The following is a 57,671-nucleotide window of genomic DNA, read 5'->3' as shown; positions in this document are numbered from 1 at the left end:
CCGTCGCGATGGCGCTCGTGGACTGCGTTCCCGTGGCCCTGTTCCTCGTGGCCGCCGTCATCCTCCAGCGCGACCTCTACGACCGCCTGCCCAAGGGCGCCTACTCGCTCGTGGCCGCCGGTTCCATCATGGCGTTTCTCGGCGGCTTCATGAAAGCGCTCTGGAAGCTGCTCTACGCCACGGGCGTCTGCGACTACGTCCTTCTCGACCACGCGCTCTTCACGCTGCAGGGACCGGGCTTCCTCCTCTTCTTCCTGGGGCTCACGGGCCTCTTCTGGAAGGGCGAGAAGAACGCCTCGTCGGCGCTCGCCGCGGGCGCGGCCCCGGCGGCCACCACGACCTCGATCCCGTTCATCGTCATGCAGGTGGTCGGGCTCGGCGGGGCGCAGGTCCTTCTCGCCGTCGAGGGCGCCCGCAGCGGCAAGAGGCTCGTGCCCGTTGCCTTTGCGCTGGCCTTCGTGTTCATGCTCGGAATGGGCTACCTCGGCGCCAAGTTTGACGACTCGAGCTCCATGCACTGGGTCGCCCAGCTCACCAACACGCTGTCGATGGCCTGCTTCCTGTGGGGCACCCTCATGCTCCACGCGGCGGGCCCGAAGGAGGTCAAGTAGATGAGGATCGTGCTCACGGGAGCCTTTGGCAAGCTGGGCTCCGACATCCTGCGCGCGCTGTGCGCGACCGACCACCAGATCGTGGCCGCCGACGCGGTGGTGCGCGTCCCCGACGACGTGGACGCGTCCCGCTTTGAGACGCGCCAGATCGACGTCACCCGCCCGGAGACCCTGGAGGGCCTCTGCGACGGCGCCGACGTGGTGATCACCACCGTCGGCCTCACCGGGGCGTCCACGCGCTTCACCAACTACGACATCGACTACCAGGGCAACCTCAACCTGATCGAGGCCGCGCGCGCCGCGGGCGTGGCGCACTTCGGCTACGTCAGCGTCATCAACGCCGACAAGGGCGAGGGCATCCCGATGGTCCACAGCAAGTTCATGCTGGAGGAGGCGCTCAAGGCGTCCGGCCTCACCTACGTGATCTGGCGCCCCACGGGCTACTTCTACGACATCGCGCACGTCTTCTGGCCCATGATCAAGTCAAAGAGCGTCCAGCTGCTCAAGACCAAGGGCGGCTTCGAGCCGCGCGCCAACGTCGTGGACACGCGCGACTTCGCCCGCTTCATCCTTGAGACCATGTGCGACGAGAACAAGACCTACTCCGTGGGCGGCACCGAGACCTACACCTACCGACAGATCGCGGAGATGTTCTACAACGCCGACGGCGTCACGAACGGCCCGGTCAAGACCGTGCCGGCGTTCATGATGGACGTGCTGGGGATGCTTCCCAAAATCAAGGCCCAGGGCAAGTCCGACGTGCTCAAGTTCTCCAAGTTCACGCTCTTGAACGACTGCGTGGGAGACACCGAGATTCCCGGCCGCAGCTTCCGGGAGTACATCGCCGAGAAGAGCTACGCGCCCGTGATCGAGGCCGAGCTCGCCGCCAAGGCCGCTAAGGAGGCATAACGTGAACTGGGTACTTATCGGCATCCTCTTCGTGGTGGCGCTCGCCTGCTGCTCCATGGGCTTCAGGCGCTTCGTGTGGTTCATGTCCATCGGCTACGGCTTTGCCGTGGCGGGCATCGCCGTCGCCTGCGTGGTCTGGGGCGCCGGGGCGGGGGCGCTGACCCCCGGCATCGTCGCGGGCCTGGTGGTCTGCCTCGCGTACGGCCTGCGCCTGGGGCTGTTCCTCTACCGTCGCGAGATGGGCAACGCCGCCTATCGCAAGGTGCTCGCCACCAAGGTGGGCGAGGAGCCGCCCGTCTTTGTGAAGGCGCTCGCGTGGCTGTTCATGGGCGCGCTCTACGTCTGCGAGACGGCGGGGCTGCACCTGCGCCTGGCCAACGGCACGCCCGACGACGTCGTGCTGTGGGTGGGTGTCGTGGTCATGGCGGCCGGCGCTGTGGTCGAGGCTGTGGCCGACCAGCAGAAGAGCGCCCAGAAGGCCGAGCGTCCGGACATGGTCGCCACCAAGGGGCTCTTCTCGGTCGTGCGCTGCCCCAACTACCTGGGCGAGATGCTCTTCTGGACCGGCGTCCTTCTCGCCGGCGCGACGAGCCTCGCCGGCGTGGGCCAGTGGGCCATGGCGCTTGTCGGCTTTGTCTGCATCATCTTCATCATGCTCGACGGCGCGCGTCGCATGGCCAAGGGCCACGAGGCCCGCTACGGCGAGAACCCGGAGTACCGCGCCTACGCAGACCGCACCAAGCTCATCATCCCGTTCGTCTGGTAGCGCGACGGCACGCACCCTCGCCGAGTGTACGAGTTTCTCTCGCAATGACCGCTAGGAATATTGTCTTACGTTATGTTCATGGCGTAGTAGGCTATCCGCTCCGAGTCATCACGCGATAACTCGTACACTCGGCGCGCCGCGTGCGGGGCCAGCCGGTCCGGTGCGCGGCGCGCGACCTTCTCCCGAGGTTCACGATGTCATTCTCGTCCGTTCGTACTATACTTTGAGACCCCCACAGGTTGGCGATGCTTGTCAATCTGGACACAACATGTTGTGCCTGTTCCAAGTTTTTAGCTGATGCTAACTTTCCCAGCCTCACGGGGACCCAACTCTGGTAGCTTTGTTGTGCCGTTACCCGCGCGGCAACACAACGACCATCCTCGAAAAAGGAGCGTGAGCAGTGAGTCAGCAGGAGGCCTGGGCCGGCTTTGTCGGCGGCAACTGGGAGCACGAGATCGACGTCCGTGACTTCATCCAGCGCAACTACACCCCCTACGACGGCGACGAGTCCTTCCTCGCCGGTCCCACGGAGGCCACGACCAAGCTCTGGGGCGAGGTCATGGACCTCTTCCAGAAGGAGCGCGAGGCCGGCGGCGTCCTCGACATGGACACCAAGGTCGTCTCGACCATCACCTCGCACGAGGCCGGCTACATCGACGAGCCGCTCGAGAAGATCGTGGGCCTGCAGACCGAGAAGCCCCTCAAGCGCGCCCTCATGGTCAACGGCGGCATCCGCATGGCCGTGGCCGCCTGCAAGCAGAACGGCTACGAGGTCGACCCCGAGGTCGTGAACATCTACACCAACTACCGCAAGACGCACAACGCCGGCGTCTTTGACGTCTACACCCCCGAGATGCGCGCCTGCCGCCACAGCCACATCATCACCGGCCTGCCCGACGCCTACGGCCGCGGCCGCATCATCGGCGACTACCGCCGCGTGGCGCTCTACGGCGTCGACCGCCTCATCGAGGAGAAGCGCGCCGAGCACGCGGGCACCCAGAAGCACATGCGCGAGGAGGTCATCCGTCACCGCGAGGAGCTCGCGGAGCAGATCCGCGCCCTCCAGGAGCTGGGGCAGCTCGGCAAGATCTACGGCTTCGACATCTCCAAGCCCGCCAAGAACTTCCAGGAGGCCGTGCAGTGGCTGTACTTCGGCTACCTCGCCGCGGTCAAGGAGCAGAACGGCGCCGCCATGTCCATCGGCCGCAACTCCACGTTCCTGGACATCTACGCCGAGCGCGACCTCAAGAACGGCGTCATCACCGAGGCCGAGGCGCAGGAGATCATCGACCACCTCGTCATGAAGCTCCGCATGGTCAAGTTTGCCCGCACCCCCGAGTACAACGAGCTGTTCTCCGGCGACCCGCAGTGGGTCACCGAGTCCCTCGGCGGCATGGGCGTCGACGGCCGCTCCATGGTCACCAAGACCGCCTTCCGCTACCTCCACACCCTCGAGAACATGGGCACCAGCCCCGAGCCCAACCTCACGGTGCTCTGGTCCACGCGCCTGCCCGAGGCCTTCAAGCGCTACTGCGCCAAGATCTCCATCACCACCAGCTCCATCCAGTACGAGAACGACGACCTCATGCGCGTCTACCACGGCGACGACTACGCGATCGCCTGCTGCGTGTCCTCGATGCGCATCGGCAAGGAGATGCAGTTCTTCGGCGCCCGCGCCAACCTCGCCAAGTGCCTCCTCTACGCCATCAACGGCGGCCGCGACGAGAAGACCGGCGAGCAGGTCGGCCCGAAGTTCCGTCCGGTCGAGGGTGACTACCTCGACTACGACGACGTCGTGTCCAAGTACCGCGACATGATGCAGTGGCTCGCCGAGGTCTACGTCAACTCGCTGAACATCATCCACTACATGCACGACAAGTACTGCTACGAGCGCCTGCAGATGGCCCTGCACGACGAGCACGTGCACCGCTGGTTCGCCACGGGCATCGCCGGCCTCTCCGTCGTGGCCGACTCCCTCTCCGCGATCAAGTACGCCAAGGTCAAGGTCATCCGCGACGAGACCGGCCTGGTCACCGACTACGAGGTCGAGGGCGACTTCCCCAAGTACGGCAACGACGACGACCGCGTGGACCAGATCGCCCACGACGTGGTCGAGGTCTTCATGAAGTACGTCCGCGAGACGGACACCTACCGCAACTCCGTCCCGACGACCTCGATCCTCACGATCACCTCGAACGTCGTCTACGGCAACGCCACCGGCAACACGCCCGACGGCCGTCGCGCCGGCGAGCCCTTCGCCCCGGGTGCCAACCCGATGCACCGTCGTGACACCCACGGCGCCGTCGCGTCGCTGGCCTCCGTCGCCAAGCTCCCGTTCAAGGACGCCCAGGACGGCATCTCCAACACGTTCTCCATCGTGCCCAACGCCCTCGGCAAGGACGGCGCCGTCATGTTCGACGAGCTCGACCTCGACGCCCTCGGCGTGGACATCCAGATCGAGAACCCCGCCCCCGACTGCGGCTGCTGCTAGGCCGTTCGGAGGATTCGACAAATGACAGTTGTCTAGTGTCATTTGTCGGGTACACTGTGAGAGACAGAACGGGTCGCCCCGACGGGGCGACCCACACGAGAAGGGAACTCACATGAGCGCTACCGTTGCTCCCGAGCAGGTCGACAACCTCGTCAGCATGATCGACGGCTATGTCGAGGAGGGTGGCCACCACCTCAACGTCAACGTCTTCACCAAGGAGACCCTGCTTGACGCCCAGGCCCACCCCGAGAAGTACCCGCAGCTGACCATCCGCGTCTCCGGCTATGCGGTGAAGTTCAACTCCCTCACCAAGAAGCAGCAGGACGACGTCATCTCCCGTACCTTCCACGAGGCGATGTAAGGTCAGCCTGACCTGTCCGTAGGGCGGGCGGGGAGGTTGCTTCGCAAAGTGCTTCGCGCCTTTGGCGCTCAGGAACTTTGCTCCGCAACCTCCCCGCCCGCTTCTGTCTATCATGGTTGCATGCAGGTCTGGGTGGAAGGTGCGGATGTGACTGTGGATACCGAGGGACGCGCTCGTGATCTTGACGTGATCGGTCGGGTGCACTCCACCGAGAGCTTTGGGACGGTTGACGGCCCCGGCACGCGATTCGTCGTGTTCTGCCAGGGCTGCCCCATGCGCTGCCAGTACTGCCACAACCCCGACACCTGGGAGTTCGCCCGTGCGGACGGCACCGGTCCCGGGACCAGCATGACTGTCGGCGAACTGCTCGAGCGCTACGAGCGCAACCGTCCCTTCTACCGCACCGGCGGCATCACCGTCACCGGCGGAGAACCCATGGCGCAGCCCGACTTCGTGGCGGCCCTCTTCCGCGGCGCCCACGCCGCGCCAGCAGGCCGCATCCACACCTGCCTCGACACCTCGGCAGCCACCTTCTCGGCGGCGCGCGCGGACCGCTTCTCTGAGCTGCTCGACGCCACCGACATGGTGCTTCTCGACATCAAGACATCGGACCCCACGCTGCACGAGGCGCTCTGTGGGCTGCCCGCCTCACATGCGCTCGAGCTTGGCGAGGAGCTCGCGCGGCGGCGCATCCCCACGCTCGTGCGTCACGTGGTGGTGCCCGGGCTCACCGACTCCGAGGAGGAGTGCGCGGCCGTCGGGCGCATCATCGGGGACTGGGACAACGTCGTGGGCCTCGACTTCCTCCCCTACCACACCCTTGGGAAGACCAAGTACGACAAGCTCGGGATCGACTACCCGCTCAAGGGCGTGAAGGCCATGAACGCCGCACGCGCCAAGGAGCTGCGTGGCATGGCGCTCGCCGCCCGTGCCCAGCGGCGCGCCGAGCGCGGCAGGTAGCGCGTCCTCAAGCTACGCGCGCTCCGCGATCTCCTTCACGAGGCGCTCGGTCTTGTCCCAGCCAAGGCAGGCGTCGGTGATCGACTGACCGTAGGTGGTGCCGCCCACGGGCTGGTTGCCGTCGACGAGGTAGGACTCCACCATGAAGCCGCGCACGAGGTGGCGGATCGTGTCCGAGCGGCTCATCGAGTCGAGCACCTCGTGGCAGATGCGAATCTGCTGGAACGGGCGCTTGCCGGAGTTGTCATGGTTGCAGTCGATGACCGCCGCGGGGCTCTCGAAGCTCGCCGCCGTGTACTTCTCCGCCAGACGCTCGAGGTACTCGTAGTGGTAGTTGGGGTAGTTGATGCCGTCGAGCCCGACGTAGCCGCGCAGCACGGCGTGCGCGAGGGGGTTGCCGGTGGTGGAGACCTCCCAGTTGCGGAAGATGAAGGTCTGCGGCTGCTGGGCGGCGTAGATGGAGTTGAGCATCACGTCGGTCGAGCCGCCCGTGGGGTTCTTCATGCCGACCGGCATGGGCACGCCGGAGGCCACGAGACGGTGTTCCTGGTTCTCGACCGAGCGGGCGCCCACGGCGATGTAGGCCAGCACGTCGATTAGGTACTGGTAGTTCGTGGGATAGAGCATCTCGTCTGCCGTGAACAGGCCGGTCTCCTCCACCACGCGCAGGTGCATGCGGCGAATGGCCTTGACGCCCTCGAGCAGGTCGTCGGCCGCCTCTGGGTTGGGGTTATGGAGCAGACCCTTGTAGCCGGTGCCCTTGGTGCGCGGCTTGTTGGTGTAGACGCGCGGGATCACGACGAGGCGGTCGCGCACGGTCTCGGCGAGCTTGGCCAGACGCGTGGCGTAGTCGAGCACGGAGTCCTCGCGGTCGGCCGAGCACGGGCCGACGATGAGCAGCAGGCGGTCGTCCTCGCCGCGCAGCACGCGGGCCACGTCCCGGTCGAAGGCCGCCTTGCGCTCCGTCATCTCCACGGAGAGCGGCATCTCGGCACGGATGTCCTTGGGGATGGGGAGGAGACGCTTGAACTTCATCGACATGCGTGGCAGCCTTTCGACGCTCGTTGTGAACCGACGTATTATCGCGCGGTCACGGTTCCCGGCGCAACGCGGTCGCGTCGCGTTTGCATAAAAGCAACGTTCGTGCGACATAACGCCGTCTCAGAAATTAAAACGTCGACTCGTGTAGCGTAAAAACTCCCCATTTTCGGAATCTAATTTTGATATTGATATTGCTATCTGGGAAAACCCTGCGAGACGGAAGGAAAAGTCGAGTTTCGGTCGATTTTTACGCTACACGAACGCCGGTTTTGATCTTGAAAACGCCCCCAACGCTGCACGAGAGACCATTTCATGCAACCCGGCGCGCTAAGATGGTGACGCGCACACCACGTCATTCCCAGAAGGAGGCACCATGCCCTGCACCACCATCCTCGTTGGCAAGAAGGCCAGCTACGACGGTTCGACCATCATCGCCCGCAACGAGGACTCGCCGGGCGGGGAGTTCGAGGCGAAGCGCTTCGTGGCGCGCGAGGCGCCCGTGGCGGGCAGCGTCTACCGGAGCGTGATCTCCCACCTTAAGATTGAGCTTCCCGAGGGCGGCACTCGCTACACTGCCATGCCCAACGCCGACCTCAAGGAGGGGCTCTGGGAGGCGGCCGGCTTCAACGCGCGCAACGTGGGCATGAGCGCCACCGAGACCCTCACCTCCAACGAGCGCGTTCTCGCCGCGGACCCGCTCGTGGAATACCGTGCCGCACGCGGCACGGAGGGCGAGCCTGACTACGAGCCCGAGCGTCTCGGCGGCATCGGGGAGGAGGACATGGTCACGCTCGTCCTGCCCTACGCCAAGAGCGCGCGTGACGGCGTGACCCGCCTCGGGGCCCTGCTCGAGTGCTACGGCACCTACGAGATGAACGGCATCGCCTTCTCCGACGCCGACGAGATCTGGTGGCTGGAGACCGTGGGCGGCCACCACTGGATCGCCCGCCGCGTGCCGGACGACTCCTACGTCACGATGCCCAACCAGCTGGGAATCGACGACTTCGACCTCACGGACGCCTTCGGCGAGCAGCGCGAGCATCTCTGCTCCGCCGACCTGCGCGAATGGATGGCCGCCAACCACCTCGACCTCACTATCGGCGTCTCCGCGGGCCACTTCAACCCGCGCGACGCCTTCGGCAGCCACTCCGACGCCGACCACGTCTACAACACGCCGCGCGCCTGGGACATGCAGCGCTTCCTCAACCCGAGCGCCGGCCCCTGGGAGACGGCGGCGCCGGGCGCCGACTTTGGTCCCGAGAGCAACCGCATCCCGTGGTGCCGCGAGCCGGAGCGCAAGGTCACCATCGAGGACGTCAAGTACGTGCTCTCGCTGCACTACCAGGGAACCCCCTACGACCCCTACGGAAACGGCCCCGCCTCCACGCGCGGCCTCTACCGACCGATCGGCATCAACCGCAACTGTCAGCTCGCCGTGCTGCAGCTTCGCCCCTATGCCGACGCGAGCCGCGCCGCGCTGCAGTGGGTCTCGCTCGGCAGCAACGTCTTCAACGCCCTCGTGCCGTTCTACGCCGGCGTGACAACGACGCCCGCCTACCTCTCCGAAACTACGACGCAGGTCACCACAGACAGCTTCTACTGGGCAAACCGTCTCGTCGCCGCGCTCGCGGACGCCTCCTACGCCGCATGTCTGACGCATGTGGAGCGCTATCAGGAGCGACTCACGAGCCGCTGCGCAGCGCTGGTACGGGAGTGTGACGCCGAGGGCGGTGATCTTGAGGCCTGCAACCAGGCCATCGCCGACGAGTGCCGTCGCCAGACGGACGACCTCCTGGGCAAGGTGCTCTACGAGACCAGCATGAGAATGCGCAACGGCTTCTCCCGCAGCGACAACTAGCCAAGGTGCGGCGCACCCTGCGGCACGCCCAACTTACGAAGCGTATCCACCAGGTCCGGGGAGAAGTACGGGAACAGCTCGATGCCGAGCTCCCGGTCGTCGATCGAGTCCGCAGCGAGGTCCTCCGGCGTGCTGTGGCCCACGTTGAGACGTGAGCGCAGCGCGCCGGACGTCTCGAGCTCGCGCTCGCTCGCAAACCAGCGCTCGCGGACGGCGCCGGCGCGCAGCGGCATGACAACGAGCTCGCGATACTCGTCGAGCAGATAGAACTCGCAGCAGGGCAGATACGCGACGCTCAGGCACACGCGCCTCGGCTCTCGGTTCCTCCCCCAGAAGTAGCGGGCGTCCCCGGTGTCGACGAGCTCCCGCTCGTCCCGCCGAGCGTAGACGAGGTATCCCTCCCGGTCGATGGTCAGGCGCTCGTTGGAGATGCGCGAGCTCGCCGAGGTCTCCAGCCGCCGTCCGCACAGGCGCGCGACGGCCGTCATGACGAGGAAGCAAGCCGCGCCCACACACATGAACGCAAGGTGCGCGAGCTCCACGCCCTCCTCGGTCCCCGCCGCCTCGCGCGCCGCGGCGCCCAGGTCGACCGTCGTGAGCGCAAGCACCACGAAGAACGCGGCACCAACGAGACCGGCGAGCGCGAGCGCGCGCACCGCGCGACCGCTCCCACTGGAGGCGGCCCACCCGTCGAGCCAGTGCTCCTTGAGCTCGGGGTCGGGCGTGAAGACGATGTCATGGTCAGGCAGGTTCATGCTCGTTCCTTCAGCTTGGGGACCCTATCACCGAGTCGAACGGCTCCACCCGGTCACGCTCGTCAATCGGCCTGATCACGCGACAGGGCACGCCCGCCGCAACCACGCCCGAGGGAACGTCCCGCGTCACGACACTCCCCGCACCAATCACGCTGCCGTCTCCGAGCGTAACGCCGCCGCAGACCGTCACGTTGGCGCCGAGCCACACATTCTCGCCCAGCGTAATGGGGGCGGAGGTCTGTATGCCCGCCGCACGCTGACCGGGATCCACGGCATGGCCCGCGCACGCCAGCACGCAGCCAGGCGCGATGAAGGCGCCCGCACCCACGTGGATAGGCGAGGTATCGAGAAAGCAACAGTCGTAGTTCACGACCGCAAGCCCATGAAAGTGCACGTTGAAGCCATAATCGCAGCGCAGGTTCGGCTCTATGAAGACCTGAGGCCCGCTCGTGCCAAAGAGCTCGGCGAGAATCGCGGCACGCTCGTCGGCCGCCCCGGGTTCGGTACGGTTGTAGCGCGCGCAGAGTCGTTTGGCGCGCAGTTGCAGATCGTTTGGCATGTCCTCAAATCGCGCGACGTACGGAGCGTCGGTCTGCATGAGCTCGAGCACGGTCATGGGGCCCCTCACGGTCGCAAACGGCAACGCGCCCATTCTACCGCCGCGAAGGCGTCAGGTCGCCGCTCGCTCCCATCTGAACGACGAGAAGGGCGGCGGAGCACGGGAGCCCCTAGCGCACGGAGTCGATCTCTCGCTCGAGGCGCTCGAGCGAGGAGCGTGCGCTGCGAAGCTCGTCGTCGGAGGTCGCGGAGCGGAGCCTTCCGGTAGCCGTCTTCACCCTGCGTCGCAGCGCCTCGGCGTCCTCCAGGCGCCTCTTCGCGACGTCGTCGCCGCCGGTCGCCATGCCCACGCGCGCGCTCGCCCGGCTCGCGCGCGAGCTCGAAGTAGCGAAGTGGACGACCAGTGCTATCGCCACGACGGCGCCGATGATGAAGCCACCCTGCTGGAAGACCCCGAGGACCACGCCACCGACGAACAGTCCCACGACGTTCTCGAGCAGGGCAGCGACTATGATCGCCGCGATCGGGATGACCACGCACCCGCATGCGACCGACCCACCGTCGACCTTGCCCTTCTCGGCACTCTTTGCCTCGCTCTCGGCGCTCGACAGGGCCCCGCTCGCCGCCTCCGCATCTCGCCGACACTTGCTCACCAGCTCGTCGGCCTTCTTCTCGATGCGACTGCACATCTTCTCGTCCGCGGAGGCCATGCTTGTTCCCCTTCCGCCAAACTCCTGACCGGCCTCTCGCGCACGCGGCGCAAGGTGCCATCGAGCAGTACAGGACAATCATACTCGCCCCCACCACGTCTTTCAGCAGGAACGCCCATTCGCGGAGGGAACGCGATGTGTCACCTGCACTTTGCTAAACTCAAACAAAAGGGGGCGAGGGACGTAGACCTGTCGTTGGTCCGACGCTTTTTCCGCTCGGACTAGTCCGCCGTCAATGGTCGGGCTGAGACGTGACCCGCGCTTCCCCGGACTTAAGGCCGGGGAAGGTGATTCGCCAAACTCGGTCCGGTCGCGGTGCACATAAGTGCACCGCTCCCGAACCGAATCGAGCGAATGTGCGTTCTCTCGCCCCCTCTTGGATTGGACGCATCATGGATTCGCTCAGCTGCTTGGACATTGACCTCATACGCAAGGCCCGTCGCAAGAACCAGGTGCATGGCGACCGACCACTGTTCGTCTTCCCGTGCGGCGGGAACGAGAGCTCACATGCGTCACGAAGGCGTTTCAGGAGCTATCTAAAAAGGAACAGGAACAGCGACCTGCAGAACGTCTTCTGCCTGACCGCCGAGGACGTCTCCTGCGAAGAATCACTCACTGGCATGAGCCTCGTGCAGCAGGAGGCGATCCTTGCCGACATCTCCGACTGGATCGTCGTCTTTGGCGAAAGCGACGGCTCGTTCTGCGAGCTCGGAATCTTCTCCGCTCTGCCCCACGCCGCCGCCATCACCTCGATCGTCCTTGACAGGGGAACGCGCGACAAGCACTCCTTCATCAATGACGGCCCCGTCCGCGAGATGATGCAGAGCAGACGACCCTTGAACAAGGTCTTCTATGTTGACCTTGACAACCCGTTCTCCAGTCCCGAGCTGACGTCGTTCGTCTCAATGCTTCGCGAGAACGTGCACCGGTCCCTCGGCAGCAAGCTGATCAAGGACCGAAAGAGGTTCAACCCCGTCGGCGGGGAGCAGCCAACTACTGCGGGGGCTACGTCTCCCGTGTTCTTCGTTGGCCCCCTTGTCCACGAGCTCCTCGACCTTCTGCAGCTGTTTGGCCCGCTGACGATCGATGAGCTCGAGGAGCTCTACTTCATGACGAAGGAGCTCCGCTACAAGAGGGGCTCTCTCCGGGCAAAGTCGATGATCCTCTCGAAGGACATGAGGCTCGGGGGCGACACCACGTTCACGCTTGACCAAGTGCTGGGCATCATGCGAGCAACCAAGCTCGTTGACGTCGTGGAGCAGCGCATGAGGGGTCGCACTCGCCCCTGCTTGAGCTCGAATGTTCATCTCGAGTCGTATTTTATGTTCGGCAAAGAGGCGGAGGGCGAGGCGTTCCAGAACATGCGCGCCAGGTTCCTCCTGCAGCGCCGACATGCGGCAAGAAGGGAGGGGTACTTCGAGTGATTCCCGTCAGCACGGCCATCGCCCGCGGGGTCGGCGTCTCGACCGACTACGTCCTCGGCCTCCCCGAACGCGTCGACAGCCTCTATAGATCTCGTATCATCGCGAAGGACCGGAGTGGCCAGGGCAAGGCCCGGGTCATCTCTGTCCCCGATCCCAGTCTCCAGCTCGTCCAGGAGTGGATCGCCGACTTCGTGCGCGAGAACACCAGCGAACTCCCGCCTTATGTCGCCGCCTATGAGACAGGTCGAAGCATCGTCCAAAACGCGCTGATCCACGCATCCCACCGGCACCTGCTCACGCTGGACATCCATCACTTCTTTCCCTCGTGCACACGCGAGATGGTGGTGGTGAAGGTCTTTTCCGGAATGTCCGCACGCGACGGGGAGACCGGGCAGCGACACCAACTCGGCGCAGACGACGTCGATCTTCTCGCCAGCCTCTCATGCTACAAGGGCGCGCTCGCCGTCGGCAGTCCGTGCTCGCCGTTCATTGCCAACCGAATCATGCTCCCCGTCGACGGAGAGATCATCGCCGCACTGCCCGACGGCTATGCCTACTCCCGCTATTCGGACGACATCTCGATATCCTCCGACTCCAGAATCAACACCGGCCTCATCACGCAGATCGTCGAGAAGATACTTTCCGATCACGGGTTTTCCCTCAACAGGTCGAAGACCCATTGTCGCGGAACGGGGAACGCGCGTCGCGTCACCGGAGTCTTTCTGACCTCCGACGGCTCCCTCTCGATTGGGCGGGACCGCAAGAAGGAGCTCTGCAGGCAGCTATATGCGCTGCTCAAGAAGCAGGAAGGCTCACCCTCGCGGGTCCTGGGAATGCTTTTCTTCTGTAAGCAGGTCGAGCCGGAGTACTTCAACACCCTTGTGGCGAAATATGCGACCTACGGCCTGGCAAACGACTATGGCGGGGTTATTCCCGCACTCCAGGCGCTGAGAAGGAAAATGTGACCCGGGGCTCGCAACCCTCGCTATAACGCAGGGGGGTGCCCCCTGTCCACCCGTCATGTCACCTGCACGATGTCGCGATACAGCAGCCGGTGGCGCTCGTCGAGCTGCGCGTCGGCGTGATAGTGGCCGAAGTACCACCCGCGGAAGTCGAGCCTGTCCTCGAGTGCGTCGAACCACTCGTTGAGGCGGTCGCGGCCGTCACGGCCACCGGCCACACGTGCCGCCGCGAGGGCGGCGGGCAGCAGACGGCTCGAGCAGCAATGCGAGACCACGAGGTCGACGCTCCAGCCCACGGCGTCCAGGTTCCTCTCGGCATGCTCGAGTTCCTCCCGGCTGGGCAGCTCCTCGGGAAACCAGCTCCACCCCTCGACCCGCCACTCCCTGTCGTGGCTCGAGGCGCCACCCATCGCCAGGGTCCGCAGGCCGCCCAGCTCGTAGACCTCGCCGCGCATGAGGTGGACGATGCCCGGCCACTCGGGGTACTCCTGCACGCGACCACCCCAGCGCTCGGTCACGGGCAGGTCGGCGAGGTACGGGAAGCACTCATGGTTGCCGTCCACGAAGAGCGTGGTCCAGGGGCGCGCGGCCAGCCAGTCGAGCCAGTAGCGCTCCTCGTTTGATCCGTCCCAGGGCATGCCAAAGTCACCGCAAACGACAACCAGGTCATCTCGTGTGAGGTCCCTACCCTCGGGCCAGTTGCGCCCGGAGAGCTTGCCCACGTCGATGCTCCCGTGAACGTCTCCCGTGACCCAGACCGACACGATCTGCTACCCCTCGTCCGGCTGCTGGCCGTCATGGGCGGTCCAGGCACACGGACCAAAGTCGAACTGGTCGAAGCGTGCCGTGAACGAGGAATCCTCCGGCGAGCACGCGTACACACCAAAGTTCACGGCTCCCGTCGCGGCCGCAAGGTGGCAGACGCGCATCTGCGAGAAGACCCTGCCGTCACGCGAGCACTCCACGCGGAAGTCATCCCCGCGCCGGGAGAGCCGGTACCACATCTGCCGTTCGTCCGCGGGAATCTCGGTCGTAGCCCAGTCTGACCAGCCGCCGTTGGTGACGACGCTCCCCAGGTGCTGAAAGCGCTCGTTCTCGTACTCGACGGACGCCTTAATCCAACTCTCTGAATCCAGATACACCACGATGCCACACTGATCAAAGCGGTGATGACTCTGCGAGAAGTTCGTGCGCACCGTGAAGCTGAAGTATCTCTCCTCGGTGCGCGCCTGCAAGACAGGGGCGTTGTCGTTGCGGAAGTGGTAGTAGGTCCGCTGCCAGAGGTCGGTGCGCGGCCGAGTGGTGACCTCGACCGCGTCTTCGCTTACTTTCCACGCCGCCGGTTCGCGCGTCCAGACGAGATCGCCCAGGTTCATCCGTGCCATCATGCCCCCCTCCAAACAGAAACCTTCGACACAATCTGCCATGCAATCAGGAGCGGTCAGCCACGCACATTCATCGAGAAAGATGGCGCATCACTCCGCCACTCACTACGCCGGGCTGATGCACGCCGTGCCGCCCGCCATCTCGATCTCCCTCGCGTAGCCCCGCGCCGTCTCGTTTGGAGTGATGCAGGGAAGAAATATCTCGGTACGCCGCAAGCCGTCTTCAATTTCCCCCCGCCAGACCTCACCCGGCAGGATGCTGCGCTCGTCGATAAACATTTGCAGCTTGGGCGCACCATCCCGATTGTTGCAGGCAGAGACTGCACGCTCGACTATCTGCTTCACCAGCCCATCGTTGTGGGAGTAACTGAAGAAGAGGGCTACCGTACTCCGCGATGCCCAATCGTTCCCCATGGAGCCTCCTGACTCGCGCACACCCATTAGCTCCATTTTACGGCAGCATACGCAGGGGCTTCCCAGCGCGGGCGAACGGCAAGCTACGTCGGTCACGTCGCGCCTCGGTAGGAGTGCCCTTCTCGGCCCACCCTCTGCGCTCGCGTGGCACCCGCGACCGCCTGCCGACAAATTATCGAACCATCAACCAGACCCGAGCTCCCCACCTGCGGGCGCAGACAGGTGACAGCCACCGGAAGATTGGTGGAAGGGTCCCCGTGCTAGGCTCTCCGCCCACCCAACAAACCGGACGAGGAGGCGCCATGGCTCACGCAAGGCACGTGTTCCCCAGAAGAGACGTCAGGAGGGGGCCGACAAGAACGAGGCAACCGGGCAGGAGGCGGCCCCTGGGGCGGATCGTCGCCCTGCTGCTGACCCTCGCCCTCGTCCTCCAGGGCATCCTCGGCGGCACCGGCACGCGGGCGGTGGCCGCACAGACGGAGACCGGCGACTCGATCTATCTCACCGTGGGCGAGCGCATCTGGTACGGCGGGCTCGGGACCATGGGGACCGCGCGCATGAGCGCGAACGGCGAGGTGGCCTACTGCGCCGACCCGAAGAACAACCCGCCGAAATCGGGCTACTACACGCGGGAGCCGGTCCAGACGGTGGAGAACGCGGGGTGGAGATGGCCGGTCGAGAGCGTCGAGCGGGTCATGTACTACGGCTTTGGCGGCCCCGGGTTCGACCCCGACTACTGGCGCTCCCACATCGGCGGAACCGACGCGCAGGGAAGAAGCTTCCCCGCAGGCCAGGACTGGGACGGCTCGTCCATCACCGACGACGAGTTCTACGTCTACACGCACATACTGGTCGCCGATCGCGTGACGAGCGACGGAGGGGTCGCGCTCACGGACACTTCAGACGCCTTCAGGGCGTGGTACTGCTGGAACATCCTCGGCTACACCTACGGCAGCAACGGCGGCGTGGAGAACCCGAGCGCCGTGGGCCTCGCAATCGACGGCCTGGGCGCGCCCGACGGGTTCGAGGTCTATCAGATGGACACCGGCAACAACTCCGCGTGGGTGGAGGGCGCCCGCTCCCAGACGGTGGTGACCTTCGAGTACAACCCCCTCGTGGAGGTCCGCTTTGACAAGGTCTCCTCGGACGCAGCGCTCACGAGCGGGAATGCCGAGTATGGCTATGCCGGGGCGACCTACGAAATCTACGAGGCGGGCAGCGGCGCGAAGGTGGCGACCATCACCACCGACGACGAGGGCCGCGCAAGCTGCTCGCTCAAGCCAAACACAAGCTACTACGCCGTGGAGACCGCAGCGCCCCGGGGCTTCGTCCTGAGCGACGATCGCGTCGAGTTCTCCACGGGGTCGTCGGACGGCGTCGTAGAGCTCACGGACGCTCCCGGGACGCTCGAGCTCAGGATCGTGAAGCGCGACTCGGCGACGGGAGGGGCAGCGCAGGCGGGGGCGTCGCTCGCCGGCGCCGAGTACCGCGTGGTGGACGCCAGCGGCGCCGCCCACACCGGGACGACCGACGAGAGCGGGTCCCTGACCATCTCCGGTCTGCCTCTCGGCAGGGTGAGCGTGACGGAGACCAGGGCGCCGGAGGGCTACCTCCTCGACCCGACCGTCCACGTGTACGAGATCGGCGCGGAGAGCCTTTCCGAGACCGGCGTCGTCACGCACGAGCCCGCGGGGGACTTCGTCGAGGACGTCATCGCGTTCGACCTGGACCTCGTGAAGTACCGTGACACCGGTGCGGAGGGCTCGGGGCTGCAGGACCCGGCGGCGGGCGTCGAGTTCCAGATTGTGTCGGGCACCACCGGCGAGGTGGTCGCCACCCTCATCACGGACGAGAAGGGCTACGCGACCACGGAGGGCGGCTGGTACGGCGTCGGCGAGCGCCCCGAGGGCGTCCATGGCGCGCTCCCCTACGACCGCGCGGGATACACGGTGCGCGAGGTCGCCTCCACCACGCCCGAGGGCTACCAGCCGGCGCCGGAGTGGCACGTCTCGCCCGAGCAGATGGCGAACGGCGTCACGCTGCACCACATCGTCGACAACGACTTCGTGTCGACGCGCATCCAGGTGGTCAAGACGGATGCGGGGAGCGGCCAGACGGTGCCACTCGCGGGCTTCACCTTCAAGCTCCTGGACGAGGGCGGCAACGAGTTGTCCCAGGACGTGTGGTATCCCAACCACGAGCAGATCAGCGAGTTCACCACCGACGAGAGCGGATGTGTGACCTTCCCCGGCCAACTCAGGCCGGGCACCTACGTCATCCGTGAGGTCTCCGCGGCAGCGCCCTACCTCACCTCCGGCGAGGACGTCGTCGTGACCGTGGACAACTCCCCCGAGACGCCGCCGGTCAGCGTCGTCGTCTTCGCCGACGAGCAGGCGACGGGGTCGGCGACCATCGCAAAGAGGTGCTCGACCGGCGCGGCGGAGGCGGCGACGGGCGTGCATGACGAGGGATGCGCGGGCTCGCTCGCCGGCGCCGAGTTCGACGTCATCGCGCGCCAGGACGTCATCTCGCCCGACGGGACCGTCCAGGCGACGGCGGGGCAGATCGTGGGCCACGTGGCGACGGGCGAGGACGGCGCGGCCACCGTGGACGGCCTCCCGCTCGGCACGGGCAGCGCGACCTACGCCTTCGTGGAGTCCGTGCCCGCACCGGGTCACGCGCTCGACGCGACGCCGCACGAGTTCACCCTCTCCTATGCCGACGACCGCACCCTGGTGGTCACCGCCTCGGTCGAGGCGACCAACGAGCCGACGGTCGTGACGCTCGACAAGACCGTCCTCGGCACGGGGGAGTCGCTCGCCGGGGCCACCTTCGCCCTCTGGCGGGACGACGCGGGCGAGAAGGACGACGGGGGCGCGACGCAGCCGGAGCGCGCGCTCGTCACCACCGGAGACGACGGCACGCTCACGCTGCGGCATCTGCGACCCGGGACCTACTGCCTCGCCGAGGTCGAGGCGCCCGACGGCTACCTCGTCGACGGTAGCCTGCGCACCTTCGTCGTCGACGAGACGGGGCTGATCGACGGCTCGCCGACCCTCGAGGTCTCCGTCGAGGACGACTTCACCAAGGTCGAGCTGTCCAAGCGCGACATCACGAACGAGAGGGAGGTCCCCGGGGCGCACCTCACCGTGCTCGACGCCGACGGCAACGTGGTTGAGAGCTGGGTCTCCACCGAGGAGCCGCATCTCATCGATGCTCTGCCCGTGGGCACCTACACGCTCGTCGAGGAGATGACCCCGCACGACTACGACGAGGCGACGGCTGTGGAGTTCTCCGTCGCCCCGACGGGCGAGGTCCAGACCGTCGTCATGTATGACCGCCCGATCGAGGTCGGCGGTGAGGTCGACAAGCGCCAGGAGGTCGTCGAGGACGGTGATGGGTCCTACGCCTACTCGGTCGACTTCCGCAGCACGAGCTCGACCTGGGTGGACGAGTTCACCGTGACCGACGAGCTGGGAGCTGCGATCGACGGGCTCGCCGAGCTCGAGGGCATCGTCACGCCCGTCGCGAGCGGCGACTACGACGGGCTGCTCAACGTGTGGTACCGGACCAGCCTCACGGAGACCGACCCCGTCGACGCAAGCGACGCCAACGCGACGCTCTCGGACGGGCACGACAATCCCTGGCTCCTCTCGGAGGACAATGCGGAGGCGCTGGGGGACGACGGGCGCGTCCTCTCCTACGAGGGCTGGCGGCTCTGGGCGCGGGACGTGAGCGCCGTCGAGGCGAACGAGCTCTCGGTCTCCGACCTCGGCCTGGACGAGGGCGAGCAGGTCGTGTCGATACGCCTCGAGTACGGCCGCGTGGAGGAGGGCTTCACGACGCGCTCCGGGGACTGGGACCGCGATGACCTCAAGGACCTGCATGACGACGTCGACGACGTGACGGCCACCCATGCGGGAGACCTCACCGAGGACGGGTTCGAGCGAGCCCCGCTCGTCATGCGCATGACGACCACCGATGCCTACGAGGAGGGCGCGACGCTCACCAACCGGGCACACGTCGACCTCTACCGCAACGGGGGCGGCGAGGGCCTCGAGGGACATGACGAGGACTACGTCGAGCAGGCCCGCGAGGTCGCCCCGCTCGCCAAGACCGGCGAGGCCGCGATGCCGACAGCCGGCGTCGCGACTCTCGGCGTAGCCTCCGTCCTTCTCAGCATGCGCCGCAGGCGGCGTCGCTGAGCGAGCCTGGACATGACAAGGCCCCGTCCCCGAGAGGGGGCGGGGCCAGGTGCCCTGGTCTGGGTGGTTTCCTAGAACGCGGCCTGGACGGAGTCGCCGAAGGTCTCCTCGAGGTAGGCCTTGAAGTCGTCGGTGGTGAGCACGTCAACGAGGGCGGCGATCTTCTCGTCGGACTCCTTGTCGGGCGTGGTCACGATGACGTTGGCGTACTCGTTCTTGATGACGTCGGAGTCGGCGCTCTCCTGGGCCACGGCGTCGGCGAGGGTGAGGCCGGCGTCAATCGCGTAGTTGCCGTTGATGACCGAGAAGTCCGCATCGGCGAGGGTGGAGGGCAGCATCGCTGCCTCCTGCTCGATGAAGTTCACGTTGTGCGGGTTGTCCACGATGTCGTTGGGGGTGGCGGTGATGCCGGCATCCTCGGAGAGCGTGATCAGGCCCTGGTCCTGGAGAAGCAGCAGCGCGCGACCCTCGTTGGTGGCGTCGTTGGGGATGGTGATCGTGGCGCCGTCGGCGATGGCGGCGAGGTCGTCGGACTTGCCGGCGAACACGCCCATCGGCTCGAAGTGGATCTTGCCCACGCTCACGAGGTCGGTGCCGTTCTCCTCGTTGTAGTTGTTGAGGTAGTTGAGGTGCTGGAAGTAGTTGCAGTCGACCTCACCGGAGGTGGTGTCCTGGTTGGGCAGGATGTAGTCGGTGTACTCCTTGACCTCGAGCGTGATGCCCTGCTCGGCGAGCAGCGGCGCGGCGAAGTCGTTCAGGATCTCGGCGTGGGGGCTGGGGCTGGCGGCCACGGTGAGGGTCGCGGAGGCCTCCTCGGACGCGCCGTCGTCGGAGCCGCCGTTGCCGCCGCACGCGGCGAGCGCGGAGGTGGCGAGAAGGGCGGTGGCGGAGAGCAGAGAGCGACGGGTGACGTTGTGGGACATGGCATTTCTCCTTTGGGAGTCGGGGTTCGGGGCGAGGGGTTCTTCTCGCCCGCTAGTTCTGGATGCGGTGGTCCACGCGACGCGCCGCGAGGTCGCAGACGCTCTGGATCACCTGGACGATCACGACGAGCACGATCACGGCCACGACCATGACCTCGTCGACGCGACGGTAGTAGCCGTAGCGCACGGCGATGTCGCCGAGGCCTCCCGCGCCGATGGCGCCGGCCATGGCGGTGTAGCCGAGCACGGCGATGAGCACGACGGCCACGCCGCGGACGATCGAGGGCAACGCCTCGGGCAGAAGCGCCGAGAACACGATGCGGGGCACGCTGGCGCCGCAGGCCTCGACGGCCTCGACGCTCTCGCGCGGAACCTCGGCGAGCGACTGCTCGACCATGCGCGCGATGAAGGGCGTGGTGGCGAGCACGAGCGGGGGGATGATGCCCGCGAGTCCCGAGGCCGTGCCCATGACCAGGCGCGTGAACGGGATGATGAACACCATGAGCACGATGAACGGGAACGAGCGCAGGATGTTGACCACCCAGCCCAGGACGGCGCTGAGGACCGGCATCGGGCGCAGCGACCCGGGCGCGGTGAGGTAGAGCACCACGCCGAGCGCAAGGCCGAGGACGTAGGAGATGGCCGTGGGCACCAGCACCATCACGATGGTGGAGAGGGTGCCCTCGGCGAGCAGCTCGCCATACTCGGCGAGGAAGGCGTTCACAACATCAGGCATCCCAATCAACCCTCTCGAGAAGTACCTTGGCGGCCTGGGACTGGGGGTCGGCGAAGACGTCCGCCACGCTCCCCCGTTCCACGACGTGCCCGTGCTCCAGCACCACGACGTTGCGGCAGATCTTCTCGACCACGCCCATGGAGTGCGTAATCACGATGATCGTGACGCCGGTCTCGCGGTTGATCTGGCGCAGGAGCTTGAGGACGGTGTTGGTGCTCGCCGGGTCGAGGGCGCTCGTGGCCTCGTCGCAGAGGATGTACTCGGGGTCGCACGCGAGCGCGCGGGCGATGGCCACGCGCTGCTGCTGGCCGCCGGAGAGCTGGCTGGGGTAGGAGTCGGCGCGGTCGCGCAGGCCCACCATGTCCAGCAGCTCCAGCGCACGCTCGCGGTTCTCCGCCGTGACGCGGCCGGTGGCCGCCTTGTACGGGAAGCACACGTTGGCGAGCACCGTCTTCTGGGCGAGAAGGCCAAAGTTCTGGAAGATCATCGCCACGCGGCGGCGGTACGCGCGCAGCGCGGCGCCCGTGAGGCCCGTGACGTCCTGGCCGTCCACGAGAATCTGGCCGGAGTCGGGGCGCTCGAGCAGGTTGATGCAGCGAACGAGCGTGGACTTGCCGGCGCCGCTCATGCCGATGATGCCGATGATGTCTCCGTCGGCGACGTCGATGGAGACGTCGTCGAGGGCATGCGGCGCGTCCGGCGCGCTGCCGTAGGTCTTGGTGAGGTTCTTGATCTGGATCATGCGCGAGGCTCCGCTCGATGACGTGAACTGGGAGGGCCGCCTCCCGCCGGAGACGACCTAGTGAAGGCGCCCGGTCTCCCCGTCCGTGCGACGTGCGCACGACACGGCAGAGTGCCCGGGCTTGGGCATCTCCATGACCATCATCATCGTGATATGTGCGACAGCGCTCTTCATGCTGGATACGTTAGCAGCGGGCCATAACGCGCGCAAGAAGCGTTACACGCGCGTGACAAAGGGCAGGCCGCTCCCTTCTAGAAAACCGGAGCCTTGTCAGAGGGGCTTCTAGAAAACCGCGGCCTTGTACCGCGGGGCGCGGGCACGCTCTAGGAATGGCGGTTCTTGTCGCCAGATCTTCTAGAAAATGCCGGGCTTGTACCGCCATAGGCGCCAAATCGCGCACAGCCCCCGCGATTTCTAGAGGCACGGCGGACAAGGGCGGCGATTCCTAGTCCTTCTGGTGCGCCTGGACCACAACGCCCACGATGGCGAGGGCGATCGTACCCACGAGGATCGCGGTGCCGTAGGCAGCGGAGAAGTCGCTGGCGATGTAGGCGGAGAGCGCGTCGAAGGTCGCCGTGGCGTCGCCGGGAACGGCGAGCGCGGAGAGCGCCGGGAGCGCGAGGACGGCGGCGAGCACGTTGGGCACCACGAACGTGGCACCCGTCCAGGCGGTGCCCACGCGCACGGCGAGGTCGGACCAGTGCGCGGCGGCGAGGCCCAGCAGCAGGCCGGCCACGACCATGATCACGCCGAGGAAGTCGCCCGCCTCCTGCGGGAGGAGCATCGTGGCCACGAAGCCGAGCGCGGCGCCCGCGGCAAAGCCCACGAGGAAGACGCCTGCCCTGTAGACGAACTTGGAGAGGAGCGCCGCGACCACGCCGAGCACGGCGGCGATCACGAACGAGAGCGCGGACCCGTTCGTGGACGAGAGCGCGATGTTGAACACGCCGAGAAACACGAGCAGGCCGAGCACCACGTAGAAGAGGCGCTTGCCAAAGAAGCAGGCGACGGCGCCGGCGGCGATGTTCACGAGCAGGTAGACGATCACGAATTCCATTGGGTCTCTCTCCGTTGGTCGGGGACTAGTCGTCGAAGTGGTCCTCGGGAAGGTACTTGGCAAAGGGCCCGCGCTTGCTCTTGTCGACGCCAGCGCACCCGACGGCGTAGACGAAGCCGAGCATCATGATGAGGAGCGGCGCCACCATCGTGACGTAGACCACGACGAAGGCCGGGCCCAGCAGCGCGTCCTCAGCGGCGGGGACAAAGACCGGCATGCCGGTGAGCAGCAGCATGAGGAGCGAGAGCACGCCGATCACCTGGCACACGCGCTTGGCCACGCGCCCGACGAGGATCTTCTTGAACCACATCAGCGCGATACCGATCAGGGCGCCGATCGCGAAGAGCAGCAGGGGCGCGGCGAGAACCACGCCGAGCTGCACGAGCGGGTCGGAGATGTTCGCGGTCCCCTCGCCGGTGTGCCACCACGCGAGAAACGCGCAGCACGCCGCGGCCACCACGACCCATGCCGCAAGGTTTCCGATGAACGTCGATTTCTTCAACGCGCCCTCCCCGACGGGCCCGAGGGGTATGCTTTCCCCAGACAGACAAATCCGGGCCATTATACCCCCGAAGCGGCCCTCGTCCCCAGGGAGGGACCATGGTTGAAGCCACCAGCTCAGCCGGCGAGAAGCGCGGTCTGCGCAAGCGCCTCTACTCGCTCGGCGAGGAGATCGCCAACTCGGTGTCGCACGGGGTGGGCGTCCTTCTCGGCATCGCGGCGCTCGTCCTGCTGATCGTGATGGCCGTCTCCCACGGCGGCGGCGCGCGGCTGGCGGCGGCCATCATCATGGGCGTCTCGCTCATCGTGGAGTACCTCTTCTCCACGCTCTACCACGCGCTCGCCCCCGAGAAGGCCAAGGCCGTCTTTCGCGTGCTCGATCACTGTGGCATCTACCTGCTCATCGCCGGCAGCTACGCGCCCTTCTCGCTGGTGACGCTGGCCGACCGCGGGGGACTTGTGCTGTGCTGCGCCGTGTGGGGCGTGGCCGTGGTGGGCATCGTCGCCGAGTGCCTGCTGCGCGAGCGCCAGCCTGCCTGGCTCACCGCGCTCGTCTACGTCCTCATGGGCTGGCTCGTGGTCTTCCACATAGGCGACCTCTGGGAGCTCCTGCCGCCGCCCGCGTTCTGGCTGCTTCTCGCCGGTGGCCTCAGCTATACCGTGGGCGCGGTCTTCTACGCCATCAAGAAGGTCCCCTACCTGCACTTTGTCTTCCACCTGTTCACGCTGGCCGGCAGCGTCTGCATCACGCTTTCCGCGCTCCTGTTCGTGGTGTAGGCGCACCGACCATACACACCTCCCCCTTTTCGGGGCTCTGCGGGCACATTTTGGATAGGTGTGTATGGTTCTCCTCTCTATCGGCGCTAAGATGGTCGGCGAGAACAACCGCCGTGCGGAGGAGGACGCATGATTGACGAGCAGCTCAAGCGCGAGGTAGACGCCTACGTGGACGAGGTCTGGGAGGACGTCGTCGCAGACATCGACCGGCTGGTGCGCCACGACTCCGTGGAGGACCTCGCCGCCGCCGAGCCCGGCAAGCCCTGGGGCCCGGCCGCAAACGACGCCCTCGTCGAGGCCGAGCGCATGGCCGAGCGCCTGGGCCTCGAGGTCACGGACCTCGACGGCTACCTGGGCTTTGCCGACGTCCCCGGCGCCTCCGGCCCCGAGCGCTACGTCGCCACGATCGCCCACACCGACATCGTTCCCACGGGCGAGGGCTGGCACTTCCCGCCGCTCGCCGTCACGCGCAAGGACGGCGTGCTGATCGGCCGCGGCGTGGCCGACGACAAGGGACCCTTCGTGCTCTCGCTCTACGCTGCGCACTTCTTCGCTCGCCGCGCGACGGCCGGCCGCGAGCTGCCCTACACGCTGCGCTGCATCATCGGCAACAACGAGGAGACCGGCATGGGCGACGTGCCGTACTACCTCGAGCGCTACCCCGAGCCGCTCTTCTGCTTCTCCCCCGACGCCGAGTTCCCGCTCATCTGCGGCGAGAAGGGCCTCTACGGCGGCGAGTTCACCTCGGGCGCCGTGGCGGGCGAGAAGATCGTCGAGCTTTCCGGCGGCACGGTCTCCAACGCCATCCCCCGCTCGGCGACCGCGCTCGTGCGCGCCGACGCCGCGACGCTGCCCGCGGCGGAGCGCATCGAGGTCGAGCCCGCCGGCGACGGCCTCGCCCGCGTGACGGCGACCGGCATCGGCGGCCACGCCTCGATGCCCGCAGGCACCGTCAACGCGATCGGCGTGCTCGCGCGCTACCTGCTCGCCAACGACCTCGCGGGCTCGGGCGAGCGCAACTTCCTCGAGCTGCTCGTGGCCCTCACCGAGGACGCCTACGGCCGCGCCGCCGGCGTCGCCGCCACCGACGACAAGTTCGGCGACCTCACGCTCGTCGCCGGCGTCGTGCGCACCGTCGACGGCCGCTTCACGCAGACCGTGGACTCGCGCTTCCCCACCACCACGACGGCCGAGAAAATCACCGCCCGCCTCGCCGAACTGGCCGCGGCCCACGGCTGCACCTACGAGCCCGGCCGCGGCGAGGAGCCGTTCTACATCAGCCCCGACAGCCCGGAGATTCACGCCCTTCTCGACACCTACGCCGAGTACACCGGCCGCGAGGGCAAGGCGTTCACGATCGGCGGCGGCACCTACGCGCGCCACTTTGCCCGCGCCTGCGCCTTTGGCCCGCAGGACCCCGCCGACGAGCTGCCGGAGTGGGTCGGCGGCGAGCACGGCCCCGACGAGGGCGTCTCCGAGGAGGCCATGCGCCGCGCGCTCAAGATCTACATCGTCTCGATCGCCCGCCTGATGGAGCTCGAGCTGTAGGCATCCCCTACGCAACCCCGGGGCAGGGGCAAGGCCCGGCGCTCAGACAGCTTGCCGAGAAGGACGCTCGGCAAGAACTCGCGGCGGACCTTGCCCCTGCCTCTGTAAGCAGAGGGTCTACGCGCGCATCTTCTCGGTGTCGGAGGCGATGTCGCGGGCGATGCGGTGGAGCTGGCGGTCGTGCTCGAGCGCGTCGGCCGTCTTCTCCGGCAGGTAGACCGAGAGGCGCCCGCCGAGCGTGCGGAACGTGGCCCAGCCCTCGGCGTCCACCACGGCGTCGTCCTGCTCGCCGATGACGCAGCTCCAGGTCTCTCCGGCGTGGCCGGCGCCCACGAACATGCGCTTCTCGCCGCCGTCACGGTCGGTGAGCACCACGGCCACGCCGCTGCCCTCGTGCTCCTCGTCGCCCTCGCGCGTCCAGCCGATCACGTCCGGTGCGTCCAGGAAGTCATGCTGCGTGCCGTAGGCGAAGCGACGACGGATCTCCATGAGCAGCGGCAGCTCCGCCACGGCCGGGATGTTGCCGTCGTTGGGCATGCCGTAGAGGTCTCCGTAGAAGACGCAGGGGTAGCCCGCCTCGCGCAGCAGGATGAGCGCGTAGGCGGCCGGCTTGAACCACGTCTGGACGAAGGACTGCAGCGCCTGGCCGGGCTGCGTGTCGTGGTTCTCGGCAAAGGTCACGGCGTGCACGGGGTCGCGCTCCACGAGCGTGCCCGAGAAGATCTTGGAGAGGTCGACGTCGCCGTTGGAGCACGACGCCGCGTAGAGGTTGTAGTGCAGCGGCACGTCGAAGAGCGAGAGCGCGCGCTCCTCGCCGAGGTAGGACAGCAGCTCGTCCACGGTGCGGCCCCAGTACTCGCCCACCGTGAAGAGCTCCTTGCCGGCGTGCTTGCGCACGGCGTCGAGCCAGCGCAGGTAGAAGCCGCGGTCGATGTGCTTGAGCGCGTCCAGGCGAAATCCGTCCAGCCCGCAGGCGTCCACGTACCAGCAGCCCCAGCGCACGAGCTCGTCGAAGACGCGCGGGTCGTTCACGTCGACGTCGGCGCCCATGAGGTAGTCGTAGTTGGCGTTCTCGGTGTGGTCGACGGCGCTGTCCCAGTGCTTGCCGTCAAAGAGGAAGACGGCCTTGCGCTTGGCGCGGTCGTCCCAGTCCACGCCGTGGAAGCACGTCCAGTCCCAGGTGAAGTCCGAGTAGGCGCCCGCGCGACCGGGGAAGTCGAAGCGCGTCCACGCGGAGATGGTCTGGACGTCGCCCAGAACGGCCTCGCGGTTGTTGGCCTGCACCTCGCGGGCCGGCACGTCCTCGCAGCCGTCCGCGCCGAGGCGCTGGTTGAGAACGATGTCCGCGAGCGCCTGGATGCCGTTCTCCTGCAGCGCGCGCACCGCGGCCTCGTACTCGGCACGGGTGCCGTACTTGGTGCGCACGGTGCCCTTCTGGTCGAACTCGCCCAGGTCGTAGGTGTCATAGACGCCGTAGCCCACGTCCTCGCCGCCCTTCTCGGCCTTGTAGGCGGGCGGCAGCCAGACGGCGGTGATCCCCTCGTAGGCGAAGGTCGGGGCCTGCTCGGCGAGGCGGCGCCAGTGCGAGCCGTCGGCAGGCAGGTACCAGGAGAAGCCCTGGAGCATGGTTCCGTTGGTCATGATTCTTCCGTGAGGTCGGGCCCGGCCACGAGGGCGACGCCGGCAGCGGCGGCGAGCTCCTCGGGCGTGGGCTGTCGGTCGATGCGAACGGCCAGGTAGACGCAGACCGCCATGAATACGACGTCGAGCACGAGGTCGAACGACAAGCCGAAGACGCCGCGCTCCACCACATGCCCGACCACCTGGACGAGATCGAGCAGCAGCGTCAGCGCGGCCACCACCAGGAACGGCTTGATCCTCTGGGGACGGTTGGACCCCCAGATGCCGAGCGCCCCCACGCCAACGGCCAGGCCCGCGGAGATGCCGCCAAACGCCAGCAGCGCGTAGAGCGTGCCCGTCACCGTCACCGGGACGCCCGAGATGACCGCCCGCTCGCCCTCCCCGTAGACGACGAGCCCCGCGCCGATCACGACGACCACCACGACGGTGAGCACGCCCTTCAGGATGACGAGCTCGGAGAGCAGGTGCAGCACGCGCTGGTGGCGCGAGCGCAGGAACGTCTCGCCCTCAACGCCGCGGTCGTGCTCCTCCTTGACCTTGTCGGCCAGGCGCGAGCAGATCAGCACGTAGACGATCGTCGTGGTGAGGACGATGGGGTTGAACAGGATGAACGTGCCCATCCCCCAGCCCCACACGATGGCCACCAGCACGGCGAGGCCCACGAGATAGCACAGGAACCGGTACGGCCCCACGCGCGCCGAGTTGTTGGAGGCAGCGAGGCCGAGAACCGCCGTGAGGACGAGAAGACCGGCGACCACGAGGATCATCACGCCAAAGGTGACCGACGCCCACAGGTCGCTCCCGCCGAGCACGCCCGGAACGAGCACGAGCAGCCCGCCGACAAGGACGAGCGCGCCGATACCGCCCATGAGGATCGACACCATGCGCAGGACCGCCTGCGTGGGCGTGCGAGGGACCGACGGCTCGAGGTCCTCCATGCGGCTCCCTTCGGACGCGGGCGAACGTAATCGGACGTAGGGAGTATACCCGAGCGCACCGTTCTTCTCGCCCGAGCGGTCCGCGGCGTGCCGTGCGTTCTGGGAATCGCCGCCCTTGTCGCCGACCGCTCCGAGAATCGTCGGGCTTGTCCGCAGGCCGTCTAAGAAACGTCGCCCTTGTCCGCAGGCCGTCTAAGAAACGTCGCCCTTGTCCGCGCGCCATCTAGGATTTGCGGGGGTTGTCCCGGCTCCGCCGCCCGGGGCGGGACAAACGCCGCGATTCTTAGAGCGCCTGCGGACAAGGGCGGGGCTTCTCGGAAGCCGCCCGGACAAGGGCGGGCATTCTCGGAAGTCACCCGGACAAGGGCGGGGTTTCTTAGACGACGCGCGGACAAGGGCCGGAAAACCCGGATCGGCCGGGCGACCCGTGCTGCGGCTACGACAGCGCGATCCCGCCGAGCCATCCGCACAGCGGCGTGGCGAGCGCGCTGTAGTAGCCGACCCACTCGGAGAGCGAGATGGTCCGCACGTAGCCGACGTTGTCCATGACCGTCCCGTTGCCCACGTAGATGCCGATGTGGCCGTAGATGCGGCCGGCGGCACTCGCGGGCGAGCAGTTGACGGCCACGATCATGCCCGGCTGGATGTTGGACGGCAGGGTGTGGCACCAGGAGTAGTACATGTCGTCGGCGTTACCCCAGAACGAGCCGACGCCAGCCCGGACGAAGACGTTGGTGACCCACGCCGCGCACAGGCCGGAACCCGGCGAGGGCGTCGAATAGCAGGCGCTCACCACCGCGGAGAGCGAGCCGTTGCCCGTGACGAGCGGGGTGTCGGTCACGCTGTTGGCGCCGCCCTGGTTCTGCATCTGCTGCGCCAGCTGCTGCGCGGCGAGCAGCTCGGCGTCGCGCTGCGCCATGAGCTCCTGGACCTCGGCTGAAAGGTTGTCGACGAGCTCCTGGGACTCCCGCTGCTTGGCGCGCGCCTCCTCGAGCTGCGCCTGCTGCTGCGCCTGAAGGTCCTCGAGCTCGGACTTCTGCGCCTCGAGCTCGGCCTTCTGGGCCTCGAGCTCGGCGCGCTCGTCCTCGAGCTGCTCCTTGAGCTCGCGGACCTGGGCGATGATCTCACTGTCCGCCTCGGTGATCTTGTCGAGGTAGAAGATGTTGCTCGTGAGCTCCTCGAAGGTCGCAGACGAGAGCAGCAGGTCGAGCGTGGAGGAGGGGCCGGCCTTGTAGCTCGAGCTCATGCGCCGCGCCAGGACCTCCTGCTTGGCCTCCATCTCGGCCTGCTTCTCGTCGATCTGGGCCTGCTTCTCGTCGATCTGGGCCTGCTTCTCGTCGATCTGGGCCGTGACCTCGGCGATCTGGGCGGTCGTCTCGGAGAGCTGGGTCGCGATGGCCTCGTACTCGGAGGAGATGCGGTCGAGCTCGGCCTGGGCCTGGTCGTAGCTCATCTGAGCGGCGTCGAGCTTCTCCTGGGTGGTCTCGGCGCCGGCGACGCCGGGGAACATGGTCGCGCAGATGCCGGCGCCGATCAGCAGGCGCAGCGCGTCGCGGCGCGTGACGGAGCGTGCGGTGATACCGGCATCCGACGTATGGGTGTGCATACGGGACATGGAGTCTCCTTGGTGCGGTTAAGGTGTGTTCGAGAAACCCTGGCCATCATTCTAGCGGCAATCCCGCGCAATCACGAGAGACACACGTCCCTTGACGCTCAGCGGTTCTCGATCTTGGCGACGTTGCCCACGGTGATGGTGATGCGGCCCTCCGCGTCGGTCGAGAAGTCCAGGTAGCCGGGGCGCTCCGCGAGCTCGGAGGGAAAGGTGATCTCCACCCCGGTGTCCGTGCGGATCTTGTGGCTGCGCGTGAGGCGCCCCGCCACGCCACGGCGCACGGGGGCTTCCTCGGGCAGCTCGGCTTCACGGACACGCTGCTCAAAGCGTTCGGCGACCTCGGGGCGCTCGGCGAAGACCGTGCGGCCCACCTCGGCGGGCGAGAAGGACTCCTCCACGTCGGCGCTTCTCGCCACCGCGGCCTTCGCGCGCCCGACCTCAACCGCCGGCTCCAGGCCAAACTCCTCTGCCACGTCGTGCACGATGACGCTCACCTCGTCGATGACCTCGTGGCTGGATGCCTCGCTCGTGCACTGCAGGAAGCGCTCGGGGATGATGCTCACGCGCTCCCCTCCCACGGCGCGCTCCTTGTCATGGAAGTCGATCGCTCCGGTCTCGGCGTCCACGAGCACGTAGGACGCCACCTTCTGCGACGGGTTGGGCAGCGTCGCGTCCACGCGCGCGATGTCGTTGGCGTCCCCGCCGACCTCGTGGACGAACGCCTGGCGGCGCGGCAGGAGCATGATCGAGAAGAACCTCCTGCCGGCGGGGCCGTCAAACTCCACGTCCTTCTCGCCCGCCGCGTCGGTGTCGGTGAAGTCGGCCACGAGCAGGTCGCACTGCTCGAGGTCCTCGGAGCGGCGGAGCTCCTCCCAGAACCACTGCGCGATCTCGACGGAGAACTCCACGAACTCCCGCTCGCCCGCGAGATAGCGCTGGAGCTCGGCGGCAAAGCCGGAGTCCCGGGAGAACTCGCCGTGGCGGCTCTCCGCGTTGGCGGAGATCTTGCGCAGGTGACGCTGGACAAAGGAGCGCGTCGCACGGACCGTGAGGTCGAGCGGCCGCTCCGAGAGGTAGGTGGAGCCGGAGTCGAAGTCAAAGACGTGCAGGATCGCGCGGTCTACCTTGAGCATGTAGGTCCTTCTCGAGTCGTAACGACGGGGCGGGAGCCTATGCGCCCACCCCGATTAATGCACAGAATCAGGCACAGTTTTCTATATTCGCAGGTCAAAATAACGCACATGTACGATTTTGTGCGTTATTTGAGCGGCGGACGAGAAGAGCGCGCTACTTGCCGTCCTCCTCGCGCTCGAGCGAGGGGATCTTGTCGCGGAACGCGTTCTCGGTGGCGTTGGCGTGCGGCGACTTCTTGGCGTAGCGGCGCACCGCGGCCGCGGTCTTGTTGATCGACTGCAGCGTTCCCGCGCCGGCGACGCAGCCGCCCGGGCAGGCCATGCCCTCGATCAGGTAGCCGGGGTACTTGCCCTTGACGGCGTCCTTCATCATCTTGCGGCAGTTCTCCAGGCCCTCGGCGTTGACGACGTTGACCTCGCGGTCGGGGTCCATGACCTTGATGGCGTTGACCACGGCGTTGGCGACGCCGCCCGCCACCGCGAAGCCGCGGCCGTCCGCGGAGGCGACCTCAAAGTCGGAGCTGCCCTCGCCCTCGAGCTTGGTGTACTCGTCGATGCCGCGCGCCTTCATCATGCCGGCCATCTCCTCGAAGGTGAGGACGAAGTCGACCTCGGAGCGGACGGACTTGCGCATGGCCTCGAGCTTCTTGGCCGAGCAGGGGCCCACGAAGACGATCTTGGCGTTGGGGTGCTGCTGGCGCAGCAGGCGCGCGGTGAGCGTCATGGGCGTGAGGGCCATCGAGATGCACTCGGCGTGCTCCGGGAACTCGGTCTTGGCCATGACCGACCAGGCCGGGCAGCAGGACGTGCCCATGAACGGGATCTTCTCGGGCACCTCCTCCATGAAGTCCTCCGCCTCCTGGACGGTGCAGAGGTCGGCGCCCACGGCGACCTCCTCCATGCCGGAGAAGCCGAGCATCGTGAAGGCCTGGCGCAGCTTGTCCACGTTGCCCTTGCCGCCGAACTGGCCCACGAAGGCCGGGGCGACCTCGGCGATGACCTCGTCGCCGCGGTTGATGGCCTGGATGACCTGGAAGATCTGGCTCTTGTCGGCGATGGCGCCGAACGGGCAGTTGATGAGGCACTGGCCGCAGGAGACGCACTTCTCGTAGTCGATCTGGGCGCGGCCGTGCTCGTCGGAGCCGATGGCGTTCATGCCGCAGGCGTCCGCGCACGGGCGCACGTGGTGCTGGATCGCGTGGTAGGGGCAGGCGTTGAAGCACATGCCGCAGTGGATGCACTTCTCCTGGTCGATGTAGGCCTTCTTGTGGCGGAAGGAGATGGCGCCCTTGGGGCAGATCTCGCGGCAGGGGTGCGCCAGGCAGCTCTGGCAGGCGTTGGTCACGCGGTAGATGTTGTCGTCGCACGCGTTGCACGCGAACTTGATGACGTTGATCAGGGGCGGCTCGTAGTAGGTCTCGGGGACCGAGGCGTCGGCGAGGCCGTCGGTGAGGCTCTCGCGCTTGTCCACGCCCTGCAGCGGCAGGCCCATGGCCAGGCGGATGCGCTGCTCCACGATGGCGCGCTCCAGGAAGACCGACTCGCGATAGGTGGCGACGTCGCCGGGGATGATCTCATACGGGAGGTCACGGATCTTGCGACGGGTGGTCTTCTCGTCGTCCTCGGCCATGTCGTAGGCGATCTTGGCCACGTTGGAGAACACGTTGCGGCGGATCTCGGTCAGGTTGGTGTACACGCCGCGCATGGTATCGGCCATGGCTGCCCCTCTCCCGGATGTCCTGTCTTCGCTTGCGCCCCTCGGGGCGCCCCTCAGCCTGTCAGTATCGCACAGGCGGGGCACCTTGGGGCCCCGCGTTCCGGCGAGAAGGGCGCCTCGTCCCGCCGCCGAGCGGGCACAGGCGGTGCGCGGCTACTCCAGCCGGTAGATCCGCCGCTCGGCGGCGCTCAGCTCATGTCCGTCCGTGAGCTCGCGCGCGTAGGCCACGAGCTCGTCGGTGGTGTACGTGGGCAGGGTGAAGAGCTCCTCGGCCATCTGGTTGTAGAAGAGCGCCCGCTCCTCGTCCTGAGAGACGGCGATGGCGTAGGACATCTGCGAGCCCACGCCAAAGCTCTCCGGCGAGAGGTCGATCGTGAAGATGCCGTCCACGAAGCTGCTGTCCAGCGTCACGAACGCGTACGAGCGGCTGCTCGCAAAGAGGCTGGTCCCGTCCTGGCTCGGCCAGGCGTCACTGATGAGCGGTGCGTCGTCGGAGGAGGCGACGACGGAGCCGGTCTCGCCGTCGATGAGCAGATGCTGGCCCATGCCCGCCGCCGAGATGCTGCCCTGGACAAAGACGTCACCGGAGGGGAGGAACATGAGGAACTCCGCAGCGCCAAAGGTCCCGGTCCCCGCCTCGAGCTCCCAGAGCAGCTCTCCCGACTCGTCCCACAGACAGATGGCGCCGTCCTCGCCTGCGGTGAGCAGGCGAGTGTGGTCCTCGTTCAGAATGAGGCGGCCGTACGAATCGGGCGACATGCCGCTCAGGGTCGGACTCAACCCGATCGTGCGCACCTCGACCGGTGCAACGTCCGAGAGAGCGCAGGCCACATCCTCGCCGGTTGCTGCGTCGAGCGTGGCGATCCTGTCATCAACGACAAGAACCACCAGGTCGCCCAGGGTACCCATCTCATCGCCCGGCCCTAGGTCGCGCCCGACGGGAACGAGCGCGAGCTCCTCGAGCGTATGGGCGTCACGAGACACGAGCTCCCCGCCCCCGACGACGTCGGGGGAGAAGTGGGTGAGCCGCCCGTCATGTACCTCGATCGGCACGGAGGCGCTGTCGACCATCTCGACGGCCAGGACCTCTCCATCAGACACATCGATGACCGCAATCCGGTCGACGAACTCCTCTAGGTCGTACCACGACACGTAGACGACGTCGTCGTCCTCTGGGCTCGGCGAGACATCGAGAGTCGACGCGGTCTCGGGAATGGCGAGAGCGTCGCGCAGTTCGATGCTGCGCTCCAGCTCGAAGGTTGTGCCGTCGAACACGTGGAGGACGTCATCATCGTCCAGCCCCAGGAAGTGCTCCCCGTCCGCCGTACGCCCGTCGAAGCCATACCCAGCAGCGCTCGCGGTCTCGCCGGAGACGTCCTCGCGCCCTGGCAGCTCCTCGCTGACGTCGAGCTTGTAGACAACCGTCTTCGCACCGTTGGCGAACAGGCACCAGACGTTACCGGAGGAGTCGGAGAACATGTCTGAGGAGCTCATGGCGGGACCCGAAACGCCACCGTCGAACAGGGTCGGGGAGATGACGCCGCCCACGTAGGAGGTCCCGTCGGAGCCCATCGTCGTCTCGGTGTCCGGGTAGACGTAGAGCCCTTCGTCGCTCTCGTAGGCAATCGACCCGCCGGGACGCTGGTACGCCGTGTTCACGGGGCCCGGCGTGGGCTGGTCCAGGAGAACTGCGCCGTCCTCGGCCGCGAGGACGAGGAGCCTATGCCCGGATCCCATGATGAGCGCAGGCCCGGACTCGGACGTGCCGATGCCAAAGAGCCGCGGCTCGAGCGTCCCCATGGACAGGGAGGTCGCCCGGTCACGCCAGGACCAGCGCTCCTCGAGGGTTCCCAGATCGAGCGCCCGCACGACGCACTCCGCCGTCTCGCCCGTCCGCGCCACGCCACCCACGTAGACCGCATCGCCGTCCGCAACAAGCGAAGAGACGCCCGCCATACCGGAGGGCACCTGGCGCCACTCTCCGGACGCGACGTCGAGGAGACCGAGCTCACCTCCCATGGCAACGACGAGCGTGGCGCCGTCGTCCGAGAAGGCCATGGGATCGCTCCCAAACTCCAGGGACTTCTCGCCCGCCCTCAGCCCTCGGAGCTCCGCGATCTTCTCGCCGTCCGATGAGCGCAGGACCTCGAGGGTCATGCCCTCCTCGTAGTCATAGCTCCCGCCGGGCACGGCGACGAGGCCGCCGTCGGGAGAGGCGACGACGTCCCATCCGCGCCGCGAGAGCTGCGTGGACCAGACCCGCTCCCCCGTCGCGGCGTCATAGAGGGAGAGCCGGCTCTCACCGCCCTCGTACTCGATGCGCGCCACGCCGTCCGCGAGGAAGCACACCGGCGCTGCGTCCTCGTGTGCCGGGACTCGTGCGCGCTCCCGACCAGTCGCAACGTCGTAGACCCTGACCTCGTTGCTTGCCAGGCGGACGGCGAAGGCGCTGCCGTCGGGGCTCACGGAGACGGTCCCGACGCCGTCCTCTTCCTCGATCGAGTAGCACGGCCGCCAGAAGTCGCCGGGATAGACCTGACAGGCCTCCTCGAGCGCCACGCGGGCGGACGGCACGTAGGGGCGCTCGTCGCCCTCGGCGCCGAGGGCGTGGAGGGCCACCTGGATCGCCTGCATGCGGTCGCCCTGGCCCAAGAGCGTGCGCGCCTCCTCGGCGAGGTACTCGGACTCGTTGCGCAGCGCCTCGTCGTAGTTGGCCTGGATCTGCGCCTGCTGCCAGAGCGCGAAGCCGCCGAACGAGACGCCGAGAACGGCCGCGACCCCTCCCGCCGCGGCGAGGCGCTGGGCGCGACGGGTGCGGCTGCGCTGGCGCAGGTCGTCAAAGCCCACGCCGGCAATGGGGGCGATCACGCGCAGGGACCCCTCACGAAAGGCGCGCCTCGACGAGTCGCGCAGGTCCGCCGCGAGCGGCTCGGCCGGGCGCTCCACGACCTTCTCGCCCTCCCGCTCGGCGATGCTCATGAGCAGCGGCGGGAACGCGTCCTGCGGCTCGCCGGCGGCCAGAGCGAGGATGATCCGGCCACGCCCGTGATAGGCGGCGAAGCGCTCGACCTCGCGTGCGACCCACGGGCTCTCGCGCATCTCGGGGCTGCAGACCACCACGAGGAAGCGCGAGCCGGCCAGCGCGCGGTCGATGAGGTCGGGCAGCGAGTCGCCGACGCTGAGCTCCTCGACGTCGCGGAACACCTTGCCGAGCCGTCGCTTGGTCCCGGGCACGCGGAAGCCCTCGATGCGCCGCTGCAGGCGGGCGGCGAGCCGCTCGTCGACCGGCGTGTGACGATAGGAGATGAAGGCGTCGTAGGTGTAGTCCACGGGCTCGGTCGCCCCCTCGACGGCGTGGCCGCACCACGGGCAGAACGCCGCGGCGGAGGGCAGCTCATGGTCGCAGTGGGCGCAGCTCACGGGTTCCTCCCTGACGGGGCGAGGCGGGACGAGCACGATTATCCGCCCGCCCGCCGTCCCCCGTCCACCACGCGACCGCGAGCGGGCGGCGGGCGACGGGCGCGACCGACTAGAGCCCCTCCGGGCGCCCGGGCCACAGGCGCGTCGGCCACGAGGTCTCCAGGCGCAGGCGCCCTCCGCCCGAAGGGTGGTCGAGCTCCTCGCGCCAGGCGTGGAGCAGCAGCCCCGAGGTACTTCTCGCCCCGCCGTAGAGAGGGTCGCCCACGATCGGATGCCCGAGCGAGGCCAGGTGCACGCGAATCTGGTGGCGCCGCCCGGTCACGAGCGTGACGGCGAACAGCGTCCGCCCGTCCTTCTCGGCCACGCGACGCAGGCGCGTCTCGGCGGGCTTGCCCTGTCCGGGACGGCAGACGCGCATCCGGCGGGCGTCGTGGCGGTCGCGGCCGACGGGCTGGCGCACGGTCTTCTCGGCCCAGGGCACACGCCCCGCCACCACCGCAAGGTAGGTCTTCTCCATGACATGGCCCGCGACCTGCGCGTCGAGCGCCGGCTGCGTGGCACGGTCGAGCGAGAAGAGCACGAGCCCCGTGGTGTCCGCGTCCAGGCGCTGCACCGCCTGCGGCCGCACGTCCGCGCGACCCGTGGCGGCGAGGTGGTCGGCCACGACGTCGGTGAGCGTGCGCGCGCCCGTGCCGTCCCCGTGCACGATGATCCCCGCCGGCTTGTCCCAGGCGAGAAGGACCTCGTCCTCGTAGATAATGCGCGCGTCGCCCACGCCTGCCCCCTTTCGTCCCCACCAGCATACCCGTGCGGGACGCCGACCGGACGCGGCGGCGCCACGGGCCCGGCCCCAAGTGTGACAGTATCGTAAGCTCTGCCGCCCACCTGCGCTTTTACCACCCGTCATCCCCTCGGGCGTCCCGCCTGGGATGGCGCGTCACGCGCCTATGGTCTACGCTCGGCCCATTCGTTCGACCGGCCATCAGCCTGCCGAGAGAGGCGGTCCCCACCATGACGCGCGACGACCTCAAGATGAAGTTCCCCCAAGCGGAGGCGGAAAGCGCCCCCGACGCCGAGGAGGACGTCGAGGAGCGGCTCGCCCTCGAGAGCCTCCAGCGGCACCGCCGGGCGCGGCGACGCAAGAAGGTCGTCGCGGCGGGCGTCGTGGGCGGCATCGCGGTGGCCGCGGGAATCGCCTGGACGGTCCTGACCTCTGCGTCGAGCCGGCCCGCAGAGGAGGCCTCGCTTCAGACGATCCCACTCATGCGCGAGGAGTTCTCCGAGTCCGTACAGGCCACGGGAACGGCCCAACCGCTCACCTCCGTGGTGGTGACGCCCAAGGCCGACGGCGTCATCGCGTCCGTGGACGTGGCGCTCGACGACGCCGTGGCGGAGGGCCAGGTCCTTCTCACCATCAAGAACGACGAGCTCGACCGCGCCGTCAAGCAGGCCGAGCTCGACCTCAGGGCCAAGCGCGCCGAGAACGACGCCGTCCAGAAGGCCTACAACGAGCTCTACTACGCGGACGAGGTGGACAAGGACGCCCTCGCCGCCAAGCTCATCGAGCTGGAGACCTCCCGCCTCAATCTGGAGATCGCCCAGGACGCCTACGACGATGCCGTCGCAACGGCCGCCGGGCGCACCGTCAAGGCGCCGGCGTCCGGCTCCGTCGTGGCGCTGAACGCCGTCGCGGGCGCGGCAGTCGGCGCGGGCGGGACGACGTCCTCCGGTGCGGAGGGCGCAGGCTCGGGCCCGCTCGTGCAGATCGCCGACCTCTCCCAGATGACCGTCAAGGTGCAGGTGAACGAGGTCGACATCTCACGCATCGCCGTGGGGCAGGCGGCACGCGTGACCTTCTCGGCGCTCCCGGGCACCATGCTCGACGCGCAGGTGACGCGCATCTCCACTACGGCGGCAGCCGACCCCTACGGCAGCTCCGGCGGAGTGGTCACCTACGACGTCGAGCTCCTCATCCCCGACCCCATGCCCGAGCTCAAGCCCGGCATGACGGCGAGCGTGGAGATCCTCATGCAGAGCGTCCCTGACGCGCTCACCGTGCCCGTCTCCGCACTCATGACCGAAGACGGCGTCTCGCACTACGTCTACGTGATGAGTGACCCCGAGACCGAGACCGTGGAGCGACGCAACGTGAGCGTGCCCGCGAAGAGCGACACTACGGCCGTGATCGAGGGCGACGTGTCCGAGGGCGACCTCGTGGTACTCGACCCGTTCTCCGTCGACCCGACGCCCGCCGGGGGCGACGCGGCGACCGAAGGCGCCGAGCCCGACGACGCCGGTGCGGCGGCGACCGACGCCCCGGCGGCCTAGCCATGTCCGCCGTCATCGACGTCCGCGGCCTCTGGCGCATCTACGAGACGGCCGCCGGGCACACCACCGCCCTGCGCGGCGTCTCCCTCCAGGTGGCGCGCGGCGAGCTCCTCGCCATCATGGGCCCATCGGGCTCCGGCAAGTCCACGCTCATGAACACCCTCGGCTGCCTCGACCGCCCGACGGCCGGCTCCTACCGGCTCGAGGGCGTGGAGGTCTCCGAGCTTTCCGAGGACGACCTCGCGCACGTGCGCTCCAGCAGGCTCGGCTTCGTCTTCCAGTCGTTCAACCTGTTACCGCGTGCCACGGTGCTGCGCAACGTGATGCTGCCGCTCGTCTACTCCGATCGCCCCGTGCGCGACCGCGAGCTCGCCGCTTGGCGCGCCCTGCGCTCGGTGGGCCTGCCGGAGGAGCACTACCTCCACCGGTCCAACGAGCTCTCCGGCGGCCAGATGCAGCGCGTCGCCATTGCGCGGGCGCTCGTCAACGACCCGGCCATCATCCTCGCCGACGAGCCGACCGGCAACCTCGACACCGCAACCGGGGAGATGGTCATGCGCACCTTCCGGTACATGCAGCGGCGCGGCAAGACCATCATCCTCATAACGCACGACCCGGAGGTCGCCGCCTGGGCCGACCGCACCGTGCACATCCGTGACGGCAGGCTCTTCTCGGACGAGGAGGAGCGCGCCTACCTCGCGGGCCTCGCGCAGCGCGGCGAGAGGGACGCGGGCAAGAAGAACGGGCCCGCCGCCGACCCCTCCCCGACCCCGCCCACCGCTCCGAAGGACCGCTCGCGGCTCCTGGGGGTGCCCTGCCTATGAAGTTCCGCGACCTCGCCTACGAGACCTCGTCCGCGCTTCTCGCCAACCGGGCGCGGAGCCTCCTCACCATCCTCGGCATCGTCATCGGCATCGCGGCCGTCATTGCCATGACAGCGCTCATCGACGGCGTGAAGGCCCAGCTCGTCGGCCAGCTCGGCCTCAACATGTCCCGCACGGTCAGCATCACCTGCTGGCCGCCCGGCAACCAGCCGCTCGACCAGGACGACATAGAGCAGATGGGCCGGGCGCTCGCGGGCGACTACGAGTTCGTCACCGGCTACACCAACGCGGGGGCACCGACCTCATCGAGCACCGCCGAGGTGGAGTACCTGAGCATCACCGCATGCGAGCCGGCCTACTTCCAGGGCATGGGGCTCTCCGCCACGCAGGGTAGGCTCTTCACCGGGGAGGAAGAGGAGGACGGCGCGATGGTCGTCGTGCTCGCCGGGTCCTCGGTGCAGAGCCTCTTCGGCTCCCCCGACGCGGACTGCGTGGGAAAGACCGTGCGCATCGGATCGTCACAGTACACCGTCGTGGGTACGATCAAGACCGACACGCCCTACCAGAGCGACGTCGCCTACATGCCGGCGTCGACCGCCGTCACGCGCCTCATCGGGCAGGGCGGGCACAACTCCTGGCAGATCCTCGGCTTCGCGCACGAGGGGTCGGACATGTACGCCGTGGCTGCCAACACCGAGAGCTATCTCCACCAGCACTACAACATCCCCTACCCCGAGGAGGGCCAGACCTCCTTCTCGAGCGACGAGGGCTACGTCTACGTCCAGACGTCACAGGCGCTCATCGACCAGCTCGACGCCACGACGGCGACCTTCCGCATGCTGGCGCTCGCGGTAGCGAGCATCTCGCTTCTGGTGGGCGGCATCGGCATCATGAACATGATGCTCACCAACGTGACCGAGCGCATCCGAGAGATCGGCCTGCGCAAGGCGCTCGGCGCCCGTCGCGGGGACATCACGGGACAGTTCCTGCTGGAGAGCGTGACCATCTGCATCGCGGGCGGCGTCGTCGGCGTCGGCGTGGGCTACGGCGGGGCATGGCTGCTCGCGAGCGTGGCAGGCGCGTCGCTGAGCTCGATGATGGGCGGGAGCGGCGAGCTCGTGCCCGTGATCTCCCCGGCGACGGTTGTCATTGCGACGGGAATCTGCGTGGGGATTGGCGTGGTCTTCGGCTGGTATCCGGCGCGGCGCGGCGCCAAGATGGACCCCGTCGAGGCCCTGCGCTACCAGTAGCCCGGCGCCGGCGGCACGGCACCCGATGCACTACGCCAGGCGGGCGAGAACCTCGTCGGCGAGACGGTCCATGGGCACCTGCGTCTGCTCGTGGGTGCCCATGTCGCGCAGCGTGGCCACGCCCGCGGCGACCTCGTCGCCGCCGAGCACCACGCAGAGCCGCGCGCGGAGCTTGTCGGCCTGCTTGAACTGGCTCTTGAGCGATCGTCCCTGGTAGTCGGCCTCGGTGCGCACACCGGCGCCGCGCAGCGCCAGGCACGCGTCAAAGGCCGCCGCGCGCTCGGCCTCGCCGCCGGTCGTGGCCACGTAGACGCAGCTCGGCTCCTCGCCGCCCATCTCGACGCCGGCCGCCGCGAGCGCGAGCGCGATGCGCTCGAAGCCCACCGCAAAGCCCAGGCCCGGCGTGGGCTTGCCGCCCTCGAGCTCGACCAGGCCGTCGTAGCGGCCGCCGCCGCCGATGGCGCCCACGCCCGAGCCCACGGCCTCCACCTCGAAGACCGTGCGCGTGTAGTAGTCCAGGCCGCGCACCAGCGTGGGGTCCTCCACGTAGGCGACGCCGGCCGCGTCGAGGTAGCGCTTGACCGTCGCGTAGTGGGCGGCGCACTCCTCGCAGAGGTTGTCCGGCGCGAGCGGGGCGTCCTTCATGACCTCGCGGCAGTGGTCGTTCTTGCAGTCGAAGGCGCGCAGGGGGTTGATCTGGGCGCGCTCGAGGCAGTCCTCGCACATCTCGTCAGCGTGGTCGAGGATGAACGCGCGGACCTTGTCGCGGTAGGCGGGACGGCACGCGGCGTCACCCATCGAGTTGATGACGAGGCGCAGGTCCTCGCGGGCAAAGCCCAGGAGCTCGAAGTAGCGCATCAGCATGATGATGCACTCGGCATCTGCGGCCGGGTCGCTCGCACCGAGCCACTCGACGCCCACCTGGTGGAACTGGCGCAGGCGGCCCTTCTGCGGGCGCTCGCCGCGGAACATCGCCTCGGCGTACCAGAGCTTGGCCGGGGCGGCTCCCTGCGGCACGAGGTTGTTCTCGACCACGGCGCGCACCACGCCCGCGGTGCCCTCGGGACGCATGGCCATGCGCTGGCGCGGCTTGAGGTGGCTCTCGGACCCACGCTCCAGCAGGTCGCCGAAGAGCGCGCCGGAGACCACGCGGAACATCTCCTTGCGCACGACGTCGGTGGACTCGCCGATGCCGTGCACGAAGGTGTCCACCTGCTCGATGGCGGGCGTCTCGATCTGGTCGAAGCCGTACGCGCCGAAGAGCTCGCGCGCCACGTCGACCATGCGCTGCCAGGCGCGCATGTAGCCACCGTAGAGGTCCTCGGTCCCCTGAACCTTCTGTGCCATCGGGCTTCCCCTCTCGCCGTGCGAATCTCGCGGTTTCACAGCCGTCCAGTATACCGCGAGAAGAAAGCGCGCCGCCGAGACGATGGGCGTCCCGGCGGCGCGACCCTGCGACGACCGTCCTTCTCGCTAGCAGATCTTGACGACCCAGCCCTCGGGACCCTCGATCTCGCCGGCCTGGATGCCGGTGAGCGTCTCGCGGAGCTTGGCCATGACGGGACCCACGTGCTCCATGCCGCCGTCGCCGAAGAGGACCTCGGTGTCGCCGTTGACGACCTTGCCCACAGGCGAGATCACGGCCGCTGTGCCGCACATGCCGCACTCGACGAACGCACCGCTCGCGACCTCCTCGAACTTCACCGGGCGCTCCACCACGGTCATGCCGAGCATGTCAGTCGCCACCTGCACGAGGCTGCGGCGCGTGATGGACGGCAGGATGGAGTCCGTCGCGGACTGCGGAACCACCAGCGTGCCGTCCTTGTCCACGAACAGGAAGTTGGCGCCGCCGGACTCCTCCACGAAGGTGTGGGTCTGCGGGTCGAGATACATGTTGTCCGCGAAGCCCTCGGCGTGCGCCTGGACGCTCGGGTAGAGCGACATCGCGTAGTTGAGGCCGGCCTTGATGGCGCCGGTGCCGTGGGGCGCGGCGCGGTCGTACTCGGGGACCTTCACGGCCACGGGCTTGACGCCGCCCGAGTAGTACGGGCCCACCGGGGTCACGAGGATGCGGAACTGGTACTCCGTGGCCGGCGCGACGCCAATGACCTCACCGGTGGCCACCATGAACGGGCGCACGTAGAGCGTGGCGCCGGAGCCGAAGGGCGGCACCCAGGCCTCGTTGGCCTTGACGACCATCTTGACGGCCTCGACGAACTTGTCCTCCGGGAAGGGCGGCATCACGATGCGGCGCGCGGAGTCTGCCATGCGGGCGGCGTTGAGGTCCGGGCGGAAGCAGACGATGTCGCCCGAGGCGGTGGTGTAGGCCTTGAGGCCCTCGAAGACCTCCTGGCAGTAGTGGAAGATGCCCGCGCACTCGGAGAGCGTGAGGGTGTGGTCGGTGGTGAGGCCGCCCTCCTCCCAGGCGCCGTCCTTATAGTTGCAGACGTAGCTGTAGTCGGTGGGCTGGTAGGCAAAGCCGAGGCTGCCCCAGTCGATGTCCTTCTTCTCCACTGCCATGATTGCTCCCTCGCAACGGGTTTTGTGTGCTGCGCAAACGATAAACCCATTCCGGGCGAGAAGAACGACGGGTTGCGGAGGTTGTAACATTGCGGGGACGCCAGCACATTGCCGAGAGAGCCGAGGCACACCATGCGCATGTTCCGCAACGACTACTCCGAGGGCGCCGCGCCCGAGATCCTGGCCGCGCTCGCCGCCACCAACGACGAGCAGACCGTGGGCTACACCGAGGGCGACCCGCACTGCGAGCGCGCCCGCGAGCTCATCCGCGCCGCGTGCGGCCGCGATGACGTGGACGTGGAGTTCTGCATCGGCGGGACCTCGGCAAACGTGATCGGCGTGACCGGGCTCCTGCGCGACTGGGAGGGCGCCGTCTGCACGAAGGACGCCCACATCAACGTCCACGAGACCGGCGCCGTGGCCGCTTGTGGCCGCACCGTGCTGCCCACGGACGACGCCGGCGGCTTCCTCACGCCCGAGGCCGCCGAGCGCGTCTGGCGCTTCCAGACCTCCACGGGCCGCCACATGACGCGCCCCGGTTGCGTCTACATCTCCAACACCACCGAGCTCGGCGGCGTGTGGGACCTCGCGCGCTTCGACGCCATCTGCGACTGGGCGGACGAGAAGGGCCTGCCCGTCTTCCTCGACGGCGCGCGCCTGGGAAGCGGCCTCACCTCACCGGCAGCGGGCGGCCTCACGCTCGAGCACATCGCCGCGCGCTGCGGAGCCTTCTACATCGGGGGCACCAAGAACGGCATGCTCTTTGGCGAGGCCATGGTCATCTCCCACCCGCGCCTGCGCGAGGCCTTCCCGTTCCTGCAGAAGGAGCGCGGCGGGCTTCTCGCCAAGGGGCGCCTCTTGGGCGTGCAGTTCGAGGCCGCGTTCGAGCAGCCGGCGGACGGCGGCGAGCCGCTCTACTGGCGCCTGGCGAGAAACGCCAACACCTGCGCGTTCCGCCTGCGCGAGGGCCTTATCAAGCTCGGCTTTGAGCCCTACGGCGAGGCGCCGTCCAACCAGCAGTTCTTCGTCATGACGCCGGCGCAGCGCGACGCCTTCGAGGCTGCCTGCGGCTGCGAGACCTTCTACGAGCTCAGCGACGAGCAGGTGGTCGTGCGCTTTGTGTGCTCCTGGGCCACCGGCGAGAAGGACGTGGACGAGCTGATTGCCCTGGCCGGCACGCTCGCGTAGGCCACGCCCGGCCCACACCCGCCTCACGAAGGGCCCCGCCGCGACTCGTCCGCGACGGGGCCCTTTTCCTACCCTATGCGCTGGTCCTCGTCCCAGCCCGCGCTACCTCGCTGCGCGACGCCTGGAGAGGACGACGAGCCCCGCACCCGCGGCGGCAGCGGCGGCGACGGCGAGCGCGGGCGCAGAGGAGTCGCCGCTCGCCGGGAGCTCGTCGACCGACGCCTTCTCGGCCTTCGCGGCCTCCTCGACGGTGAGGAACCCCTCGCAGGCGATGGCAGCAATCACCTCGGGGACGCGGCTGCCCCAGGCCCCTCCGTTCCGTACGTGGGTTCTTTGGTTGCGGTCGAATCATCGAGCGTCGCTGTGCTGGTACCCGTGAGCCCGATGGCCAGGTAGTGCCCGGCGTAAAGGGCGTACCGCTCGCCGTCCGATTCGATGTCAGCGTTGTCGAGTCTGAGCGTATGCGTGTCCGGGTCGTAAGCAACCGTTGCGCCCTCCTCGGCGTCGCCGAGCACGTCATCTGCGCTCAGGTCGGTGATCCGTACGTCTCCCACCCACACGTCAAACAGCTCGTTCGCCACCTCGACGCGCACCGGTTCGGTACCGAAACGTATCCCCGGTGGCGTCAATGCATCTGCAGTAATACCATCTGGCCCCAACGAAATCTGTTAGAGTCATATAATATATTTTCCCGTTCCATTCACCCTCGATGATGTATCCTCCCGCGCCGGTGCGGTCACAACGGCCAATATCGCCACCTTTCGCTATAGAGGTTGTACTAAGCGGGCTTCGTCACATTTGAACTCGCAAAACCACTCGATAGTGCCGCCCTCTTCGCAATCGGTTCCCCCAAAGAGGGAGTCCGCCTTGTCATTCACTACATTGTGGGATTTGTTGGGGCATATTTAGAAGCGCCAGCTCACGTCTTCGGTATGCGCTACCGGGAAATGCGAACAGGGTCATGCACAAACCGAGTAACATTATCAGGGTGCGCTTTCTCATGACCGGCCTCTCCTAGACTGAGGAACGCGGGATGCTGCCAGGAGATTAAACAACTGCCCCACGAATAATCAGACTGGACCATCACCCATTTTGGGTGCGAAAGCGAGCGATGTCGGAGCAGCGCTACCTCATAGATTGGGCACATCGTTCATCGATCCGAAGTTGTCGTATTTCGCATTTGCTGATGTACATCCCGCACAATCTAGCGCAGCATGTAGCGTTCGAGACCCTTGCGGCTCTCTACCCCGAGTTTCTCCATGGCGTGGGAGAGATGACGCTTGGCAGTATTGATGGAGACGCCCAGGTGGTCGGCAATCTCCCAGTTGGTCCAGCCACGGGCGGCGAGCATCGCGGAGGCGAATTCCGTAGTTGTAAGGTTGTCCGCCACCTCCTCGCCCGTCACGGGGTTGTGGACGCGCCGCCACCCTGCAGAGAACCGGTAGGTAATCTCAATGATGCGCTTGAACTCGGCTGGCCAGACGGGCTTGATGGCAGATTCGAGCATGCCCCCGAGAAGGCCGTGATGCTCGCCGAAGCCCTCGATGAGGTCGTCCGGTCGCGCAAGGTCCCAGGCGTGCATGAGATGGTCGTGCGCGTGCTCGCGGTCCTTGAGGCTCATGTAGTCCATCACGGCGACCAGGTGCAGGTAGATGGCGGGAATGGGAAAGTTGCTCCCGCCCATCGCGAGGGCCGCCTCCGCCACGCCGGCGCTTAGCCCGTATTGCTTCTCCAAATACAGAGAGTGCGCCCTCAGATAGAGGGCAAAGGCCCGCAGCCCTTGGGGGAGGAGCGGCAGCATGTTCTCCATGTTTGGCATGTTCTGGGGAAGCGGCAGGTGGAGCAGGATGGATGCTGCCGCCGCAACGAAGGCGGCCTCAGCCTTTTCCCGCGGCGAACCGTCCGCCATGTCACGCAGCGCACACTCAATCTGCGCGAGGCCGGCCAGCGCCTGGTCGTCCTGGCTGAAATGCAGGTAAGCATAGGAGCATATCAGACGAGCGGAAAGACGCGCTCCCGCGTCGTCTGAGGCGAGGTAGGGCTGCGCCCTCCCGATGGCATTCTCAGGCTGGCCGGAGAAATAGTAGTATTCGGCCCAGGCGATGTCGCGTTGGACACCCGCCTCCATCGATTCGACCGCCTTCAAGCACTCACCGGGAGCGAAGGGGGTGTTCATCAGCGGCATGAAGGTACGCTCGCAGAAGAACGGGAAGAGCCCTTCTAGCGGCGAGACGCGCCGCACTGCTCCTTCATCCTGCTCCGTCACCCCGTGGGCTATCGCATGGCTTCCCTCGTCTTCGGCCATGCCGCACCACACCGCCCCTCGCATTCGACATCGGCCATCATGCGGAATAACGCATATGGTACCTCATTGAGGCAAGCACACGCTATGAGAGACGCGCTCGTCGCCTGGACAGAAAAAGTACGTAACCGAAGCGGATGATCGTACGGGGTCGCGAGGCACCCCCCTCACACCGGGGTCCGGCCCCTACCGAATCTGCCCGAGCGGATGCTCCTGTTGAAATTGCAGATTATCTTGCAATGATTGTAGGTTAAATTAATTGATATTTCTCATGCAATCGGGTAATAAGCGTGGGTGCCGTTCTATTATATTAGTAGAGTGTGTCTGAGATACACTTGTATGATTACAGGTGTGATATTCAAGTCTTGCTCGGCACCGATGGCGAGGCACGAGCAACCCTCTACCGTGATATTCGCGCTATTTTGTGTGATCGTCTCTGCGCAGGCAGCGTAGGTGACCGTCGCGTCCTCACCGGGAACACCTAGTACTTCTGCGGCGTTCTGACTAGAAGCCTGTGTGCCCACCACCCATACGTCATAGGAAGTGGCTAATCGGCTGCCGCTTTATCAAGTCTGTCAATCACACACTGTCACAACCATTGCCTGCAATATCGGGGGAATTGGAACAGATGCTTCCATTCTTGTCTTGAAAGGAGACAATCACAACGTGCATCTTGTCACCTGATGAATCGCGCAATTTCTCTGCAGCCTTGCGGCGAAATATGTTAGGGAAATCACTTGTGTCGAGTAATACATCGGTATTAAGGCTCATGGCTTCTGAAATGAAGGCCCTTTAATGAAGCTCGTTGCATCCATCGAACGCGCTATCGCCGATGGAAGTTACGGGACGCTGCGTATTGCCAACCACTATCGTCTGTGGAGTGGCAAAAATCCGGTCAAAGACTCGTCGCATGCCGACGCCCATGCCATTAGTTGAATGCTCTCCTACGTGGCAGGGAGCAGCCGCGTTGAAGAAGGCTACCGCCGACGCGAACGCGATACCGAAGAGGATTTCAGTTGGCTGTCGTTTTATACCCTCGCCAATCCTTCTGTGCGCGAGACGAAGACGCTGCCAATCGCTCAGGAAGCATTCTCCTATTGTTACGCGGAGACTTTGGCCCTGCCATTACCCGTTTCGCGTGATAAAGCTGGTGATAGCGGGGCCGCTTAGATTATTCAGTTGCTCAGTAATGACAATAAACGCCCCGTGGGTGTATGGCCCACGGGGCATAGCGTCAGTGCTGCATGCCGTGATTCATCTTTCGACAGTGAAGGGCGGCTCCGATCAGTGCTGCGCCGGCAGCCAACATAAACGCAGCCAGCGGAGCACCAGTGCTGCTATCACCGGTTCTTGGTATGACATCGCCCTCTTTGGCATAGATTTCAAATTCGCAACTCGCCTCGCCGTCTGCATATCGAACAGTCAAGGTGTGTTTGCCGACGGATAGGGTCTCTAGATAATCCGGTTTCAGGACTATGATTGTGCTGCCAGAGCTGGTCACATAGTTAGCTTGATCCACGGGCTTTCCGTCGACTTCAATGCCGGTGAATTTGGAATAGGCACCATTGGCTATAAAGGAGAGCGCTGTCCCTCCGCCCTTTTCCCATTTGTTTCCGTCGCCCTCGACGACCTTGTAATCAACGAGCCCTGCCAACAAGCTGTCCAGCCTCTCTTTAGCCTCCTCGTTGACAAGCGCTTTCTCATGAACTGTCAGTGCGTCATACTGCTCTTTTGCGTCGTTGATAATCTGCTCCGCATCCGCATCGTCCGGTTCAACTGTATCCGGCAGCCTGCCGATAACACCCTCAACAGCTGCCGCCTTCTCTATGGATTCCAGCGAGCTTTCAATCCTCTCGATGTCTTCTTCTATCGCTGCCTTCTCTTCTTCAGTTAGATTGTCTGCGTAATCCTCTAGGGCCTTTTCAAGATCATCTTTAGCAGCCTGAAGCTCCTCCTTGTCCTCCAAGGAAACGTTATCAGGAGTCACGTCCTCCACTCTTTGGACGCTCTCCGTATTGACTGCCTGTGAGACCTCTTCGATTTTTTCCAGAAGCCGGTCACAGCTGTCGTTTACATCCTGCAGCGCTGCCTTTTCGTCCTCGGTCGCATTATCAACGTTCATGGAAACTATTTCATCTTTGACTGCATCGATAGCTTCCTTGTCATCGAGGGTTACGTTGCCAGCAGTGAGGCCGTCGACCCCTTCCCCAAGACTCGCAATGGTCTTCATGGTCACAGTGTATTCTGTTGCGTTTCCTGCCTTGTCGGTTGCGGTAACCCTGTAAACCTGATTGGTATTGCCGGCAATCACGAATGTTGGGTCAGTCATCGCTGCGCCGTTTACCGTGACAGCATCCAGATTCTCGTCGGATACCGTTACTGCTTGGCTCACATAATAGGTTCCGCCATTCGCAACGCCGCTGATTGCTGGGGGCGTAAGATCAAACGTCGCGCCGTCTGATCCAAAGCAGGTAACGTTACCTGCATTGTCGGTGACCTTCACGTAGTAGATAAAACTCGCCTTGTCCTCGGCGGTAATGCTGAACCTGCCGTTCGTCTCCGTCCACTCGTTGAGTGCACCAACCTCACTTACCGTAAGCGCCTTATCGCTTCGGTGGTACTCAATTCGAGCGACACCGCTCAGATTATCCACCCCAGCAATCTCCACATCAACGTTCTCATTAAACAGCAGGTTAAAGCTAATTTCGCTGATGAGCTTCTTGACCGAGTTCTCCTCGAACCTGATATCACCTTCCGGTGCCGTTCGGTCGATCCTCACGGTAACGGGCTCGGCCTCACTTGTCAGTCCCGTATTGGAGACGGCGCGGAAGATGTAGTCTGTGCCGGCGGTCTCATCCGAGATTACGATAATCGCAGACCCATCCGTAGAGGTCATGTCCGTCCAGTTCAACCCTCCGTCAGCAGAATACTGATACTTTGCAATGCCGCTGAGGGCCTGCGCACCAGAGACAGTTATGGTCACGTCTCCCGCCGTTAGCCACTCTCCCGAGGTGTATCCGTTGGTGTTAACGGCGATTCCCGCGGGGGCTGTTCCGTCAAGCACGAGGCTATCGGAGGAGATGTACGTCACGTTCCCTGCATGGTCGGTGATTCTCGCATAAATAACGTACTGGGAATCCGGCTCGATAACGAAGGCGCCGTCATACTCCGTGAAAACCCTCGTTCCAAGTTCCTCTTCAGTCAGCGGGATATCGCTAGTGTGAAGGTAGTACTCTATTTTCGCGCTCTCATCATCCGTGAATCCCATGTGACTGTAGCTGTCGTCGGAAGCGGTTATCTCCACCTGCTGCGCTCCATCAAAAAACAGCTCATGGTCGGCCGTGTCCTGGAAGCTGCTCCACACGTTACCGGAAACCTTAATTTCTCCAGTGGGCGCCGTACCGTCGATGGCAAGAGGCCCGTATCCGCTTCCGCAGGTCTCGCAAACCGCCTGCGCGAAGTAACTCGCCTCACCACCCCTATGCTGGCAAACGTACCCACATACGGTGCATATCCCGTTCTCCCACGTATGCTCCGTCTCCCCTACCGTAACGGCACCGCAGCAGTTGTACGTCCTCTTATGAGTCGTCTCCGTCTGTTGCCAGACCTGATCTCCCACATGATTATTGGGGTCCTTTTCCCCGAAGAAACTGCCGCACACATCACAGACCTGCGGCGACAGGCACGTGGCTGCTTTGCTGGACGCACATTCTCCCGTCTGAGTTTTGGTGCACCCAGGGTTTGTGCACTGCTGCACGTGCTTTCCGGGCTCAGGATTCGTGTACGAACCATAGCTATGCGCATCGTATTTCTGCGTCGCCACATAATCGCACTTTGAGCACTTGACCTCCGTCGTGCAATCCCCGTCGTCCGCTGGCAGGGTATGGGATTCATATACGGGCCTGATCTCAGCATTGGAGCTGAGCGTTGCCGTAGTCGAAGGGGAGCCTGGATCGTCTATCGTACAGGTGCCGGAGGTAACTTCCCATCTCACAAAGTGCCCACTGTCCGTATAGGCATCCGCGGAGATTGTGGCCTCTTCATCCGAGAGGTACACTCCGGTTCCTGATCCGCCGTCCACCGTCAGCTCATAGCTCGGTATTTGGCGATACAGAGTAAGTGCACTCCATTCAGCGGCAGCGTCGTAAAGATCGGCATCACCGTTTTTCACACTGAGCGAGGCGCAGCCGCCTTTGCCCAGCGTAGGGTATTGATTGCATAAATAGTAATATGGATTATGGAGCACTTCAGCAAGGTTGTTGGCGTAATAGTCTAGTTTTTCATTCCCGGAATTAACGCCTCCGAGATACAGCTTATAGTTTCCGCCATATGTATTATAGGTATAGCCCTTATATCCGAGCAAGTCGTCCTCGTCTACATAAGTGTACGGACAGCTGATGTCAAAATTGTATGGATCTCGATTTCCCTGCCAGTAGATAAGATCAAACCGGCCATCTGCACTTTGCATGTACATGGTCCCGTTGGTGATAATCTTAACTTCCGTTCCGAGAGAACTCAAATCACTGGTGTAGCGTGCGTAGAATTGATGAGTCCCTTCTTCCCAGTACCAAGTACAGGGCTCGTCCGCAAGATAGACAAATGCCAGGGTAGGACATATCGACCCATCGAACTTACGCGTGGTACTTCCGGCAAAAAATTCAATCGTGCATCCGTCTTGTCTTGTCAGCTGATAAGTTTGGGTGACGCCGAGGTACTCTCCGTCAGCGGACGCCTGTTTGATTGTATATCCCTGATTCCCCTCATCGATAGCGCCGGGGACCTCAGTAATAACAAACCGATACTCCTTGAGATCGCCGTCCTTGCCCCACAGTATTCCATTCTCGTCAATGGAAAAGTTGGTGGTAGAGGTACCATTTATATTTCCTGGCATCACGTAATCAGCCGTTAGTAATCGGTCCGCAGGATCCGACTTCTCCAGATTGTTAGTAATGTGGCTGAAGAAAACGTAGGTCTCACCGTTTACGATGGTATCCGCCTTCTGATAGGGCGTATCTGTGTAGCGGTTCTCACTGGCGCTGGCGCTGTAGGGCAAGGCGCCCGCAACAATAATCACCGCCAATAGAACTGCGAAAATCCGGCGTACCTGCTCTTTCATACAGATGCCTCCCTTGTCTTCCTGCACGCCAGGCGGAGATGCCGCCCATCACTCAACGGATGCCATTTCCATTGTCTCGTGAAGGATCCAGCATCGCCATCACCCGTTTCAGGCGGCAAAATGGGTAATAGACGGGCAAAGCGCGCTCACATGAACAACCGCCCGTCCTTTCCCCGCCTTCAGGCGCTATGCCACGGAAGGCAGGAGTAAGCGGTGCGCGGCTAGCGCAGCATGCAGCGCTCGAGCCCCCTGCGATTTCCCGCCCCAAGCTTCTCCATGGCGTGTGAGAGATACCGCTTGACGGTGTTGGCGGAGACCCCAAGGTGGTCGGCAATCTCCTGGTTGGTCCAGCTGCGCACAGTGAGCGTCGGGTCGGGCGAGGTCCCACGCGGCCAGCAGGTTCGCGCGGGCAGCACCCACGTCCCGCATGCCTACGTAGCCCATGACGCAGGCGAGGTGCAGGTAGGTGTTGGTGATGGGCCGCGCCTCGCCCTGGACGGCGAGCGCCGCCTCGGCGACGCCCACGCACCGGCCGTGCTCGCCCACGAGGTACGCCTGGTGCGCCAGCACGTAGAGGGCGAAGGGCCGCAGGCCCTCCGGGAGGAGCCCGACGCAATCCTCGAGGGGCGGGACGCGCTCGGGGAGCGGCAGGTGGAGAAGGGTGCGCGCCGTGGTGACGAAGAACGAGGCGACGGCTGAGGCCAGGGGGTCGGCGTCGTCGAGGCCCTCCCCCACCGCGGCCCGGGCGGTGCCGAGCGCCGCGCGGGCGTCGTCGGCCTGGCCGAGCGAGAGGCTCGCGTAGCCGAGGACGAGGCTCGCGGAGAGGAGCACGGAGAGGTCGTCGCTCGCCAGGAGCGGGCGTGCCGCGGCGGCGGCCGCCTCGGCCTGGCCGGTGAAGTAGAGGAGCTCGGCGCGGGCAACGTCGCGGGCCGGCCCCTCCGGCATCGACTCGACGAGCTCACGGCACCTCCCCGGCTCGAACGCCGAGCTCAAAAGCGGCATGGGGTCGCACAGGGGGTGTCGCGCGATCACGGCGCCCACCCCCTAGAGGATGAAGCCGAGATAGCTGTCCACGACCTCGTCAGCGGCGGAGAGGTCCTGCCCGAGCGAGCAGCCCGAGTAGCCGATGGCATGGAGCCCGGCGGAGTGCGCCGAGGCTATCCCCGCCGGCGAGTCCTCCACCGCCAAGGCCTCCCCCGCGCCCACGCCCAGGAGGTCGAGCGCGCGCAGGTAGGGGTCTGGGTGCGGCTTGCGCCTCTCGACCATGTCACCCGTCACCACCACGTCGAAGAGGTCGAGGGCGCGCAGGCGGTCGAGGGCGGTGAGCACGCAGCGCGCGACCGTCGTCGAGACGAGCGCCACGGCGACCCCGCGGTTGCGCAGGGAAGAGACGAGCTCGCGCGCGCCCGGCTCGAGGGCGAGCGGGGCCTGGGAGTAGGTCCGGTAGCAGCCGTCGCGGCGGCGCTCGTACTCCTCGATGTCGTAGGGGGACCCGTAGCGCTCCAGGATCGGCGGGATGACCACGCGGTCGTCCCCGCCGGCTATGGAGAGGAGCTCCTCGTCGCTCACGGGCGCGTCGAGCTCCACCAGCACCTCGCGGACTAGCGCGAGGTTGTGCCGCTCGGTGTCGCACAGCGTCCCGTCGAAGTCAAACAGGACCGCCCCCAGGGTCTCCGGCCTTGCCATGGCGCCCCCTCCCCTCGTCTCGTCCCGCGAGTGTAGCAGAGGGGGCGCCGAGGCGGCCTTCCCCGCGCAGGCTAGCCCGCCAGGCGGCCTGCGAAGTCCGCGAGCGTGCCGGGGATGTCGATCTGCTGCGGGCACACTGCCGCGCAGCTCCCACAGCCTATGCAGGCAGCCGGGCGCTTGTCCTCGGGCAGCGCGGAGAGGGCCATCGGGGCGATGAAGTCGCCCTTGCCGGTGACCACGAGCTGGTTGTAGAGCGAGAGCAGGTGCGGGATGTCGAGCCCCATCGGGCAGTGGCTCGTACAGTAGTGGCACGCCGTGCACGGCACGGTCCCTTGCGCGCCCATCTCGTGGGCGATGTCCATGAGGGCGGCGAGCTCCTCCTCGGACAGCGGGCGCTCCTCGGAGTAGGTCTGGACGTTCTCCTTCAGCTGCTCGAAGTCGGACATGCCGGAGAGCGTCACCGTAACCTCGGGGATGCCCTGCAGGAAGCGGAACGCCCAGGCAACGGGGCGCTCGTCGGGGCGCAGGGCGGCGAGGCGCGCCTCGTCCTTCTCGCCAAGGCGCGCGAGCTTGCCGCCACGGACCGGCTCCATGACCCACACGGGGATGTCCCGCTTGCGCAGGAGGTCGACCTTGCCGCGCGCGTTCTGGAACTCCCAGTCGAGGTAGTTGATCTGCAGCTGACAGAACTCCATGTGGTCGCCGTACGCGTCGAGGAAGCGCTCCATCACCGGGATGGCGCCGTGCGCGGAGAAGCCCAGGTGGCGGATGCGGCCCGCACGCTTTTGCTCAAGCAGGTAGTCAAGGATGCCGTTGGCGGGGTCGAGGTAGCCGTCCACGTTCATCTCGCACACGTTGTGGAAGAGGTAGAAGTCGAAGTGGCCCGCCCCCGTCCTGACGAGCTGCTCCTCGAAGATCTCTTCGACCTTGTCCATGTTGGCGAGGTCGTAGCCCGGGAACTTGTCCGCCAGGTAGTACGACCCGCGCGGGTGACGGGTCAGCGCGCGCCCGAGAACGGACTCGGAGCGTCCCTCGTGATAGCCCCATGCCGTGTCAAAGTAGTTGACGCCGTGCGCCAGGGCATAGTCCACCATCTCGTTGACGGCGTCCTGGTCGGGCGTGGCGTCGCTGCCATCCACGCACGGGAGGCGCATCGCGCCAAAGCCCAGGCGAGAAAGGCTGAGTCCCTTGAAGTCACGATACAGCATGCGGGTCCCCTCTCCATAAGCGACGCCATGTTGCGTATTAGTATAGCCGACGAATTCGTGACGACGCTCGAGAAGTCCCCTCTGAGGGTTTGGGTTCCAAAACGCCGACGAGCCGGGAGGGCAAGGTGCAAAACTGCATGAATTATATAGATTATCGTACAGATTGAGAAAAACGCGGACCCAAACCCAGAATCGGGTTTGGGTCCACACGTCGATGCAAGATACGGTCACACGCAACAAAAGACCAGGTGGCGTGGCTCTCTGAGATCCGTTCCTCTCATCCAGAGAACCCAAACCGCGCACCATCGACAGGCGCACGCGCGATGGACGTTCTTCTCGCCTATGCGTCCTTCATGATGATGTCGCGCACGATGCCGGAGACGCGGTCGCACGCGTCGAGGCACAGCTCCATGCGGTCAAAGATGCGCAGCCAGGTGACCGCGTACTTGCCGGAGGCGTCCTCCTCGTCGGAGAAGAGGCGGCGCAGCGCCTTCTGGTAGACGGTGTCGCCCTCGTCCTCGACGGTACCGATCTCGATGGCCTTCTCCAGGACCACGCGGTCCTTCTTGTAGTCGGGGAGGTGGTTGATCATCTGCTGCATCTCGTGGACGGCGTGGACCGTGAGCTCGGAGATCTGCTTGGCCTCGATGCGCAGGTCGCCGATGTTGAAGAGGTCGAGGCGCACCGCCACGCCGTACATGGAGTCCACGACGTCGTCCATCGCCAGCGCCAGGCTGGAGATGTCCTCGCGGTCGATCGGGGTGATGAAGGAGGTGTAGAGCTTGGCCATGATGGTCTTCACGCGCTCGTCACAGGTGGACTCGTAGACCTTCATCTGCGGGATGGAGCTCATGGACTCCGGGAACTCGCAGATGATCTTATGGTACTCGTCCGCCGCCTCGACGATGAGGGCCGCGAACTCCTTGAGCATGGTGTAGAACTCGTCTTCCTTCTTGATGCGAGGCATGTGGACTCCCTTTCCTACGAGCTGACGAGAAGAACGTGCGGTCGTGAATCGCTGCTGGCTAGAACACGAGCAGGAAGAGCTTGGCGAGGGCGAAGCCGATGACGCCGCAGCCCGGGAACGTGAAGACCCAGGTGAGGACCATCTCCTTGGCAACGCCCCAGTTGACGGACTTGGGGTCCTTGGCGGCGCCGGCGCCCATGATCGCGGCGGTCTTGGTGTGGGTGGTGGAGACGGGAAGGCCCGTGAGCGTGGCGATGAGCAGCGACGCCGTGGCCGAGACGGAGGCGGCGAAGCCCTGGTACTTGTCCAGGCGCACCATCTCCATGCCGACCTTCTTGATGATCTTCTTGCCGCCCACGGCGGTGCCGATCGCCATGACCGCGGCGCACAGCACCATGATCCACAGCGGGAAGCCGCCCATCTCTCCCACCGTCATGTTGAGCGAGAGGGCGATGGCGAGCATGGCGGTGGACATGAACTTCTGGCCGTCCTGCGCGCCGTGCATGAGGGCCACGCCGGCAGCGCCGAGCACCTGCATGCGGCCAAAGAAGTTGTTGGCGGTGCGACGGTCGGCGTTGCGACAGGCGATGGGGATGACCTTGGAGATCACCCAGCCCGCGATGAAGCCCAGCACCGTGGAGAGCACGAGGCCGTAGACGACCTTGATCCACTCGCCCATGTTCACGCCGCCCAGACCGCCGGAGACGGCGAGGGCGGCGCCGGTGAGGCCGGCGATGAGCGCGTGGCTCTCGGAGGTGGGAATGCCAAAGGCCCAGGCGCCAAGGCCCCAGGCCACGATGCCCACCGTCGCGGCCGCGAGCGCGATGAGCGCGGCATGCGTGTCGCCGCCAAAGTCCACCATGCCGGAGATCGTGTCAGCGACGGCGGTGGAGATGAACGACATCGCGACAAGGCCCACGAAGTTGCAGATGACGCTCATGAGAATCGCCGAGTCGACGTCGATGGAGCGCGTTCCGACGGGCTCGGCGATGGCGTTGGCGGCGTCCGTGGCACCGTTGACAAAGATGGTGCCCATGACGAGAACCATGACGATGATCAGAAAGGGATTGCTCGACAGGACGCCGAGGAACTGCTCAAAGCTAATCAAGGGCGAACTCGCTTCCTTCTCGGCCGCCGGGGGGGTCGGCCAATTGTCACAGCTTTGTAAACGCTCGATAAGGATAGCGTAAACAGGCCGTGCGCAAGGCCGAGAAGTGCCCACGGCGCGCGTTCCGAGGGCCAGCTTACAAAGCCCTTACATTGGTCGCGAGACGAGAAGAGCCGCCGGGCGGACGCCCGACGGCTCGAAGTTTTGGCTGGAGCCAGCTACCAGACTCGAACTGGTGACCCCCGCTTTACGAGAGCGGTGCTCTACCAACTGAGCTAAGCTGGCACATCAGCGGTAACTCACTATACGAGAAGAGCGTTCGCCGCGCAAGCCGTGTTTTTGGTCGTAGTGTCCTCAAATGTGCCGACTTGGCAGAGAAATCCCTGCCAAGTCGGCACATTTGCAGAAGAGCGGGGCGAGAAGGACGCGCTACAGCAGGTGCAGGACGCCGCGGACGAGGCGCTCGAAGTCCTCGGCGTAGTGGCTCGCCGCCTCCAGGACCGTCTCGTGGGTCACCGCCGGCGCGCCGGACTCGTTGGCCGCGAGCGTGAGGCCCAGGACGTGCATCCCCAGCGCCTTGGCCATGATGACCTCGTTCACGGTGGACATGCCCACGTAGGACACACCCAGCTTGCGCAGGGCGGAGACCTCCGCGGGGGTCTCGAAGCAGGGACCGAGGACGCCCGCGTAGACGCCCTCGTCAACGTGGATGTCCAGGTCGTCGGCAACACCGCGCGCAATCGAGCGAAGGTACGGGGAGTACGCCTCGTTCATGTCCACGAACGGGCTCTCCACGTCGCGCAGGCCGTCCCACTCGGCGAGCGGGTTGCGCCCGGTGAGGTTAATCTGGTCGGTGAGGATGCCCAGGCCCACGCCGGCGTTGCCCGGGACCGCGCCCGTCGCGCAGGCAAAGACGATGTCACGGCAGCCCAGGTGATGCGCATGGCGCACGAGCGCGGTCACCTCGGCGGCGGAGTAGCCCTGGTAGAGGTGGATGCGACCGGGGTAGACCACCACGG

48 protein-coding genes and 1 tRNA gene (2 of these 49 running past the window's edge) are annotated in these 57,671 nt (G+C 66.0%); 17 read left to right on the top strand and 32 right to left on the bottom strand.

Annotated features, from left to right (window positions below; all coding sequences use genetic code 11):
* The 6 genes from B5F73_RS05135 to pflA all read left to right on the top strand — a co-directional run.
* A protein-coding gene (locus tag B5F73_RS05135) for a hypothetical protein (RefSeq protein WP_087227190.1) crosses the window boundary here: on the top strand, positions 1-611 show its 3' portion. The gene continues 16 nt to the left of window position 1, outside the view; 611 of the gene's 627 nt are visible here — the last part of the coding sequence; its start codon lies beyond the left edge, outside the window; its stop codon occupies positions 609-611.
* Positions 612-1,520 carry an NAD(P)H-binding protein gene (locus tag B5F73_RS05130; RefSeq protein WP_087227189.1) on the top strand — a complete coding sequence of 303 codons (909 nt, stop codon included), beginning with the start codon at positions 612-614 and terminating at the stop codon, positions 1,518-1,520.
* A gap of 1 nt (position 1,521) precedes the next feature.
* Entirely contained in the window at positions 1,522-2,286 is a 765-nt protein-coding gene (locus B5F73_RS05125; protein ID WP_087227188.1) for a DUF1295 domain-containing protein, read from the top strand.
* A 400-nt stretch (positions 2,287-2,686) separates the two neighbouring features.
* Entirely contained in the window at positions 2,687-4,777 is a 2,091-nt protein-coding gene (pflB, locus tag B5F73_RS05120; RefSeq protein ID WP_087227187.1) for a formate C-acetyltransferase, read from the top strand.
* A 112-nt stretch (positions 4,778-4,889) separates the two neighbouring features.
* Positions 4,890-5,138 (top strand): autonomous glycyl radical cofactor GrcA3, encoded by a 249-nt coding sequence (grcA3, locus tag B5F73_RS05115; RefSeq protein ID WP_087227186.1) that lies wholly within the window; start codon positions 4,890-4,892, stop codon positions 5,136-5,138.
* Positions 5,139-5,285: 147 nt separating this feature from the next.
* Positions 5,286-6,098, top strand: a complete 813-nt coding sequence (gene pflA, locus B5F73_RS05110) for a pyruvate formate-lyase-activating protein (protein WP_239379811.1) — start codon at positions 5,286-5,288, stop codon at positions 6,096-6,098.
* 12 nt (positions 6,099-6,110) lie between these two features.
* Here the strand turns inward: pflA and B5F73_RS05105 are convergent, their stop codons facing one another.
* Complete coding sequence (locus tag B5F73_RS05105) at positions 6,111-7,139, bottom strand: 3-deoxy-7-phosphoheptulonate synthase (protein WP_087227184.1); 1,029 nt, start codon at positions 7,137-7,139, stop codon at positions 6,111-6,113.
* Positions 7,140-7,512: 373 nt separating this feature from the next.
* Between B5F73_RS05105 and B5F73_RS05100 the strand changes: the two genes are divergently transcribed.
* On the top strand, positions 7,513-8,997 hold the full coding sequence (locus B5F73_RS05100; RefSeq protein ID WP_087227183.1) for a C69 family dipeptidase: 1,485 nt from the start codon (positions 7,513-7,515) through the stop codon (positions 8,995-8,997).
* On the opposite strand, the gene B5F73_RS05095 is transcribed toward B5F73_RS05100, so the two are convergent.
* From B5F73_RS05095 to B5F73_RS05085, 3 genes are all read right to left on the bottom strand, one after another.
* Positions 8,994-9,752 carry a hypothetical protein gene (locus B5F73_RS05095; RefSeq protein ID WP_087227182.1) on the bottom strand — a complete coding sequence of 253 codons (759 nt, stop codon included), beginning with the start codon at positions 9,750-9,752 and terminating at the stop codon, positions 8,994-8,996. The genes B5F73_RS05100 and B5F73_RS05095 overlap by 4 nt on opposite strands.
* Before the next feature lie 10 nt (positions 9,753-9,762).
* On the bottom strand, positions 9,763-10,368 hold the full coding sequence (locus B5F73_RS05090; RefSeq protein WP_087227181.1) for a sugar O-acetyltransferase: 606 nt from the start codon (positions 10,366-10,368) through the stop codon (positions 9,763-9,765).
* 112 nt (positions 10,369-10,480) lie between these two features.
* The gene (locus tag B5F73_RS05085; protein WP_087227180.1) at positions 10,481-11,020 is read right to left on the bottom strand and encodes a hypothetical protein; all 540 of its coding nucleotides are present in this window, start codon (positions 11,018-11,020) and stop codon (positions 10,481-10,483) included.
* A gap of 392 nt (positions 11,021-11,412) precedes the next feature.
* On the opposite strand from B5F73_RS05085, the gene B5F73_RS09375 reads away from it, so the two are divergent.
* Positions 11,413-12,444 (top strand): retron St85 family effector protein, encoded by a 1,032-nt coding sequence (locus B5F73_RS09375; RefSeq protein WP_158094768.1) that lies wholly within the window; start codon positions 11,413-11,415, stop codon positions 12,442-12,444.
* The gene (locus B5F73_RS05080; RefSeq protein ID WP_158094767.1) at positions 12,441-13,409 is read left to right on the top strand and encodes a reverse transcriptase domain-containing protein; all 969 of its coding nucleotides are present in this window, start codon (positions 12,441-12,443) and stop codon (positions 13,407-13,409) included. The genes B5F73_RS09375 and B5F73_RS05080 overlap by 4 nt, the downstream gene beginning before the upstream one ends.
* A 53-nt stretch (positions 13,410-13,462) precedes the next feature.
* On the opposite strand, the gene B5F73_RS05075 is transcribed toward B5F73_RS05080, so the two are convergent.
* From B5F73_RS05075 to B5F73_RS05065, 3 genes are all read right to left on the bottom strand, one after another.
* Positions 13,463-14,170 (bottom strand): metallophosphoesterase, encoded by a 708-nt coding sequence (locus tag B5F73_RS05075; protein ID WP_158094766.1) that lies wholly within the window; start codon positions 14,168-14,170, stop codon positions 13,463-13,465.
* 6 nt (positions 14,171-14,176) lie between these two features.
* Positions 14,177-14,791, bottom strand: a complete 615-nt coding sequence (locus B5F73_RS05070) for a DUF1349 domain-containing protein (protein WP_239379810.1) — start codon at positions 14,789-14,791, stop codon at positions 14,177-14,179.
* Between the two features lie 105 nt (positions 14,792-14,896).
* On the bottom strand, positions 14,897-15,205 hold the full coding sequence (locus B5F73_RS05065) for a toll/interleukin-1 receptor domain-containing protein (protein WP_087227177.1): 309 nt from the start codon (positions 15,203-15,205) through the stop codon (positions 14,897-14,899).
* A 302-nt stretch (positions 15,206-15,507) separates the two neighbouring features.
* Between B5F73_RS05065 and B5F73_RS05060 the strand changes: the two genes are divergently transcribed.
* Positions 15,508-19,410 (top strand): SpaA isopeptide-forming pilin-related protein, encoded by a 3,903-nt coding sequence (locus B5F73_RS05060; RefSeq protein WP_087227176.1) that lies wholly within the window; start codon positions 15,508-15,510, stop codon positions 19,408-19,410.
* Between the two features lie 71 nt (positions 19,411-19,481).
* Here B5F73_RS05060 and B5F73_RS05055 read toward each other — a convergent pair whose 3' ends face one another.
* The 5 genes from B5F73_RS05055 to B5F73_RS05035 form a co-directional block, all read right to left on the bottom strand.
* Positions 19,482-20,333 (bottom strand): MetQ/NlpA family ABC transporter substrate-binding protein, encoded by an 852-nt coding sequence (locus B5F73_RS05055; RefSeq protein WP_087227175.1) that lies wholly within the window; start codon positions 20,331-20,333, stop codon positions 19,482-19,484.
* A 52-nt stretch (positions 20,334-20,385) separates the two neighbouring features.
* Complete coding sequence (locus B5F73_RS05050) at positions 20,386-21,069, bottom strand: methionine ABC transporter permease (RefSeq protein ID WP_087227174.1); 684 nt, start codon at positions 21,067-21,069, stop codon at positions 20,386-20,388.
* Complete coding sequence (locus B5F73_RS05045; RefSeq protein ID WP_087227173.1) at positions 21,062-21,811, bottom strand: methionine ABC transporter ATP-binding protein; 750 nt, start codon at positions 21,809-21,811, stop codon at positions 21,062-21,064. The genes B5F73_RS05050 and B5F73_RS05045 overlap by 8 nt, the downstream gene beginning before the upstream one ends.
* A gap of 445 nt (positions 21,812-22,256) precedes the next feature.
* Entirely contained in the window at positions 22,257-22,868 is a 612-nt protein-coding gene (locus B5F73_RS05040; protein ID WP_087227172.1) for a DUF4203 domain-containing protein, read from the bottom strand.
* A gap of 25 nt (positions 22,869-22,893) precedes the next feature.
* Positions 22,894-23,370, bottom strand: coding sequence for a hypothetical protein (locus tag B5F73_RS05035; protein ID WP_087227171.1), 477 nt, complete (start codon positions 23,368-23,370; stop codon positions 22,894-22,896).
* A 98-nt stretch (positions 23,371-23,468) separates the two neighbouring features.
* Between B5F73_RS05035 and B5F73_RS05030 the strand changes: the two genes are divergently transcribed.
* Together B5F73_RS05030 and B5F73_RS05025 are read left to right on the top strand one after the other, a co-directional pair.
* Positions 23,469-24,146: a hemolysin III family protein gene (locus B5F73_RS05030; RefSeq protein WP_087227170.1), complete on the top strand. Its 678-nt coding sequence runs from the start codon at positions 23,469-23,471 to the stop codon at positions 24,144-24,146.
* Positions 24,147-24,275: 129 nt separating this feature from the next.
* On the top strand, positions 24,276-25,694 hold the full coding sequence (locus tag B5F73_RS05025; RefSeq protein WP_087227169.1) for a Sapep family Mn(2+)-dependent dipeptidase: 1,419 nt from the start codon (positions 24,276-24,278) through the stop codon (positions 25,692-25,694).
* Positions 25,695-25,811: 117 nt separating this feature from the next.
* Here the strand turns inward: B5F73_RS05025 and B5F73_RS05020 are convergent, their stop codons facing one another.
* The 7 genes from B5F73_RS05020 to B5F73_RS04990 form a co-directional block, all read right to left on the bottom strand.
* Positions 25,812-27,335 carry an alpha-amylase gene (locus B5F73_RS05020; RefSeq protein WP_087227168.1) on the bottom strand — a complete coding sequence of 508 codons (1,524 nt, stop codon included), beginning with the start codon at positions 27,333-27,335 and terminating at the stop codon, positions 25,812-25,814.
* Positions 27,332-28,273, bottom strand: a complete 942-nt coding sequence (locus B5F73_RS05015; protein ID WP_087227167.1) for a hypothetical protein — start codon at positions 28,271-28,273, stop codon at positions 27,332-27,334. The genes B5F73_RS05020 and B5F73_RS05015 overlap by 4 nt, the downstream gene beginning before the upstream one ends.
* A 436-nt stretch (positions 28,274-28,709) precedes the next feature.
* Entirely contained in the window at positions 28,710-29,888 is a 1,179-nt protein-coding gene (locus B5F73_RS05010; RefSeq protein WP_087227166.1) for a CHAP domain-containing protein, read from the bottom strand.
* Between the two features lie 98 nt (positions 29,889-29,986).
* Positions 29,987-31,018 carry a nucleoid-associated protein gene (locus B5F73_RS05005; RefSeq protein ID WP_087227165.1) on the bottom strand — a complete coding sequence of 344 codons (1,032 nt, stop codon included), beginning with the start codon at positions 31,016-31,018 and terminating at the stop codon, positions 29,987-29,989.
* A gap of 154 nt (positions 31,019-31,172) precedes the next feature.
* Entirely contained in the window at positions 31,173-32,735 is a 1,563-nt protein-coding gene (locus B5F73_RS05000) for a 4Fe-4S dicluster domain-containing protein (protein WP_087227164.1), read from the bottom strand.
* Between the two features lie 153 nt (positions 32,736-32,888).
* The gene (locus B5F73_RS04995; protein ID WP_143803141.1) at positions 32,889-36,155 is read right to left on the bottom strand and encodes a PQQ-binding-like beta-propeller repeat protein; all 3,267 of its coding nucleotides are present in this window, start codon (positions 36,153-36,155) and stop codon (positions 32,889-32,891) included.
* A gap of 109 nt (positions 36,156-36,264) precedes the next feature.
* Positions 36,265-36,930: an RluA family pseudouridine synthase gene (locus B5F73_RS04990; RefSeq protein ID WP_239379809.1), complete on the bottom strand. Its 666-nt coding sequence runs from the start codon at positions 36,928-36,930 to the stop codon at positions 36,265-36,267.
* A 236-nt stretch (positions 36,931-37,166) separates the two neighbouring features.
* On the opposite strand from B5F73_RS04990, the gene B5F73_RS04985 reads away from it, so the two are divergent.
* From B5F73_RS04985 to B5F73_RS04975, 3 genes are read left to right on the top strand one after another with little or no spacing between them, the layout of a single operon-like run.
* Complete coding sequence (locus tag B5F73_RS04985; protein ID WP_087227161.1) at positions 37,167-38,483, top strand: efflux RND transporter periplasmic adaptor subunit; 1,317 nt, start codon at positions 37,167-37,169, stop codon at positions 38,481-38,483.
* Between the two features lie 2 nt (positions 38,484-38,485).
* On the top strand, positions 38,486-39,307 hold the full coding sequence (locus B5F73_RS04980; RefSeq protein WP_087227160.1) for an ABC transporter ATP-binding protein: 822 nt from the start codon (positions 38,486-38,488) through the stop codon (positions 39,305-39,307).
* Positions 39,304-40,557, top strand: a complete 1,254-nt coding sequence (locus tag B5F73_RS04975) for an ABC transporter permease (protein WP_087227159.1) — start codon at positions 39,304-39,306, stop codon at positions 40,555-40,557. Before B5F73_RS04980 ends, B5F73_RS04975 begins: the two co-directional genes overlap by 4 nt.
* Positions 40,558-40,587: 30 nt before the next feature.
* On the opposite strand, the gene hisS is transcribed toward B5F73_RS04975, so the two are convergent.
* Positions 40,588-41,904 (bottom strand): histidine--tRNA ligase, encoded by a 1,317-nt coding sequence (gene hisS, locus B5F73_RS04970; protein WP_087227158.1) that lies wholly within the window; start codon positions 41,902-41,904, stop codon positions 40,588-40,590.
* A gap of 126 nt (positions 41,905-42,030) precedes the next feature.
* Positions 42,031-43,077, bottom strand: coding sequence for a branched-chain amino acid aminotransferase (locus B5F73_RS04965; RefSeq protein ID WP_087227157.1), 1,047 nt, complete (start codon positions 43,075-43,077; stop codon positions 42,031-42,033).
* Between the two features lie 132 nt (positions 43,078-43,209).
* Here B5F73_RS04965 and B5F73_RS04960 point away from each other — a divergent pair, with 132 nt between their 5' ends.
* Complete coding sequence (locus tag B5F73_RS04960) at positions 43,210-44,265, top strand: beta-eliminating lyase-related protein (protein ID WP_087227156.1); 1,056 nt, start codon at positions 43,210-43,212, stop codon at positions 44,263-44,265.
* A gap of 102 nt (positions 44,266-44,367) precedes the next feature.
* On the opposite strand, the gene B5F73_RS04955 is transcribed toward B5F73_RS04960, so the two are convergent.
* The 3 genes from B5F73_RS04955 to B5F73_RS09440 all read right to left on the bottom strand — a co-directional run bounded on the left by B5F73_RS04955 (position 44,368) and on the right by B5F73_RS09440 (position 46,570).
* Positions 44,368-44,550 (bottom strand): LPXTG cell wall anchor domain-containing protein, encoded by a 183-nt coding sequence (locus B5F73_RS04955; RefSeq protein WP_087227155.1) that lies wholly within the window; start codon positions 44,548-44,550, stop codon positions 44,368-44,370.
* Positions 44,547-44,846, bottom strand: coding sequence for a hypothetical protein (locus B5F73_RS04950; RefSeq protein ID WP_143803140.1), 300 nt, complete (start codon positions 44,844-44,846; stop codon positions 44,547-44,549). Before B5F73_RS04950 ends, B5F73_RS04955 begins: the two co-directional genes overlap by 4 nt.
* A 623-nt stretch (positions 44,847-45,469) precedes the next feature.
* Complete coding sequence (locus tag B5F73_RS09440; protein WP_204206263.1) at positions 45,470-46,570, bottom strand: helix-turn-helix transcriptional regulator; 1,101 nt, start codon at positions 46,568-46,570, stop codon at positions 45,470-45,472.
* Positions 46,571-47,362: 792 nt separating this feature from the next.
* Here B5F73_RS09440 and B5F73_RS09370 point away from each other — a divergent pair.
* Positions 47,363-47,503, top strand: coding sequence for a hypothetical protein (locus tag B5F73_RS09370; RefSeq protein WP_158094765.1), 141 nt, complete (start codon positions 47,363-47,365; stop codon positions 47,501-47,503).
* A gap of 298 nt (positions 47,504-47,801) precedes the next feature.
* Here B5F73_RS09370 and B5F73_RS09265 read toward each other — a convergent pair whose 3' ends face one another.
* The 8 genes from B5F73_RS09265 to B5F73_RS04900 form a co-directional block, all read right to left on the bottom strand.
* Positions 47,802-51,683 carry a hypothetical protein gene (locus B5F73_RS09265; RefSeq protein ID WP_143803139.1) on the bottom strand — a complete coding sequence of 1,294 codons (3,882 nt, stop codon included), beginning with the start codon at positions 51,681-51,683 and terminating at the stop codon, positions 47,802-47,804.
* Between the two features lie 186 nt (positions 51,684-51,869).
* Positions 51,870-52,715 carry a hypothetical protein gene (locus B5F73_RS09500; protein WP_239379808.1) on the bottom strand — a complete coding sequence of 282 codons (846 nt, stop codon included), beginning with the start codon at positions 52,713-52,715 and terminating at the stop codon, positions 51,870-51,872.
* Positions 52,716-52,727: 12 nt separating this feature from the next.
* Positions 52,728-53,369 (bottom strand): HAD family hydrolase, encoded by a 642-nt coding sequence (locus B5F73_RS04925; protein ID WP_087227149.1) that lies wholly within the window; start codon positions 53,367-53,369, stop codon positions 52,728-52,730.
* Positions 53,370-53,440: 71 nt separating this feature from the next.
* The gene (locus tag B5F73_RS04920) at positions 53,441-54,577 is read right to left on the bottom strand and encodes an aldo/keto reductase (RefSeq protein WP_087227148.1); all 1,137 of its coding nucleotides are present in this window, start codon (positions 54,575-54,577) and stop codon (positions 53,441-53,443) included.
* A 340-nt stretch (positions 54,578-54,917) separates the two neighbouring features.
* A complete protein-coding gene (locus B5F73_RS04915; RefSeq protein ID WP_087227146.1) occupies positions 54,918-55,544 on the bottom strand; it encodes a DUF47 family protein in 627 nt (208 codons plus the stop codon).
* Positions 55,545-55,602: 58 nt separating this feature from the next.
* A complete protein-coding gene (locus B5F73_RS04910; protein ID WP_087227144.1) occupies positions 55,603-56,652 on the bottom strand; it encodes an inorganic phosphate transporter in 1,050 nt (349 codons plus the stop codon).
* Between the two features lie 209 nt (positions 56,653-56,861).
* Positions 56,862-56,937, bottom strand: a tRNA-Thr gene (locus B5F73_RS04905).
* 144 nt (positions 56,938-57,081) lie between these two features.
* Positions 57,082-57,671, bottom strand: the 3' end of a protein-coding gene (locus B5F73_RS04900) for a purine-nucleoside phosphorylase (protein ID WP_087227142.1). The gene runs 601 nt beyond the window's last position; the window shows 590 of its 1,191 coding nt (coding positions 602-1,191); the start codon falls outside the window, past its right edge; its stop codon occupies positions 57,082-57,084.

This window comes from Olsenella sp. An270 (assembly GCF_002159735.1).
GTDB lineage: Bacteria > Actinomycetota > Coriobacteriia > Coriobacteriales > Atopobiaceae > Thermophilibacter.
Note: the sequence above shows the minus strand (reverse complement) of the source record. Positions and strands in the feature narration are given on the sequence as shown.

What these genes read in the sequence shown, in the direction of transcription:
- B5F73_RS05130 (WP_087227189.1), top strand. Translation starts at nt 612, where the DNA reads ATGAGGATCGTGCTCACGGGAGCCTTTGGCAAGCTGGGCTCCGACATC.
- grcA3 (WP_087227186.1), top strand. Translation starts at nt 4,890, where the DNA reads ATGAGCGCTACCGTTGCTCCCGAGCAGGTCGACAACCTCGTCAGCATG.
- B5F73_RS05105 (WP_087227184.1), bottom strand. Translation starts at nt 7,139, where the DNA reads ATGTCGATGAAGTTCAAGCGTCTCCTCCCCATCCCCAAGGACATCCGT.
- B5F73_RS05100 (WP_087227183.1), top strand. Translation starts at nt 7,513, where the DNA reads ATGCCCTGCACCACCATCCTCGTTGGCAAGAAGGCCAGCTACGACGGT.
- B5F73_RS05095 (WP_087227182.1), bottom strand. Translation starts at nt 9,752, where the DNA reads ATGAACCTGCCTGACCATGACATCGTCTTCACGCCCGACCCCGAGCTC.
- B5F73_RS05090 (WP_087227181.1), bottom strand. Translation starts at nt 10,368, where the DNA reads ATGACCGTGCTCGAGCTCATGCAGACCGACGCTCCGTACGTCGCGCGA.
- B5F73_RS05085 (WP_087227180.1), bottom strand. Translation starts at nt 11,020, where the DNA reads ATGGCCTCCGCGGACGAGAAGATGTGCAGTCGCATCGAGAAGAAGGCC.
- B5F73_RS09375 (WP_158094768.1), top strand. Translation starts at nt 11,413, where the DNA reads ATGGATTCGCTCAGCTGCTTGGACATTGACCTCATACGCAAGGCCCGT.
- B5F73_RS05070 (WP_239379810.1), bottom strand. Translation starts at nt 14,791, where the DNA reads ATGGCACGGATGAACCTGGGCGATCTCGTCTGGACGCGCGAACCGGCG.
- B5F73_RS05065 (WP_087227177.1), bottom strand. Translation starts at nt 15,205, where the DNA reads ATGGGGAACGATTGGGCATCGCGGAGTACGGTAGCCCTCTTCTTCAGT.
- B5F73_RS05060 (WP_087227176.1), top strand. Translation starts at nt 15,508, where the DNA reads ATGGCTCACGCAAGGCACGTGTTCCCCAGAAGAGACGTCAGGAGGGGG.
- B5F73_RS05055 (WP_087227175.1), bottom strand. Translation starts at nt 20,333, where the DNA reads ATGTCCCACAACGTCACCCGTCGCTCTCTGCTCTCCGCCACCGCCCTT.
- B5F73_RS05050 (WP_087227174.1), bottom strand. Translation starts at nt 21,069, where the DNA reads ATGCCTGATGTTGTGAACGCCTTCCTCGCCGAGTATGGCGAGCTGCTC.
- B5F73_RS05045 (WP_087227173.1), bottom strand. Translation starts at nt 21,811, where the DNA reads ATGATCCAGATCAAGAACCTCACCAAGACCTACGGCAGCGCGCCGGAC.
- B5F73_RS05040 (WP_087227172.1), bottom strand. Translation starts at nt 22,868, where the DNA reads ATGGAATTCGTGATCGTCTACCTGCTCGTGAACATCGCCGCCGGCGCC.
- B5F73_RS05030 (WP_087227170.1), top strand. Translation starts at nt 23,469, where the DNA reads ATGGTTGAAGCCACCAGCTCAGCCGGCGAGAAGCGCGGTCTGCGCAAG.
- B5F73_RS05025 (WP_087227169.1), top strand. Translation starts at nt 24,276, where the DNA reads ATGATTGACGAGCAGCTCAAGCGCGAGGTAGACGCCTACGTGGACGAG.
- B5F73_RS05020 (WP_087227168.1), bottom strand. Translation starts at nt 27,335, where the DNA reads ATGACCAACGGAACCATGCTCCAGGGCTTCTCCTGGTACCTGCCTGCC.
- B5F73_RS05015 (WP_087227167.1), bottom strand. Translation starts at nt 28,273, where the DNA reads ATGGAGGACCTCGAGCCGTCGGTCCCTCGCACGCCCACGCAGGCGGTC.
- B5F73_RS05010 (WP_087227166.1), bottom strand. Translation starts at nt 29,888, where the DNA reads ATGTCCCGTATGCACACCCATACGTCGGATGCCGGTATCACCGCACGC.
- B5F73_RS05005 (WP_087227165.1), bottom strand. Translation starts at nt 31,018, where the DNA reads ATGCTCAAGGTAGACCGCGCGATCCTGCACGTCTTTGACTTCGACTCC.
- B5F73_RS05000 (WP_087227164.1), bottom strand. Translation starts at nt 32,735, where the DNA reads ATGGCCGATACCATGCGCGGCGTGTACACCAACCTGACCGAGATCCGC.
- B5F73_RS04985 (WP_087227161.1), top strand. Translation starts at nt 37,167, where the DNA reads ATGACGCGCGACGACCTCAAGATGAAGTTCCCCCAAGCGGAGGCGGAA.
- B5F73_RS04980 (WP_087227160.1), top strand. Translation starts at nt 38,486, where the DNA reads ATGTCCGCCGTCATCGACGTCCGCGGCCTCTGGCGCATCTACGAGACG.
- B5F73_RS04975 (WP_087227159.1), top strand. Translation starts at nt 39,304, where the DNA reads ATGAAGTTCCGCGACCTCGCCTACGAGACCTCGTCCGCGCTTCTCGCC.
- hisS (WP_087227158.1), bottom strand. Translation starts at nt 41,904, where the DNA reads ATGGCACAGAAGGTTCAGGGGACCGAGGACCTCTACGGTGGCTACATG.
- B5F73_RS04965 (WP_087227157.1), bottom strand. Translation starts at nt 43,077, where the DNA reads ATGGCAGTGGAGAAGAAGGACATCGACTGGGGCAGCCTCGGCTTTGCC.
- B5F73_RS04960 (WP_087227156.1), top strand. Translation starts at nt 43,210, where the DNA reads ATGCGCATGTTCCGCAACGACTACTCCGAGGGCGCCGCGCCCGAGATC.
- B5F73_RS09440 (WP_204206263.1), bottom strand. Translation starts at nt 46,570, where the DNA reads ATGGCCGAAGACGAGGGAAGCCATGCGATAGCCCACGGGGTGACGGAG.
- B5F73_RS09370 (WP_158094765.1), top strand. Translation starts at nt 47,363, where the DNA reads ATGAAGCTCGTTGCATCCATCGAACGCGCTATCGCCGATGGAAGTTAC.
- B5F73_RS09265 (WP_143803139.1), bottom strand. Translation starts at nt 51,683, where the DNA reads ATGAAAGAGCAGGTACGCCGGATTTTCGCAGTTCTATTGGCGGTGATT.
- B5F73_RS04925 (WP_087227149.1), bottom strand. Translation starts at nt 53,369, where the DNA reads ATGGCAAGGCCGGAGACCCTGGGGGCGGTCCTGTTTGACTTCGACGGG.
- B5F73_RS04920 (WP_087227148.1), bottom strand. Translation starts at nt 54,577, where the DNA reads ATGCTGTATCGTGACTTCAAGGGACTCAGCCTTTCTCGCCTGGGCTTT.
- B5F73_RS04915 (WP_087227146.1), bottom strand. Translation starts at nt 55,544, where the DNA reads ATGCCTCGCATCAAGAAGGAAGACGAGTTCTACACCATGCTCAAGGAG.